The 57,671-nt window shown below is 47.5% G+C and carries 52 protein-coding genes (1 of these 52 running past the window's edge); 30 read left to right on the forward strand and 22 right to left on the reverse strand.

Annotated elements, in window-relative coordinates:
• The 5 genes in view from NLBNIHML_RS23005 to NLBNIHML_RS23025 are tightly spaced (at most 42 nt apart) and all read left to right on the forward strand, a layout consistent with a single transcriptional unit that may run on beyond the window.
• On the forward strand, positions 1-56 hold the 3' portion of the coding sequence (locus NLBNIHML_RS23005) for an ABC transporter substrate-binding protein (protein ID WP_494352856.1). 1,606 nt of this gene lie to the left of the window's left edge; only the last 56 of its 1,662 coding nucleotides appear in the window; its start codon lies beyond the left edge, outside the window; its stop codon occupies positions 54-56.
• Positions 57-98: 42 nt separating this feature from the next.
• Positions 99-1,094, forward strand: a complete 996-nt coding sequence (locus tag NLBNIHML_RS23010; protein ID WP_339259209.1) for an ABC transporter permease — start codon at positions 99-101, stop codon at positions 1,092-1,094.
• Positions 1,091-2,092: an ABC transporter permease gene (locus NLBNIHML_RS23015; RefSeq protein WP_339259211.1), complete on the forward strand. Its 1,002-nt coding sequence runs from the start codon at positions 1,091-1,093 to the stop codon at positions 2,090-2,092. Before NLBNIHML_RS23010 ends, NLBNIHML_RS23015 begins: the two co-directional genes overlap by 4 nt.
• A 2-nt stretch (positions 2,093-2,094) precedes the next feature.
• A complete protein-coding gene (locus NLBNIHML_RS23020; protein ID WP_339259212.1) occupies positions 2,095-3,051 on the forward strand; it encodes an ABC transporter ATP-binding protein in 957 nt (318 codons plus the stop codon).
• Positions 3,041-3,652 (forward strand): ABC transporter ATP-binding protein, encoded by a 612-nt coding sequence (locus tag NLBNIHML_RS23025; protein ID WP_339259213.1) that lies wholly within the window; start codon positions 3,041-3,043, stop codon positions 3,650-3,652. The genes NLBNIHML_RS23020 and NLBNIHML_RS23025 overlap by 11 nt, the downstream gene beginning before the upstream one ends.
• A 208-nt stretch (positions 3,653-3,860) precedes the next feature.
• Here NLBNIHML_RS23025 and NLBNIHML_RS23030 read toward each other — a convergent pair whose 3' ends face one another.
• Positions 3,861-5,051, reverse strand: a complete 1,191-nt coding sequence (locus NLBNIHML_RS23030; RefSeq protein WP_339259215.1) for a MalY/PatB family protein — start codon at positions 5,049-5,051, stop codon at positions 3,861-3,863.
• Between the two features lie 411 nt (positions 5,052-5,462).
• Here NLBNIHML_RS23030 and NLBNIHML_RS23035 point away from each other — a divergent pair, with 411 nt between their 5' ends.
• A complete protein-coding gene (locus tag NLBNIHML_RS23035; RefSeq protein ID WP_339259217.1) occupies positions 5,463-6,152 on the forward strand; it encodes a stalk domain-containing protein in 690 nt (229 codons plus the stop codon).
• A 183-nt stretch (positions 6,153-6,335) separates the two neighbouring features.
• On the opposite strand, the gene NLBNIHML_RS23040 is transcribed toward NLBNIHML_RS23035, so the two are convergent.
• A complete protein-coding gene (locus NLBNIHML_RS23040; RefSeq protein ID WP_494352857.1) occupies positions 6,336-8,345 on the reverse strand; it encodes a S9 family peptidase in 2,010 nt (669 codons plus the stop codon).
• A 563-nt stretch (positions 8,346-8,908) separates the two neighbouring features.
• On the opposite strand from NLBNIHML_RS23040, the gene NLBNIHML_RS23045 reads away from it, so the two are divergent.
• The 6 genes from NLBNIHML_RS23045 (at position 8,909) to NLBNIHML_RS23070 (ending at position 13,274) form a co-directional block, all read left to right on the forward strand.
• Complete coding sequence (locus tag NLBNIHML_RS23045; protein ID WP_342572053.1) at positions 8,909-9,466, forward strand: STM3941 family protein; 558 nt, start codon at positions 8,909-8,911, stop codon at positions 9,464-9,466.
• A 44-nt stretch (positions 9,467-9,510) separates the two neighbouring features.
• Entirely contained in the window at positions 9,511-10,377 is an 867-nt protein-coding gene (locus tag NLBNIHML_RS23050; RefSeq protein ID WP_339240070.1) for an aldo/keto reductase, read from the forward strand.
• Positions 10,378-10,599: 222 nt separating this feature from the next.
• A complete protein-coding gene (locus tag NLBNIHML_RS23055) occupies positions 10,600-10,986 on the forward strand; it encodes a GntR family transcriptional regulator (protein ID WP_076331852.1) in 387 nt (128 codons plus the stop codon).
• Positions 10,979-11,677: an ABC transporter ATP-binding protein gene (locus NLBNIHML_RS23060; RefSeq protein ID WP_494352858.1), complete on the forward strand. Its 699-nt coding sequence runs from the start codon at positions 10,979-10,981 to the stop codon at positions 11,675-11,677. Before NLBNIHML_RS23055 ends, NLBNIHML_RS23060 begins: the two co-directional genes overlap by 8 nt.
• Positions 11,674-12,414 carry a hypothetical protein gene (locus NLBNIHML_RS23065; RefSeq protein WP_494352859.1) on the forward strand — a complete coding sequence of 247 codons (741 nt, stop codon included), beginning with the start codon at positions 11,674-11,676 and terminating at the stop codon, positions 12,412-12,414. Before NLBNIHML_RS23060 ends, NLBNIHML_RS23065 begins: the two co-directional genes overlap by 4 nt.
• 359 nt (positions 12,415-12,773) lie before the next feature.
• Positions 12,774-13,274 carry an LURP-one-related/scramblase family protein gene (locus NLBNIHML_RS23070; protein WP_494352860.1) on the forward strand — a complete coding sequence of 167 codons (501 nt, stop codon included), beginning with the start codon at positions 12,774-12,776 and terminating at the stop codon, positions 13,272-13,274.
• A 104-nt stretch (positions 13,275-13,378) separates the two neighbouring features.
• On the opposite strand, the gene NLBNIHML_RS23075 is transcribed toward NLBNIHML_RS23070, so the two are convergent.
• Both NLBNIHML_RS23075 and NLBNIHML_RS23080 read right to left on the reverse strand, forming a co-directional pair.
• Positions 13,379-14,263, reverse strand: a complete 885-nt coding sequence (locus NLBNIHML_RS23075; RefSeq protein WP_494352861.1) for a WYL domain-containing protein — start codon at positions 14,261-14,263, stop codon at positions 13,379-13,381.
• Positions 14,211-15,566: a helix-turn-helix transcriptional regulator gene (locus tag NLBNIHML_RS23080; protein ID WP_339259230.1), complete on the reverse strand. Its 1,356-nt coding sequence runs from the start codon at positions 15,564-15,566 to the stop codon at positions 14,211-14,213. The genes NLBNIHML_RS23075 and NLBNIHML_RS23080 overlap by 53 nt, the downstream gene beginning before the upstream one ends.
• Before the next feature lie 458 nt (positions 15,567-16,024).
• Between NLBNIHML_RS23080 and NLBNIHML_RS23085 the strand changes: the two genes are divergently transcribed.
• Positions 16,025-17,518 carry a TROVE domain-containing protein gene (locus NLBNIHML_RS23085; protein WP_339259232.1) on the forward strand — a complete coding sequence of 498 codons (1,494 nt, stop codon included), beginning with the start codon at positions 16,025-16,027 and terminating at the stop codon, positions 17,516-17,518.
• Positions 17,519-17,543: 25 nt separating this feature from the next.
• Positions 17,544-18,347, forward strand: coding sequence for a nucleotidyltransferase domain-containing protein (locus tag NLBNIHML_RS23090; RefSeq protein WP_494352862.1), 804 nt, complete (start codon positions 17,544-17,546; stop codon positions 18,345-18,347).
• A gap of 158 nt (positions 18,348-18,505) precedes the next feature.
• Here the strand turns inward: NLBNIHML_RS23090 and NLBNIHML_RS23095 are convergent, their stop codons facing one another.
• A complete protein-coding gene (locus tag NLBNIHML_RS23095) occupies positions 18,506-18,898 on the reverse strand; it encodes a RidA family protein (RefSeq protein ID WP_339259235.1) in 393 nt (130 codons plus the stop codon).
• Positions 18,899-19,175: 277 nt separating this feature from the next.
• Between NLBNIHML_RS23095 and NLBNIHML_RS23100 the strand changes: the two genes are divergently transcribed.
• A complete protein-coding gene (locus NLBNIHML_RS23100; protein WP_339259237.1) occupies positions 19,176-19,427 on the forward strand; it encodes an RNA-binding protein in 252 nt (83 codons plus the stop codon).
• 124 nt (positions 19,428-19,551) lie between these two features.
• Here NLBNIHML_RS23100 and NLBNIHML_RS23105 read toward each other — a convergent pair whose 3' ends face one another.
• The 5 genes from NLBNIHML_RS23105 to NLBNIHML_RS23125 form a co-directional block, all read right to left on the reverse strand.
• Positions 19,552-20,388 (reverse strand): YfjC family protein, encoded by an 837-nt coding sequence (locus NLBNIHML_RS23105; protein WP_339259239.1) that lies wholly within the window; start codon positions 20,386-20,388, stop codon positions 19,552-19,554.
• Positions 20,389-20,446: 58 nt separating this feature from the next.
• Positions 20,447-20,905, reverse strand: a complete 459-nt coding sequence (locus tag NLBNIHML_RS23110; RefSeq protein ID WP_339259241.1) for a DUF5381 family protein — start codon at positions 20,903-20,905, stop codon at positions 20,447-20,449.
• Between the two features lie 16 nt (positions 20,906-20,921).
• Positions 20,922-21,122 carry a hypothetical protein gene (locus tag NLBNIHML_RS23115; RefSeq protein ID WP_339259243.1) on the reverse strand — a complete coding sequence of 67 codons (201 nt, stop codon included), beginning with the start codon at positions 21,120-21,122 and terminating at the stop codon, positions 20,922-20,924.
• 70 nt (positions 21,123-21,192) lie between these two features.
• Positions 21,193-21,990, reverse strand: a complete 798-nt coding sequence (locus tag NLBNIHML_RS23120) for a WXG100 family type VII secretion target (protein ID WP_339259245.1) — start codon at positions 21,988-21,990, stop codon at positions 21,193-21,195.
• Positions 21,991-22,295: 305 nt separating this feature from the next.
• Positions 22,296-23,216 carry an AEC family transporter gene (locus NLBNIHML_RS23125; protein ID WP_494354746.1) on the reverse strand — a complete coding sequence of 307 codons (921 nt, stop codon included), beginning with the start codon at positions 23,214-23,216 and terminating at the stop codon, positions 22,296-22,298.
• A gap of 120 nt (positions 23,217-23,336) precedes the next feature.
• On the opposite strand from NLBNIHML_RS23125, the gene NLBNIHML_RS23130 reads away from it, so the two are divergent.
• The 3 genes from NLBNIHML_RS23130 (at position 23,337) to NLBNIHML_RS23140 (ending at position 26,244) form a co-directional block, all read left to right on the forward strand.
• Positions 23,337-23,852: a mismatch-specific DNA-glycosylase gene (locus tag NLBNIHML_RS23130; RefSeq protein WP_339240093.1), complete on the forward strand. Its 516-nt coding sequence runs from the start codon at positions 23,337-23,339 to the stop codon at positions 23,850-23,852.
• A gap of 225 nt (positions 23,853-24,077) precedes the next feature.
• Positions 24,078-24,653, forward strand: a complete 576-nt coding sequence (locus NLBNIHML_RS23135; RefSeq protein WP_494352863.1) for an RNA polymerase sigma factor — start codon at positions 24,078-24,080, stop codon at positions 24,651-24,653.
• Positions 24,631-26,244 (forward strand): hypothetical protein, encoded by a 1,614-nt coding sequence (locus NLBNIHML_RS23140; RefSeq protein WP_494352864.1) that lies wholly within the window; start codon positions 24,631-24,633, stop codon positions 26,242-26,244. Before NLBNIHML_RS23135 ends, NLBNIHML_RS23140 begins: the two co-directional genes overlap by 23 nt.
• Before the next feature lie 227 nt (positions 26,245-26,471).
• Here NLBNIHML_RS23140 and NLBNIHML_RS23145 read toward each other — a convergent pair whose 3' ends face one another.
• Entirely contained in the window at positions 26,472-27,533 is a 1,062-nt protein-coding gene (locus NLBNIHML_RS23145) for a LacI family DNA-binding transcriptional regulator (RefSeq protein WP_494352865.1), read from the reverse strand.
• 198 nt (positions 27,534-27,731) lie between these two features.
• Between NLBNIHML_RS23145 and NLBNIHML_RS23150 the strand changes: the two genes are divergently transcribed.
• Entirely contained in the window at positions 27,732-29,051 is a 1,320-nt protein-coding gene (locus NLBNIHML_RS23150; RefSeq protein ID WP_494352866.1) for a glycoside hydrolase family 125 protein, read from the forward strand.
• Between the two features lie 342 nt (positions 29,052-29,393).
• Here NLBNIHML_RS23150 and NLBNIHML_RS23155 read toward each other — a convergent pair whose 3' ends face one another.
• Both NLBNIHML_RS23155 and NLBNIHML_RS23160 read right to left on the reverse strand, forming a co-directional pair.
• On the reverse strand, positions 29,394-30,449 hold the full coding sequence (locus NLBNIHML_RS23155; protein WP_494352867.1) for a Gfo/Idh/MocA family protein: 1,056 nt from the start codon (positions 30,447-30,449) through the stop codon (positions 29,394-29,396).
• Between the two features lie 39 nt (positions 30,450-30,488).
• On the reverse strand, positions 30,489-31,376 hold the full coding sequence (locus tag NLBNIHML_RS23160; RefSeq protein ID WP_076214488.1) for a sugar phosphate isomerase/epimerase family protein: 888 nt from the start codon (positions 31,374-31,376) through the stop codon (positions 30,489-30,491).
• Positions 31,377-31,505: 129 nt separating this feature from the next.
• On the opposite strand from NLBNIHML_RS23160, the gene NLBNIHML_RS23165 reads away from it, so the two are divergent.
• Entirely contained in the window at positions 31,506-32,402 is an 897-nt protein-coding gene (locus NLBNIHML_RS23165; RefSeq protein ID WP_339240104.1) for a helix-turn-helix transcriptional regulator, read from the forward strand.
• Positions 32,403-32,672: 270 nt separating this feature from the next.
• Here the strand turns inward: NLBNIHML_RS23165 and NLBNIHML_RS23170 are convergent, their stop codons facing one another.
• Positions 32,673-33,356, reverse strand: coding sequence for a serine/threonine protein kinase (locus tag NLBNIHML_RS23170; RefSeq protein ID WP_339240105.1), 684 nt, complete (start codon positions 33,354-33,356; stop codon positions 32,673-32,675).
• A 661-nt stretch (positions 33,357-34,017) separates the two neighbouring features.
• Between NLBNIHML_RS23170 and NLBNIHML_RS23175 the strand changes: the two genes are divergently transcribed.
• The gene (locus NLBNIHML_RS23175) at positions 34,018-34,935 is read left to right on the forward strand and encodes a PD-(D/E)XK nuclease family protein (RefSeq protein WP_339303729.1); all 918 of its coding nucleotides are present in this window, start codon (positions 34,018-34,020) and stop codon (positions 34,933-34,935) included.
• A gap of 170 nt (positions 34,936-35,105) precedes the next feature.
• On the opposite strand, the gene ald is transcribed toward NLBNIHML_RS23175, so the two are convergent.
• On the reverse strand, positions 35,106-36,239 hold the full coding sequence (gene ald, locus NLBNIHML_RS23180; RefSeq protein WP_494352868.1) for an alanine dehydrogenase: 1,134 nt from the start codon (positions 36,237-36,239) through the stop codon (positions 35,106-35,108).
• A 189-nt stretch (positions 36,240-36,428) separates the two neighbouring features.
• Here ald and NLBNIHML_RS23185 point away from each other — a divergent pair, with 189 nt between their 5' ends.
• The 3 genes from NLBNIHML_RS23185 (at position 36,429) to NLBNIHML_RS23195 (ending at position 40,837) form a co-directional block, all read left to right on the forward strand.
• Complete coding sequence (locus NLBNIHML_RS23185) at positions 36,429-38,099, forward strand: PucR family transcriptional regulator (RefSeq protein WP_494352869.1); 1,671 nt, start codon at positions 36,429-36,431, stop codon at positions 38,097-38,099.
• A gap of 172 nt (positions 38,100-38,271) precedes the next feature.
• On the forward strand, positions 38,272-38,403 hold the full coding sequence (locus NLBNIHML_RS23190; RefSeq protein WP_339240112.1) for a hypothetical protein: 132 nt from the start codon (positions 38,272-38,274) through the stop codon (positions 38,401-38,403).
• Positions 38,404-38,767: 364 nt separating this feature from the next.
• Entirely contained in the window at positions 38,768-40,837 is a 2,070-nt protein-coding gene (locus tag NLBNIHML_RS23195) for an ATP-binding protein (protein ID WP_494352870.1), read from the forward strand.
• A gap of 47 nt (positions 40,838-40,884) precedes the next feature.
• Here the strand turns inward: NLBNIHML_RS23195 and NLBNIHML_RS23200 are convergent, their stop codons facing one another.
• The gene (locus NLBNIHML_RS23200; protein ID WP_494352871.1) at positions 40,885-42,768 is read right to left on the reverse strand and encodes a sigma-54 interaction domain-containing protein; all 1,884 of its coding nucleotides are present in this window, start codon (positions 42,766-42,768) and stop codon (positions 40,885-40,887) included.
• Positions 42,769-43,239: 471 nt separating this feature from the next.
• Positions 43,240-44,163 carry a proline dehydrogenase family protein gene (locus tag NLBNIHML_RS23205; RefSeq protein ID WP_494352872.1) on the reverse strand — a complete coding sequence of 308 codons (924 nt, stop codon included), beginning with the start codon at positions 44,161-44,163 and terminating at the stop codon, positions 43,240-43,242.
• 259 nt (positions 44,164-44,422) lie between these two features.
• Between NLBNIHML_RS23205 and pruA the strand changes: the two genes are divergently transcribed.
• Together pruA and rpoN are read left to right on the forward strand one after the other, a co-directional pair.
• Complete coding sequence (gene pruA / locus NLBNIHML_RS23210; protein ID WP_494352873.1) at positions 44,423-45,970, forward strand: L-glutamate gamma-semialdehyde dehydrogenase; 1,548 nt, start codon at positions 44,423-44,425, stop codon at positions 45,968-45,970.
• Between the two features lie 130 nt (positions 45,971-46,100).
• The gene (gene rpoN / locus NLBNIHML_RS23215) at positions 46,101-47,405 is read left to right on the forward strand and encodes an RNA polymerase factor sigma-54 (RefSeq protein WP_494352874.1); all 1,305 of its coding nucleotides are present in this window, start codon (positions 46,101-46,103) and stop codon (positions 47,403-47,405) included.
• A 121-nt stretch (positions 47,406-47,526) separates the two neighbouring features.
• On the opposite strand, the gene NLBNIHML_RS23220 is transcribed toward rpoN, so the two are convergent.
• Positions 47,527-48,960 (reverse strand): aspartate ammonia-lyase, encoded by a 1,434-nt coding sequence (locus tag NLBNIHML_RS23220; protein ID WP_339240121.1) that lies wholly within the window; start codon positions 48,958-48,960, stop codon positions 47,527-47,529.
• Positions 48,961-49,294: 334 nt separating this feature from the next.
• On the opposite strand from NLBNIHML_RS23220, the gene NLBNIHML_RS23225 reads away from it, so the two are divergent.
• From NLBNIHML_RS23225 to NLBNIHML_RS23235, 3 genes are all read left to right on the forward strand, one after another.
• Complete coding sequence (locus tag NLBNIHML_RS23225) at positions 49,295-50,572, forward strand: methyl-accepting chemotaxis protein (RefSeq protein WP_339240122.1); 1,278 nt, start codon at positions 49,295-49,297, stop codon at positions 50,570-50,572.
• A gap of 198 nt (positions 50,573-50,770) precedes the next feature.
• Positions 50,771-51,616, forward strand: a complete 846-nt coding sequence (locus NLBNIHML_RS23230; RefSeq protein ID WP_494352875.1) for a hypothetical protein — start codon at positions 50,771-50,773, stop codon at positions 51,614-51,616.
• 271 nt (positions 51,617-51,887) lie between these two features.
• Positions 51,888-52,595, forward strand: coding sequence for a stalk domain-containing protein (locus tag NLBNIHML_RS23235; protein ID WP_339240124.1), 708 nt, complete (start codon positions 51,888-51,890; stop codon positions 52,593-52,595).
• Positions 52,596-52,923: 328 nt separating this feature from the next.
• Here the strand turns inward: NLBNIHML_RS23235 and NLBNIHML_RS23240 are convergent, their stop codons facing one another.
• Positions 52,924-53,898 carry a ring-cleaving dioxygenase gene (locus tag NLBNIHML_RS23240; protein ID WP_494352876.1) on the reverse strand — a complete coding sequence of 325 codons (975 nt, stop codon included), beginning with the start codon at positions 53,896-53,898 and terminating at the stop codon, positions 52,924-52,926.
• 241 nt (positions 53,899-54,139) lie between these two features.
• Here NLBNIHML_RS23240 and NLBNIHML_RS23245 point away from each other — a divergent pair, with 241 nt between their 5' ends.
• Positions 54,140-54,901, forward strand: coding sequence for a YwaF family protein (locus tag NLBNIHML_RS23245; protein WP_494352877.1), 762 nt, complete (start codon positions 54,140-54,142; stop codon positions 54,899-54,901).
• Between the two features lie 139 nt (positions 54,902-55,040).
• Here NLBNIHML_RS23245 and NLBNIHML_RS23250 read toward each other — a convergent pair whose 3' ends face one another.
• From NLBNIHML_RS23250 to NLBNIHML_RS23260, 3 genes are all read right to left on the reverse strand, one after another.
• Complete coding sequence (locus NLBNIHML_RS23250; protein ID WP_339240128.1) at positions 55,041-55,835, reverse strand: SDR family oxidoreductase; 795 nt, start codon at positions 55,833-55,835, stop codon at positions 55,041-55,043.
• A gap of 208 nt (positions 55,836-56,043) precedes the next feature.
• A complete protein-coding gene (locus NLBNIHML_RS23255; RefSeq protein ID WP_339259278.1) occupies positions 56,044-56,307 on the reverse strand; it encodes a YqkE family protein in 264 nt (87 codons plus the stop codon).
• Positions 56,308-56,791: 484 nt separating this feature from the next.
• Positions 56,792-57,442, reverse strand: a complete 651-nt coding sequence (locus NLBNIHML_RS23260; RefSeq protein ID WP_339259280.1) for a peptidylprolyl isomerase — start codon at positions 57,440-57,442, stop codon at positions 56,792-56,794.
• Positions 57,443-57,671: the final 229 nt, after the last annotated feature.

The following is a 57,671-nucleotide window of genomic DNA, read 5'->3' on the forward strand; positions in this document are numbered from 1 at the left end:
GCTGGCCAGTGACATCCAATCTGGAGGAATGGTCCTGGGATAACAGCGCGAAATAAGAAGTATAGCGGTAGCTTTAGCCTGAATTGGGGAGAGATTGGATGACGGGCAGGAATGGATGGGCCAGATTTGTTGGTAATAAAGTGTTGCGACTTGTATCTCTATTGGTTGGAGTCAGTGTGGTGTCTTTTATATTAATGCAATTTTCCCCTGTGGACCCGATCGAAGCTTACATTGGTGGAGACATGATCAGGGTAAGTGCGGAACAGCGCAGTTTAATCGAAGAGCGTTGGGGATTGAATGACTCTCCAATGGAACGATTGCTGACCTGGGGACAAGCACTGATTCAGGGAGATTTGGGAACATCAATGATCTATAGACAACCTGTAGCGGATATTATCCAGGAACGATTCATGAATTCTGTCGCGCTTATGGTTGTAGCCTGGCTACTGTCTGGTATCTTCGGGTTCACTCTGGGTGTAGTTGCTGCCATGAGAAGGGATTCAAGGCTGGATCGCCTGATCTGCTGGTATTGTTACACGCTGGCCTCCACGCCGGTATTCTGGATTGCGCTGTTGCTGCTAATGGTATTTGGAGTGTGGCTCGGATGGCTTCCAGTTGGCCTTGGGGTACCCGCAGGGATGTCGGCTGATCAGGTGACCTGGGGAGATCGGGCTATTCATATGATTCTGCCAGCGTTGACTCTCAGTCTGACCGGGGTAGCTTCCATCGCGCTGCATACCCGGCAGAAGCTCATGGATGTGCTGGATTCGGATTATATTCTATTTGCGAGAGCACGGGGTGAGCGTGGATTTCAGCTGTTTCGTCGACATGGGTTCAGACATGTTGTTTTGCCAGCGATCACGCTGCAGTTTGCTTCGTTCAGTGAACTGTTCGGCGGGGCTGTGCTGGCAGAACAGGTATTTTCATACCCTGGCCTTGGTCAGGCAACGGTTCAAGCGGGGTTGCGTGGAGATGTTCCACTGCTGCTTGGACTTGTGATGTGCAGTGCGATTTTTGTTTTTACGGGTAATATGATTGCCGACATTCTGTATCGCTTGATCGATCCACGAATGAAGGAGGAGCTGATATCATGAAGCAGACTGTAGAACGTTCCTCTGAGCAGACGGCAGATACAGCCCAAGTACAGAAAGTGAAAACTGCAAAACAAGAGATAAGGTACAACATTACTTCGGAATTTCTGCAAGTGGGGGCGGAACGAGAAACAAGCCAAACTAGAAGAGGAGGATATGCTCGTATCAAAGACCAACATTTCCGCAATCCTCGCCAAAGGGCGGTGATCTGGGGAAGCCTTGCAGTGATCTGGATTATCCTTGTGTGGTCGACGGGAAGGCTACTACCCGCTGGTTCTACGCTGACTTCATTAATGGATCGAAATCTGTCTCCAACCTGGGCGCATCCATTTGGCACAGATTGGCTCGGAAGAGATATGTTCATGCGTACGTTAAAAGGACTGGCAACCAGCATTCAAGTGGGACTACTTGCTGCATGTGGTGGCGGATTGATCGCACTACTGCTGGGTTTGGGGGCGGCTTCTAGCCGAGTTGCTGACCGGGTAATCTCATGGATCATCGACCTGTTCCTGAGTGTGCCTCATCTGGTATCGCTGGTTATGTTGGCCTTTGTATTTGGTGGGGGTTTGGCAGGAGTGGCGGCAGCCATCGCGCTGACGCACTGGCCGAATCTGGCCCGGATTGTACGAGCGGAGATGATTCAACTGAAATCCGTGGAGTACATTCAGATTTCACACAAGTTGGGTCAATCACGATTACGGATTGCGGTGCAGCATATGCTGCCACATTTAGTCCCGCAACTGTTTGTGGGCGTACTGTTAATTTTCCCCCATGCGATTCTGCATGAGGCAGCCATTACGTTTCTGGGGCTGGGGTTATCCCCGCAGCAACCGGCAATTGGCATTATTTTGTCAGAGTCGATGAGATATTTATCTGCTGGCATGTGGTGGCTCGCCTTTTTCCCGGGACTGGCATTGTTGCTGGTTGTTCGTGCGTTTGATGTATTGGGCAACAGTCTGAAGACGTTGACGGGTACAGGTAGTTCAAGGGAGGTGAGGTAGCTATGGCTCTTCTTGATATTCAGGGATTATCGGTGTCATTTCGACGCGCTCGTGGTTGGTTTGGACATGAACGGACTGATGTCATTCAGAATCTGGATCTTTCCATAAACGAGGGCGAGATTGTCGCTATTGTAGGCGCAAGTGGATCGGGTAAAAGTGTGCTTGCGCAGGCCATCATGGGTATTCTGCCTGCCAACGCCAAGTTGGAGGGCAGCATTAGCTACAATAACGAACCTTTGACCCCGGAGCGGCAGCTTCAACTGCGTGGAGACGAACTGATGTTGATTCCACAATCCGTCAGTTATTTGGACCCGCTGATGAAGGTGGGGAGGCAGGTTCAGTCGGTAAGCCGGGGTGCCGGACAGAAGCGCCGCTTCAAGACTCAATCCCACGTGAAAAAGTCGGAGCAGGAGCTGACGGAGCGTTATCAACTCCCACGGGGAACGGGCGAGAAATATCCGTTTGAGTTGTCCGGAGGTATGGCAAGGCGAGTGCTGATGGCTACAGCGACCTCAGGCCAGCCAAAGCTGATCATTGCGGATGAGCCGACACCAGGCATTCATCCCGAAGTGCTGGCCGAGACGATGAAGCAATTTCGCGAACTCGCAGATCAAGGCGTAGGCATCTTATGGATTACGCATGATGTTACGACTGCCCTGACGGCGGCCGATCGCATCGCTGTATTTTATGCGGGTGCCAATGTAGAGACAGCCCAGGTGGATGATTTTACGGGTAATGGAGAACGACTGCGCCATCCGTATACGAAAGCCCTTTGGAATGCGCTGCCGCAGAATGGATTTCAGCCACTCCCAGGCTCCCAGCCGTTGGCAGGTCAAGGGATCATTAGAGGATGTTCATTTGCTCCCCGCTGTAGCGCAGCAACCGCTGCATGTATCTCTGAACGTCCTCCGCTTCGTCAGATACGAGGCGGAGAAGTGAGGTGTCTCCATGTCACTTAAAGCACAGGATGTAAGTTATCGTTACGATCAGAAATCGTGGGTGTTTCAGCAGATGAACATGCAGGTGCAACAAGGCGAAGTCGTTGGCTTGTGGGGACCGAGTGGCTGTGGGAAAACAAGTCTTGGGCGCATCCTTGCAGGATATGCCGAACCCGTGGCAGGACAAGTGTTACTGGATGGTGAACCGCTCCCTCGTACAGGGGTATGTCCGGTTCAGTTGGTGTATCAGCACCCGGAGAAAGCTGTGAATCCACGCTGGCGGATGCGTCGTGTCCTTCAGGAGGCGGCTGTACAGGATGAGCAGTTGCTCGAAGCTTTGGGGATTCAGCAAGCTTGGCTGGACCGCAGACCGGGTGAATTATCCGGTGGGGAACTGCAACGATTCTGTGTGGCGCGAGCACTCGGTACATCGACACGTTATGTGATCGCAGATGAAATGACCACAATGCTGGATGCGATCACGCAGGCACAGATCTGGCATACCGTGATGGACGTGGCTCGCCAGCGTGATCTGGGATTACTGATCATAAGTCATGATCGGGATCTGCTGAACAGGCTGTGCGATAAAATTATTCCGATGCCGATTGCGATGTCACTGTAAGGTTAATTATGTTTCAATAAATATATGGATTGAATAGAAAAAAAGAGAATAGAAAAGAAAACGAAAAGGGGTGCCCCTAGTACTGTCATTGACCATGAATGTGAGTCATGGACTTGACTACGGGGCACCCCTTGTTCCATTTTACAGATATTCGTCTTATCGATCAGCATACGTTCTGTTCGCAACGTGCATAGAGTTAACTGTCAGCTTATTTGTCCGACAAGTTGCTGAGCAACACAGATAATCTGCGCATCGCCTCTTCCACCGTGGAACGCGGACAGGCTACATTAATACGCATGAACCCTGTACCCTCGGTTCCAAAGGAGCTCCCGTCATTGAAGGCAAGTCCTGCTTCGTGAAGCAGCATATTGCATAGTTGTGCATGTGGGATATTCAGCTCCCGAAAATCCATCCATAACAGATAGGTTGCTTCGGGCAGATGCATTTTGATCTCTGGCATATGTTCTGCAACATATTGCTGTACATACTCCATATTTCCGCGGATATATACCAGGCACTCCTCCAGCCATTCCTCTGCATCATTGTAAGCAGCTTCGGTCGCAACAGCCCCCAGTGTGCTGATACCGGCAAGTCCCATCGTTCTTACACCCTGTGCGAAAGATTCCCGTAACTTGGCATTTGGGATGATGATGTTGGACGTGCAGAGGCCGGGAATGTTGAACGTTTTGCTTGGAGCCGTACAGATGATACTTAGATCAGAGACGGCGTCCGAGATCAGGGTGAGCGGTGTATGAGCTCCGCGTTGGTGAACAAGATCGGCGTGAATTTCATCCGAAACGATCAGTACGTTGTATTGCAGACATAACGACGTAAGGCCTTCAAGCTCCTCCCGAGTCCATACACGTCCAACCGGATTATGTGGACTGCACAGAATCAGCATTTTGACCCGACCGGTCTGCAAGCTGGATTCCAGTTGTTTCAGATCCATCGTGTAATGACCCTTATTCTCAACCAAAGGATTGGTAATCAGTTCACGGCCTTGACCACGTACGACCTCGTAGAAGGGAGCATACACCGGAGTCTGGATGACCACTGCATCTCCCGGATCAGTGAATCGTTGTACAGCAATGCTGAGTGCAGGCACAATACCTGGCGTGAATACGATCCAGTCATCGTTAATTTTCCAGTTGTGGCGCCGCTGCATCCAATCTGCAACGGCTGCATGATACGCCTCGGTCCGCACTGTATAACCGAAAATTCCGTGCTCCATCCGTGTTTGCAGGGCCTGGATTACGGACGGTGGAGCAGCGAAATCCATATCAGCCACCCACATCGGAAGCGCATCTGCGACGCCGAAGATATCCTCAAGTGCATCCCACTTCTCCGATCCGGTAGAGACCCGGTTAATAGACTGATCAAATGTACTTTTATTGTTCATCGTATAAATCCCCCTTGAGTTCCGTTCCTTCGACCACAATTCGACATATCATTATCTAATACATTGGTTCATTTCGCAACTGTTGTGCGTGTATGATTAACTTCATAGGTATGGTCTGGAATTCAGGACTTTATTCATATAAGAACAACTTAACGAGTCAGAGAACAGCAACAATACGACAAAGACTATTTTTGTACGCCCTTGGTCCTGTTTTGTTCATTTATCGTTTACAACCTCTTGTCAGATGCTATTATATTGCTAACATTTGATGGGACAAATGGCTGTTATCCGAATAAGCTCGTACCCATACATGATGAGCATAACGACATGAGTCTTTTGCGTAAATCGAGCGATCGCCTTGGATCGTATTATGCCAAAGACTGACATTTGAACTCAGGAGGCGTTTTAGAGATGAAAAGCAAAAAGTGGTTGATTACTGCAAGTGTATTCGGCATGGTGTTGACCGGTTCGGCAGGCGTATATGCAGGTACACAACTGGAGACGATCAAAGCTTATCTGAACCATGGGCTCGCCATCGAAGTGAACGGGCAGAAATTCACACCGACAGGTGACCAGGGCAAGAAGCTTGCGCCAATTACATACCAGGGAAGTACCTATCTCCCCGTTCGTTCGATTGCGGATGCGTTGAAAACCGAAGTAAAGTATGATTCCCAGAACAATAAAGTAAGCATCGGCTCCTCAAGTTCCTCCGGTGGGTCGACATCCACAGGTAACAGCGGATCAACCTCCCCCTCAACAGGTACTAACACTCAGGCTTCAGGTGTGAAGTCCAAGTATCTGCCAGCAGATTTCCCTTTACCGAAGGATGCGAAGGCGACAAGTCTCGTTGAGAACATCATGGATGGCAACAAAAAAGTGGTGCTCACGTACACAACAAAAGAAACGTTGCTAACCGTTGGAACCTCCTACAAAGACTACTATCAGACCAAAAACTTGACTCAGAATACTCAGGATATACAGGAAGACGGCTTCAGCATCGTGGGTCGTGAAGATGGTAAATATGCCGTAACGATCACGGGTTCTGTGTCTGCAACCAACAAAGACCTGAATGAAGTTACCGTGGTATGGGGCGAAGAGTAAGCGACGAATATAACCACATGTCCTCATACTACCCTGCTTGAGTCGTTCAAAGTATAGTGATCCGTATTCTTCTATTATTCAAAAGGTAACGCCAAAAGCCGCCCGTTGAAATCGAAACAGATTTCTGCGGGCGGCTTTTATGTTTAATTCATATCTGGTTCTATGCATGGAACTGACAGTCCGTTACAGGTACTCGTTAAACCAACCGGCAATATGCTCCAGACGGCGTACCCTCAAGTGGGGATGACCGCCGCGAGACAATTCATGGTTGGCCCCAGGGAAACGAACGAGACGAGTCGTCTGCTTGCGCCGTTTCAACGCAATGTATAATTGCTCGGCCTGTTCAATCGGACACCGCAGATCCTGTTCGCCATGCAAAATGAGCAGCGGAGTACTCACGTTGCCGACATAAGCGAGCGGGGAATGTTTCCACAGTTTTTCAGTGTCATCCCACGCGTTGCCGCCAATCTGATCTTCTGTGAAGAAATAGCCAATGTCACTGACGCCGTAAAAAGATAACCAGTTGGAGATGGAACGTTGGGTCACAGCAGCTTTGAAGCGATCGGTGTGCCCAACAATCCAGTTGGTCATGAAACCACCATAACTGCCACCGGTTACGCCCAGTCTGGATTCATCAATAAATTCATACTGGGACAGGGCATAATCCACGCTCTCCATGAGATCGCGATAGTCGCCTCCGCCGTAATCGCCACGACAGGCATCTACAAACTGCTGTCCGTATCCGAGTCCTCCGCGTGGATTGATGTACACAACAGCATAGCCTTGTGCGGCTAGAATCTGGAACTCGTGCATGAATGTGAAACCATACATCATGTGCGGGCCGCCATGAATCTCCAGAATGGTCGGGATTTTGACCCCGTCAACCATACCACGAGGTTTCATGATCCACCCTTGCAGCCGCAGGCCATCCGAGGCGTTGAACCAGAAGGTCTCGGGTGAACTAAGATGGATCTCATCCTCAAGCTGTGGATTGCTGCGGGTAAGCTGAATTGGTTCTACACCGGAATCTTCCGGTTGTTTATACATATAGAGATCACCAGGATTTCGCGTATTGGCAACAGCAGCAACGATCTGTCCGTTTTCCAATTCGGCAAATTGATAAATCTCCTGTTCATCAGGCAATATATACTCGGCACTGCTGCCGTCTATTGCGAATTTGGCGATGCGTACACTACCATGAATGGTCGCTAGGCAGAGGATGGATGAACCATCCCGGCTGAATACAGGTCCCGTGGTTGTCAGATGTGATCGCATATCACCAACAATGCTGTGATTCAACTGTACGTCCCAATCCGTGCTCAGACATACGGGTTCACCACCTGATACAGGCAGGGTATATAACTTCACAAGTGTGGCATTTCCATAAGAACGGTCACTGGCGAGCAGGGCCAGGGAATGTCCATCCGGTGCAAATGTCAGTCGGCTGAACGTATATCCTTCCGGGGTCAACTGCTGCACATCCGACCCGTCTGCCTTGGCAAGGTACACATGATTGGTCAGGGTGTAATCGTTGTGTTCCTCGCCTTCTTCGGGCATCTGTGCAATCCATACGATGGATGTTCCGTCCGGGGACCAAGCGTAGTCTCCAACGTCATAGTGACCCGTAGTTACAGGAATGGCTTCCGCATCAATGGGTGCAAGAGCAAAGAGATGGGATCGTTTTCCGTCCCATAATCCGCCCGCATCTGATTTCATGCGAATTCGGTCCACAACATGTTCTTGCGGCAGTTTATGGTTATCGTCTTTAGAATCGGTATGTTCTGATTCGTCTTCTCCGCTCATATCCACGGATGATTTCACAAGTAGGGTATGGCCATCTGGTGACCAGAGCAAGGAGCTGACGCCATGTTTCAGGTGACTGATCTGCTGTGCTTCTCCGCCATCTGTTGCGATAATCCACACCTGGGGTTTCCCATCAACCTCTCGTAAAAAAGCAAGCTGGGACCCATCCGGTGACCAGGCAGGGGAATGATCCTTCTCTCCAGAGGTAAAGGGCCTGTCCTTCTGACTCCCCAGATGCAGCAGTCTCAGGTGAGAACAATAACCGTCACGTGCTTCATTCGTTTTCCGGCTTACATATACCAGTTGTCCGCCTTGAGGAGACGGGGTCGGATCGTTAACCCATGTAATCTGATAAAGATCTTCCGATGTTATGCCGCGCTGACTCATCATTGCTTGTCCTCCCACCATGAATTAGAATTGGCTATTTTCCTAACCTTTCCATTTATATTAACGGAAAGCAAGGGACAGGACAATAAGTGTAATGAAGGAGGAGTAAGACATTTAACTCAATGTATATTAATTGAATTAAATATTTGCACGTAACGTAGAGGACAGAAATAACCTGAAGAAGCGGAGCGTTCGCCTAAAAGCTTTCTGAAAGAAAGCTGCATCGGAAGCATAGGCTATCCCCGGATTTTCACTTTGAGAAAGTGGATTCGAAAAATCTGGGGATAACAGCGATCGGAAGGTTGTTCTGTCATCGGAGTGACCCATGTAAAAATTCTTTAGTTCAATTCATATAAGTGTGTTAAAGGAATTGCTCGAAAGATGACGAATCCTAATGTTGAATAACCGCAGAAATGACGAAAAATGGTCTTAATTCAATGTTTAACATTGGTGAATTTGGTTTAATGTACAATGCAATTCCTGTTCTACATTTAAGTACTTGGTTCATAGCCATTCGTTTATATAGAACGCGTAAGATTCAGTCGTAATGAAGGAGGAACGTCACGTTGAGCACATCCTATGAACAGCATGTAGAATATCCAAACCGGAAACGAATGGCGTGGCTTACGGCGGGGGCGGCACTTTTTGTGGCAGCCGGATTTTTTTTGATTTTTGATCGTTCTTCAGTTACGAATGATTCCATCCTCTCGGGGGTGATTGGAATACTATCCATTTTGTTTTTTGGGCTATGTTTTTGCTACAGTCTGGTAAAGATGATTAAGAAGGAACCTTCTTTTGTGATCAATGAGGATGGGTTTGTAGATGCATCTTCTTATACCGCAGGAGGGGCAGTGGCCTGGAAAGACGTTGAGAATATTTTTATGTATGAATTGATGGGACAGAAAATGATCGGGGTTAAATTGCGGGACGAGAAAGCCTTTCTGGATCGTCAGAATGGGATGAAACGCAAATTGATGACGGTCAACAGCAATATGGTCGATGCGACCATCAGCGTTGCCCAGAGTAGCCTTACCATGCCACTGGATCAGTTGTATATCATGATGATGAGGCACTGGAGACATGTAAGTGATGGCATGATTTATGATTCGTATAGTCATCGTTAGAGAGGTCACAATGTCCATAAACTCTTCAGAATGGAGGAATATAGATGATGCATGGTGATCAGACACGCACGATTCTGCTTCCAGATGGAACTGTCCTGCCCGCGATCGGACAAGGCACGTGGTACATGGGAGAGAAGCAATCCAGCCAGGAAGAAGAAGTACGGGCATTGCGTTCCGGTATTGAACTGGGAATGACCGTGATTGATACGGCAGAGATGTATGCAGAGGGTGGGGCAGAAGTTGTTACGGGAAAGGCTATCTCAGGCCTTCGTGATGAAGTCTTTCTCGTATCGAAAGTGTATCCCCATCATGCAGATCGCAAGCAGATGATCACGGCCTGTGAGCGCTCTCTCAAGCGATTGGGAACGGATCGTCTGGACCTGTATTTGCTCCACTGGCGTGGAGGTGTACCGCTCGAAGAGACGGTTCAGGCTTTGGAACAATTGAAACAGTCCGGTAAAATTCTGCGATGGGGTGTCTCGAATCTGGACACAAGGGATATGCAGGAATTATGGAGTTTGCCAGAGGGTTCTCAGTGCATGGTGAATCAGGTACTGTACAATGCAACTTCGCGTGGTATTGAACATGATTTGCTCCCTTGGATGCGGGAACGTAGCGTTCCTGTTATGGCATATTGTCCACTGGCTCAGGGGGGCAGACTTCGGAGTGAATTGTTGGAGCATCCGGTCATTCAGGAGATTGCGCAGGATCGAGGAGTTACGACTTCTCAGATCGCATTAGCCTGGGTCATCCGGGACGGAGATGTGCTGGCGATTCCCAAGGCGGTACAGCTGAATCATGTGGCAGACAATGCAGCAGCAGTGAATATCGTTTTGACACAAGAGGAACGGACCCGATTGGATGAGGCTTTCCCTGCACCTAAAGGCAAGGTACCTTTAGACATCGTGTAGATGGTATCTTTGAACGATAAGCATGTGAGTAAGGTGAAAATACGAATATTGAGCGATGCAGGGCAGATCTATACGATCTGCTCTTTTTTTTGTATGTGCACAGAAATCGGAAGCATGTCCATCAACGAAGCGAATATATATTTTGACAAATGGGCTTTACAACACTATATTACTAGTGTACTATGTAACTAACACACCAGTACAGAGAGGAGCGAGTGCTTTGTGACTATGGAATTTGATAACAACTTACCAATATATCTGCAGATTATGCAGTACATCAAGAGACAGATTGTAACCGGGACACTTCAGGCAGGTGACAAAATCCCTTCGGTTCGTGAACTGGCGGCTGAATTACAGATCAATCCCAATACAGTACAACGGACATTTCAGGAACTGGAGCGAGAAGAAGTGGTCGAAACCAAACGGGGCTTGGGCAGATACGTGACAAGTGAGGAGCGGAAGATTATGACGATCAAAAAAGAGATGGCCAGTGAGTTGCTGGAACGCTTTCTAACCGGAATGCAGGAACTGGGGATTGAAGAGCAGGATATTTTATCCATCGTAGCCGATGCCGTTGCGGAAGGAAAGGGAGGAACAACGCATGAGTAACATCCTTGAACTGAACCAGATTAACAAGACTTATGGCAATAAGAGAGCGCTCAGTAATATTACATTGGATATTGCTCCTGGCCGAATTGTTGGCCTGCTGGGTAGTAATGGCAGTGGAAAAAGCACACTCATGAAACTGGTTGCAGGTTTGCTGCATCCTACTAGCGGAACGATTCAAGTGACAGGTAAGCCTGTTGGGCTGGATACGAAGTCATTGGTTTCATTTATGCCGGATCGCCCATTAACCGAGAAGTGGATGAGAGTGCGGGATGCGATTGCGTACTACCGCGATTTCTATGCTGATTTTGACGAGGAGAAGGCACGGGAGATGCTCGATTTCATGAATCTTGTGGAGAGTGATTGGGTGCGGCATCTATCCAAAGGGATGAATGAACGACTGCAACTAACACTGGCGCTATCCCGCAAGGCTCGTCTATATCTGTTGGATGAACCGATTGGCGGAGTAGATCCGGTTGCGCGTGGCAAGATTCTGGATGCGATCGTCAAATTCTATGATGAAGACAGCAGTCTGATCATTTCCACACATCTGGTGAATGATATCGAACGGATTTTTGATGAAGTGGTCTTCATTCGTGAAGGTCAACTGGTGATGCGGGAAGAAGTGGAAACGCTCCGTCTGAAATATGGGAAAAGTGTGGATGAGATGTTCAAGGAGGTCTATGCGGAATGATGACATTATTGAAGTATGACTTTAGAAGGAACTGGAATACACTGCTGGCGGGGCTCGTTATTTTGATTATTGCGCAAGTGGCGCTATCCCTTTTCATGTCTGAGGTCGTAGGGGTTGTGCTTGGCATTATGGGTTATGTTGGAGTAGGTATGGCTGTTTATGTGAAAATGATCAAAACATACACGTCCAATATCCGCTCTTATAATCGCCGTCTTTTACCCGTAACAGGCCTATCGCATGTGTTGTCTCCTTTGATCTTTGGAGCTCTTTGCGGGCTGGGATTAGTCATTATATTTACGATTCATGCCTACATTTATATTTCAATGAAGCTCAGAATGAACATGGCTACCCATATTGATCTTTCGGGTCTGCATGTATCGGATTATGTTAGTTTGTTACTGTTTATCGCATGGGTTATCGTATTCATGACCGTGATCATCTTCCTTTCGATCTCGATTGCAGGCAGCTTCCGTTGGAGAACCGGACCATGGATCGGAATCGTTGCATTCTTGGTCCTCGTTAATCTGATTGGCTGGTTGGAGAATATGATTATGACAGGACGCTTCAGTCCAAATGAGATGTTCCGTTACACCGAAAATAGTACAGGGATTTCAATCACAGCCAATGGCGTATTATGGTCGGATGGCATGTGGGGAAGCACTATATTCGAAGTGATCGTAGCGATCATTCTGGTGTGGGCTACCATTTACCTGAACAACAAAAAAGTTGAAGTCTAAGGACCGCGCTATAAGCAGGTTAGAATAAAACGACACGGGCGACGAGAGTTGCTCGTTTTGTCATACCGAGATTTCACTTTTTGAATCGCATCCCAATGAATACACGTAATTCTATATAAATAGAACTAGACATTTACACAAAACGGAGAGGACAGAAAGGACCTGAAGAAGCGGAGCGTTCTCCTTTATCACCGGATTTCCCCTCATAGAAGGAATCAAAAAAATCTGGGGATAACAGCGATCGGAAGGTTGTTCTGTCATCGAAGTGTACAGTGTAAATATTCTTTAGCGTATTCATTGGTTGCTAAACCCGGTTAAAGAGAACGAAAGGGGCCATGTAAGGGAAAGGAGAACGTAATATGGAGCTATACTTCAGGGATAATTTTTTTAATGCGGGTTACACCGAAATTATGAATTCGAATCAGGAACAGGCCGGACATCTTGATTTGAAAAGTGTTTTTGGCTCTTCGCTCGATGTATCCGATCACTCGGGATTGGTCTGTAGCGGCAAATTCCGCATGTTAACCAATCGTTGGGATATCACTGCAGCCGATGGGAGACATCTGGGCGTATTGCGAGCGAGGTTTAGTTTCTTCAGCAAAAAGTATGAGTATGATGCAGGATCGCGCGGTATATACGATGTGTCTGCTCCCGCATTTTCGCAGGAATATGATGTCAGTGGAAGTGGTGGACGCATCGTGGCAAGTTTCCGTCGCACCAGCGGCTGGTTTAGTTCAGGGGCATTTGTATTGGATAACCAGTCTGAACAACTGGACACATATGAATTAATTGCAGTCGTCATGGGTGTGCATGCGATCAACAAGAGACGAAATTCAGCTGCCAGCAGTGGCGGAACCTAGTTTAGGCTCATGAACAGTAAAAAGGTCTGGATGAGATCATCCAGACCTTTTTCATATGGGTTTATTTTTGGGCAAAAAATTAGGGTTAATCCACTCTTACGTAATCAATGACCATCGGCTTTTGCAAGCGGTTTTTCCTCATGTTGGCGGTGCTGAGCTTCATTGGAGTGTTCGGCATGGTTATCAGGCTCTTTTTCCGCATAACGGGCCAATGCCTTCGCAGCAGTCTCGGACATTCGCTCCCGCAACATTGGATGGTCAGCGATTCGAACCCGTTTGCCGAGAAAACGCATTTTGGATAAGACATAATCCATCTCATTTCGCGGGATGGTCAGCTCAATCCGATATGTCTGCTTGGCTTCCGTGTACTCGACCTGTTTCTCGAAGCATGAGAAAGCATAGAGGATTCGGGACAGCTCCTGATTGAACTCCGGCAACACTTCGATGGTGATCGTCGTTTTGCGCTTCTCCGTAATTGCAGCAATTCGGGCAGTATAGCGAGAAGCGGTATCCGGGTCAACCGGTTGGGCTTCCACGGCAACGATGCTGTGCAGCTTGGTAGACATGAGTTTGTCGAAGCGAGGTGCGTACCAGAGCACATACCATTCTTTTTTGACCATGGAATACTCCAGTTTATACGGGAAACCAAATTCATCATGGCTTGTGCGTCCATTGCGGCCGCGGCCTGTCATTCGAAATCCCTGATGATGCAGAATGATTAGCCGTAACGGTCTAAGTAGTGGATGAGAGACACTGTGTTCCTCACTTTTGGCTTTTTCGGTCAGATAGTACTGAAGATTCAGATCCTGCTCACCGTTCAGCATGTTGTGCATTTTATCCAATGTTACAGCGCTCAGGGCTTCTCTTGCGGCAGGGTGATTCAGCATCATGCGAAGCCAGGCCCGTTCCTGTGAGGTCCAGGTGAACAGTCCGGTTTCATTCAGTCGGGTCATCATCTGGTAATTGAACATCTTCTCGAACAGGTTCATAATATTCGGCAATCTCCTTCCATTCCTGGATCATCTCCTGGCGTAGCCTCTGCGGTTCAATAATTTCGCAGCTTGAGCCAAAACTCCGCAACCACGGTTTGATCTCGGTGGTACCGTTAACCTGGATTTCGTAGAGAAAGGAATGGTCCGTTTCGGGTATGATCTTGCCCCATTGACCTTGAAGACGAACCCGATCCAGAATGAAATTGCGCTGACCACGTCCCGGGTGGAAAAAGCGAGCTTGAACCGTCACGGTATTCCCTGTGTCTACGAGCCAACTGTAGCGACTGATGTCAGTCCACTGCTGCTTCAACTCGAGCATGTATTCCTCTTCGACTGAATCCTCTTCCTCCAGTTGGGTTATGCCTTCCATGCGGAATTTCACGAAGCCACGGCGGCCCTGAAATCCAATGACATACCAACGACCATACTGATGGTCATAGACCACTTCAAGGGGCACGATCCGGTTGGATCGACCACCTGCTTCTCGTTCAAAGCGTGGATTCGTATTCTGTGAACTGTAGCTGGATGGTTTTTTCGGTGAATAGTATAGGAACTGCACACGCTTGCGCTGACGAATCGCACTAAGCAGCGTGTAGAGATGAGCTTCGTCCAGGATACGAGAATAATAGTGATACTTGTAGATATAGGGTTCGGTGGCTTCTTCTTGCGGAAAACTTGCGGTAATGGCTTTCTTCAGACTGTCCCGCAATAAGTACCCCTGTACGGAAGGAACCTGGGTATTTGCCATTATATCCACAAAATCATACAACTCCAGCTGTTCCTCCACGGTTAATTCGGTAAGGACATCTTGCTCCAAAGCATAGCGATACGGTCTGCCACCCGGCTCTTTTCGAATAACGCCAACCTCTTCCAGATATTTCAGATCAGAGCGAATGGTTTTCTCGTCAGGTAACGCCAGATCTTCCGGCAGATCAGCACAGCAGGCGTCCAGCAGTTCCATTGCGGTCAGGGCTGTGTTCTGTAGGGTATGCAAAAGGACGGAAAGGCGCTGAACTTCAGTCTCTTTCATCGACTTGGCGCGGAAGAGGAAGAGCAGCATGGGCTCTGCGGATTCTCCGTACTGGAAGCGCACGAGGTCTGCCATTTCCCGGCTTGCTTCGGCACCTAAACGTTGATCAGTGACGGTCTGCATGATTTCTTTTAACCTGCGATTGGTTTTATCAAAGGTATGTACGGATATGCCAAGCCGCTCGGCGTACTGTTTGCGGGTATATGCACCACTGGTCAGGGTTAACATGCGTAAGAACTGAATTTCTTTGTCAAAACTCTCTTTAGCCATAAGTATTCACTCCTTGGTGGCCTGGAGTCAGGCGGATATAATGGACGACGATGTTGGCAGAACAATTCTGCGGTATAGGAACATTCTTGAACTTCCCATTGGCGATATCCCTTTATTGTAGCAGGAAGAGTGTCAGGTTTCATTTAAACTTATGAAGGTTGACTCCATCGCAGAAATTCAGTCGTCGTCATACTTTCGCCATGTTCGCGTGCAGATGTGTGAGGCATAATGAGGTTGTGAAGCGGGGCAGCAACAAGCACTGTGGATCAAGGTTCCGAGGCGCCAGGGAGGGTTACTTCGACTGTTAATCGACCAGGTCGTTGGTTCGAATCCAATCGCCGCCGTCCATGGCGGTGTAGCTCAGCGGTAGAGCGGGTATTATACCTTCCCACCTTTTTCCTCGGAACATTTTATTATGAAAGAACAGTAATTAGACTCGCACCAGGAGGTCATGAGGGATGAGCAGAGCGAAACAATTATTTAATCAACCTCAGCCAACGACACGTAATCATGGAGGCTACGGAGCCTATGAGCGATTGGTGGAGGAACAATATATACAGATGTTGATGACGAATACATTGAACAATACGTTCTATGCCGATACCCAGCAACTGATGGACGACGCGATGGTCAGTCATCAGGAGATGGCTGCGGTCGATGCAGGGTATATGGCGCGGGCACTGGTCTATGCTCGTAATGAAGGTTTGATGCGATTACAGCCTATATATGGGCTAGCACTATTGTCCAAAGTGGACGCGGATCAGTTTGCAAAGGTGTTCTCCCAAGTCGTACAGACACCGGCTGACTTGGCTGATTTTCTGACCATTCTGAGAGGAATGGGTCGAGGGCAGGGCGGTCGAGCAGTGAAGCGTCAGGTGAGTCTCTTTTTGAACGGGATCAGTGAATACTGGGCGATCAAATACAACGGACGCGGGCGAGGATACAGTCTGGGTGATATGATCGCTACAGCACACCCCAAACCGATAGATATGAAGCAGCAAGCCTTGTTTCGTTATTTGCGCGGGCATGAGGTGGATCTTACGGAACTGCCACAGTTGCAAGCGCTGGAAGAACTGAAAGCTACGCCCAACCCCGCAAGCCGGATGCATCTGATCGAGAAAGGTAAACTTCCGTACTCGGTGGTCACCTCGATCATGCAACCGACACGCACGGTGTGGGAGGCGTTAATGTCACAAATGCCGACCTTTGCGTTGCTGCGTCATCTGAACGCAATGGATCGGGCAGGGGTTTTTGAGAAATCGAAAAATATCGAATTTGTTACACGTCGTCTAACGGATGTGGAGGCCCTACGTAAGTCACGAATACTGCCTTTCCGATTCGCCAGTGCGTATGAAATGATTGCGAGGGAAGAGCTGCGGGATGCTTTGCAGCAAGCGGTGGAGCTATCCATTGGCAACCTGCCAACGCTGCCGGGAAGAACGGCTATTTTCCTGGATCGTTCCGGTTCCATGCAAGGGGATTATTTACGCATTGGTTCGGTGCTGGCGTTGGCACTTTATAAACAAACGAGAGGTAACGCACTGTTCTGGTTATTCGACCATTTGGTTGAGGATGCTCGGCCGCAGATGAATGAAAGCATTCTTTCTCAAGCTCACCAGATTCGCGCACAAGGTGGAACAGATACAGGTCGACCCGTGCGGGAACTTCGGGATATCGGAGAGAAAGTGGATCAGATCATTATGATCACCGATGAACAGCAGAATGAAGGCAGTCCGTTATATGCCGAGCTTGAGCGATATCGTCGGATGATGAATCCAGAGTTGAAGACATTTATTGTGGATATTGCACCTTATCAGCAGGCACTGGTACCACCGCGGGATGGCAGAACCTTTTACATCTACGGCTGGAGTGAGACGGTATTGACGTATATTGCTGAGACTGTGGCCGGATATGATACACTCGCGGACCGGGTGAGAGCGATAGATATTTAATGTGGGAATTTGGAGGAGACTGATCATGACCTATGTTCATGAAGAAATGAAAGATACGATCAGAGAACAGCTGAGGCAGATTGAACAGGAGGAGAAGGTACGAATCATCTATGCCTGTGAATCAGGCAGCCGGGCGTGGGGGTTTCCTTCACAGGATAGTGATTATGATGTGCGTTTTCTGTATGTGAGACCGCTGGAATGGTACTTGTCGATTGAGGATCGAAGGGATGTTATTGAACGCCCGATCAGTGATCAGCTCGATATCAATGGTTGGGATCTGCGCAAGGCGTTGAAGCTGTTTCGCAAATCAAATCCGCCCCTGTTGGAGTGGTTGCAATCCCCCATCCAGTATGATGAACAATCCAACGTGGCACAGCATATCCGTACACTTTCACCGTTGACCTTCTCGCCCAAGTCCTGCATGTATCATTATCTGAATATGGCGAAGGGCAATTTCCGGGATTATTTACAAGGTGAGCATGTGAAGATCAAAAAGTATTTCTATGTGCTGCGTCCCTTACTCGCTTGTGGGTGGATCGAACGTTATGATGCGATGCCACCGATGGCATTCGAAGAGCTGGTGCAAGAACTTATACCTGCGAATACACCGCTGTATATGGAGATTCATGAATTGCTACGCCGTAAAAAGGCGGGCGAGGAACTGGATCTGGAGCCGCAGTTGCCGGCAATACAGACTTTTTTGGCGGAGAAGATCGAGCATTTTGAACAACTGGCCGGACAGATGGATAATGAGCAAATCATTCAATTGGAAGAATTGGATCGGATTTTTCGTTTGGCATTGCAAGAGGTGTGGGGTGAAGGGGAATAAGAGAGAGAAAGTGAAAGAATAAAAATAAGAAATCATACAGAAGCAGGTTGGGATCTAATCCTAACCTGCTTCTTCTATTGTAGTTATACATGCATTTATTTTGAGGCGATTCTCATCGCACGTCGTATCTTGAGCAGGGACGTATGAGGTGAGCCGGATCAGTTGGTATGTGCAACCGCACGAATCTCAACCAGTTGATGAGGGAAGGCCAGCCCCGATGTCCCAACCATTGTGACAGCTGGACGATGCGTACCAATGTACTCTTTGTACACGGCAACACATGGCTCAAGATGCTCTTGAGGATGAACCAAGAAAATCTCCAGTTCAGCAATGTTCGACTTGGTCACGTTGAATCCTGCGAGTACGCGATCCAGGTTATCCAGTGTCTGGCGAACCTGTGCTTCAATATCATCCACACCAATGAACGTCCCCTGCATATCATGCGAAAATTGCCCTGCAATGTAGATCATACCGTTAACGCTGTATCCCTGAGCCACGCTGAATGCTTCTTCCCACGGTACACCGTGGCTATAAATTTGAGTTGTAGTCATATGTTTTTCTCCTTTGTAATTCAAGATATGCCCTAGTATAAACGGAGAAAAACAACTTGGGCAGTACGCACTTTCATGACAGTGACTATCCAAAAGGATAGTATTAACACGGTGTTTTGTGAGCCTTACGACTCATTTTGGGAAATCTTTATATCAGGATATTTAATTTAGATATAACTAACTTAAGTCCTATATCCTTCCCCTAGAATCTGGGTAATAATTAGAGTAGGCAAGTGATTGATGGAATCTCATAACGTAACGATAGGGGGTAACCTGTATGGCATCCGTAATTCTGCTGGTGAAACAGACGGAGGACGAGGAGAAGGTTATTTATCGATTCGGACCGAATGAGCGTAAGATGGGGCTCATTGAGATGAATAAGATCAAGGAAAGTGTGAGAGAACTGGAACCTGTCCAAGTGGATGGGGTGAGTCCAAGCTTTTTCTTTAACCGAGCCGCGCAGCGACTGGTACGATGTTTATTCAGGGAAGGCGGCAAATTCCCAGAACGAACGACGTTTGAATCATAGTCCTATGGCAGGCTGCATGACAAGTAGGCTGAGCAGGCAGTGAGAGTTCATGGGTTAAATAATGGAAGAAGTCCAAGAGACCAAAGGTAGTGGCTCTTGGACTTTTTTTGCGTGAGCTGCACATTTAAGTATGGGAGACAGGGACCGCGAAACGATCGATCCATTCTCGCAATTGTTTACGAAAGGAAGAATTGGTATGCTGGTCAATCTCGATGTTAGAATTATTTTCACTGGTGGAATCTCTGCTAGTCATGCTCCAGATACCTTGTTCGGTATGAAGCAGCAGGAGAGCTTGATCGGGCAGAGGAATTACATCTTCGGCATAATTAATGATACTGAGGTTATCCACACTACATCCAGAGGTTTCAAAAGAGTTATGCCATACCTTCAATAACTCGCGTGTTTCTAGAGGTAGCTCCCAATCCTCCATGAATTTATCTAACAGCATATGGTTTTCCTCGTTCGTCAGGATAGCCCATTGTTCCTCTGTTATCGTGAACTGAGTAGGTTGATCAATGAAAGGTGTGTGTTGCCCTATGTAAAATTGGAACAATTCCTCTTCCCATTCCTCAGGTTCTGTCCAGGTGAACAAATGCACACGTTGATCCACTGCCAAATGATAGAGGTATGTATCGTTGTTATCCGTACTTTTGTGAATGGTTAATACCTTTTCTTGTTCAAGGCTGTCTGAGTATGCTCTAATCATGCTGTGGCTTTGGGTAAAATGCATAAGCATCTTCAGGAACTCCGGCTCGATCTCTATCTTGGTATCTTCCATATGCAAGATGAGCCCCTTGGATAAAAGACCGTGAGAGGCAGCTCTTAGAACGAGTTCCCAGTGTTGTTCAGATAACTCGCCATACATCGGTTTTAGGAGACCGGCTGCAATGTCCTCCGCGCCAAGTGTGGCCAGCGCAAATCCGAATTCTTCAATGGATAAGGTGACAAGTGGTTTATTCATGAACTTAACCGCCTACTTTCCATGTAGATTGATAGATATAGGTTGCTTTTTTAGAAGGTCATTTGTGCTCATTCCAGGTTTTCCGAAGTAATTTAAGAATATCGTTTTCCTGATGTTTCAGTAGACTATACGTATATACTTTATAGCTCTTTCCATCAACCATTTTGAATAAGTAATAGGATGGAGTAGGTTGAATCCATTTGTTTAGTCCCGGTGCTACGAAATCAATGGTGCGTATATCCTTCCAAGATATCTGTATTCCTGTATTTGTCTTAATACCAGACAGATCGAAGGAAAATAAGATGTTTGTTCCAAATACTCTCGTGATGTTCCAGATAAACAGACGTCCCACAAACCAAAAGCTTAAGAATGCCGCACTAGTAAAGTACAAGGTTTGAAGAACGCTATTGTCACCATAGATAACATCTCCAATCAAGACAAGGCCAGCAATGATAAAAAGAGCAGATATCAACGTATGACGAATTGCATATTTGCGTTGGTATGTAACGAGCTGCATGGATACCTCCTAAGTGTTACTTGAAGAGTTTACTAACCCATCGAATTCCTTTTTCAGCCGCTGATGCTATATGTTTTCCTGCGTAACTACCTATAGCTCCACCTACATAAGCTCCAACTGCTGTTCCTGCAGGCCCGGCAAACGATAATAGGGTCCCGCCAACAATAGCCCCCGCTCCTGCAGAGGCAGACTTGATCACGATATTCGATGTGGACACGGCGAGATCTGTTTTGGTTAATGTTCCTTCCTTATACTTGGAAACCGTTTTAACCCCTTCATCCCAAACATTAAGTCCTACGTTGATAGGGAACAGTTTTTTTGCTTATCATTGTAGGTATTTTGGAAATCTTCATACCGTATTGACCTTTATTCACACCAGCAATAACATTGCGGGTCCATTGACCGAAGCTGTTGGCTTTGTTGAAACCAAGCCCGATATCACCTACTTTTAATTTACCTGCAAGTCGATCGAAACCCTTCAATCCTTTCATGACCAGACCCGGGCTGCGGAATTGTTTATCCAGTTTCCGTGCCATGTTACTCAGAAAGGAATTCCCCTTTCCCTTCACCCAAGGAGCATTATGGATTTTGGCACGGCTGGAGTTCCGGGGATCTACTTTGAAATGAACCGTTTTGGAGAGTACCATGGATGTAGCCATAGCAGAATATAGTCCTGTTCCAATCAGGCCTACATTTCCATGAATCCCATTCATTTTATTCCAAGACTTACTTCCTTGATCATATATATCCGATAGCGTCGTTTTTACATCTTTCCCAGAAGTGGATTGGCTTGAACTGGTCTGTACACCATGCTCTTGAGATTGATCCGCTTGTGAGAAACGAGTTGCGATGGTATGTAGTTCCGTGCCGATCGCAGAGACTGAGCTAGAAAATCTCTCCATTTGCCGATGAGCCACCTGAAAGTTCTGAAAGAAACGCTCCTGTGTGATTCCTGACCACTGGTCCTGTAACGTACTTATATGTCTGCTTAAATTGTTAATCATGCTACGACTATGTTCCGAAGCTTGAGCAAATTGGTTGGAAATTGCATGAAGCTGCTCAGGCGTTACAATAATCCTGGTCACGACATTCACCTCGTGGAAGATAAAATTAAGAATTTCTACAGATTATGTATAGATCAAAAATGAAATGCTGTGAAATATTTACCCACTAATTTTAAAGGTCGAAACGTTTATTCGCAACGGATAATAAGCAATTGACGCGCAAAACAGTCCTTTGGTCGGGTTAAATATGTGCTCTTCGTAATACTTTGTTCCTGCAAATGGGACGAACAGTATAAACAAAGAAGCCCACAACCTTTTATAAGGGCGTGGACTTGTAAATTTTATTTTGGTCTTAACGGAGGGATATACGTATGAACAATCCTCATCTAGAACGTTTTGGCATAAGAGATCAGTGCCGTAATCGTGATGATGTTCAAGAGCGTTGAGATCAGCACCGTCTGGGCTGCAAAATCGGGTTCGTTATCGTATTCTTCCGCCAGGATGGATGCGTTGACACCGGTCGGCATACCGGAAGCGATGATGAGAGCCTGTGCAGCGATGCCTTCCAATCCAAGCATGAGCACAATCGAAATCCCGATCGCGGGGCCGATCAGGAGTCGCAAAAATGTGCTAATATACACATCAAGACGGTACAGCCGGATTGGGTATTTTACAATCTGCGCCCCTAGTGTCAGTAACGCTACGGCAACCATACTTTGCTGCGCATAGGTCAGTGGCATGGACAGAAACGTCGGCAAGGGAAGCTTCCACATGTGAAACAGAATCCCCAGCAAGAGCGCATAAGGAACGGGCATTTTAAGAAATCCAATAATCACCGCACGGTAATTACCCTTGAGCTTCGCGCCCTGAATGGACAACACGCCATAGGTGAATGTCAGTAATGCCTGTAAAGACATGACCAGCGCCTGAATGGAAGAGGCGAGTGGATCGCCGCGGAATACCAGTGCATTGATAGGCAGTCCATAGTTGCCTGCGTTATCCAGCATAATACTGTTGTTGAAGGCAGCCTTCATGCCTTTATTCATCCGGAGAGAACGGGAAACGACTGAACCTATAATATAGAGAATCAATACATAGATTGCGTAAAATAATGTCACAGTCCCGAGCAATTCGCCCGACATATCCGAGTGATACATGCTCATAAAGACGGCTGCGGGGGTAATACAATAGAAATTGATTTTGGCGAGGGTGTACAAGTCCAGCTTGAACACCTTTTGCATCCAGGATCCGACGGCGATTAGGAGAAAAATGGGTAGGACGACTTCAAGCATGATGTCTGCAATCATTAGTTCAGCTTCCTTTTTCATGAAAATTTCATCCGATTTCGAAAATGCTTTGCTTATTATATCATTTTATACACAACCAAATGTGGGAATAGGCTAAAAAAGATCAGGAGGTGTTGCATCATGATTCCAGATCATCTGGATGTTGGTTTATCGATATTGTTTATTGGCTTCAATCCGAGCATTACGTCTGGAGAGACGGGTCATCATTATGCGTACAAAGGCAACCGGTTCTGGCGCATTCTTGAACAGTCGGGATTAACGCCGCGTTTATATGATGCACAAGAGGATGGAGAGTTGCTGAAGCTGGGATACGGATTCACGAATATTGTGGCCCGCCCTACCAGAGGCGTGGAAGATATTACGAAGGAAGAGTACGCAGAAGGACGCCAGATTTTGCGGCAAAAGCTGGAGGACTACCGGCCGGACATCGCTTGTTTTGTAGGAAAAGGGGTTTACACCCAGTACAGCAAACGTTCCAAAGTGCAATGGGGATTTCAGGACGACCCGGTCGTCAAGGAAATTCAGGAATTCGTCGCTCCATCGTCCAGTGGACTCGTGCGCATGTCGATGGATGAGATTGTGGCGATCTATTCACAGCTTGCTGATTTTGTTGCGGACAAGAACAGGGAGAATTAAGAGGAAGAAAGACAGGAGAGGTAAGATAGCAGCAGTAATAGGCTACCACGAAACCTATAGAGAATGTGCAGCGACAATCACAGAATGTTGGTACGCAGAGTTCACCCTGTCGGCTTCGCCGATGAGGGCGAATTCTTTTTTTTGGATAAAGTGAGAGGTTTCGGGAACGGCTTCCGTCTATATAGTACAGAACCATGCATGGAAGCTGTAGAGAAGGGGGATTACATGACTCAACAGATACCGGAGGAGGAGCTCATTCAGCGCATTGTTGCAGGGGATAAGCAATTGTTCTCCGTGCTTGTGGATCGATATAAAAATAAAGTCTACGGCATTATGCGCGGAATGGGTGCGAGTCATCCGGATGCCCAGGATCTCGCTCAGGATACGTTTATTCGTATCTATCGATATCTTCCGTCGAGGCGGGAGGGAAGCAGTTTCTCGTCGTGGGTGTACACCATTGCAGTGAATCGGATGCGGGATTTTATACGGGAAAAGAAACCTGTGATGTCTCCGGTCGATCAGGGGATCGAACCTGTCAGTAACGAGACACCGGAAAAGCGTGTGCTGCATAAGGAGATGCAGCGTGAAATATATCGACATCTCGAACAGTTGCCTGATTCGTATCGGCTGGTGTTATTACTGAAGTACACAAACGAGTTGAGCTATGAAGAGATTGCGGATGTTACGGGTTTGAGTTCAACCAAAGTGCGTAACGCCCTTTATCGCGGGAAAAAAACGCTGAGGAAGCAGATGGAACGCAAAGGAGGTTTAGCTACGTATGAAGCCTATTTCAAAGGATGAAGATCGGTTGTGGGAAGAGCATCTGTATCGAGAGGAGCCGGATGCGGATTTTACGCTTAAGCTCATGCAAAAACTGGATGGCGTGTCCATGGCAAGTGGCGAAGACGGAAGTCCATTCGTAAAAAAATCCATGAGAGCACATTGGATGCGCCGGACGGGGATCTCTGCCGCGGCAGTTGTGATACTTGCCGGAGGGGCCTGGTTTGCTTTTGACCGAACAGCAGAGCCAGCACAACCCGCGGTAAATGCTGTGGATCGTCTGCCATTGCCTAACATCCCTGTGCCTGAAGCATTGAAATATTCATATTTGGCTGATGATTACAAACGTCTTAAACCCCATGGACTAGTGGTGAATCCGGATATCCATATCAATGACCAGGGCTACACGCTTAAAATTGAAGACGTGCTTGTAGACCGATCTCATATGGTAATGACCATGCAACAAACAACACCTGATGGATTAGGGTTATCACGGTCACTGTATGCGATGGGGAGAATTCATGTTACGGATGAAGAGGGGCGACAGGTTGCCACTCTTGCAAGAGATGCAAGAACAAAGGGCCCTCTAACTGAACGGTTGTTATTCCAGTTTTATGATGAAATTCCGGATAAAGTTGTCGTGCGGGGTGAACTGCGTAATTTAAATGTGGGCAGATATTATGATTACGAGAAGAAGTCCTACGAAGATAGAGATGTTAAGGTGGATTGGAGCTTCCAATTCAATATCGATATGACCAAAGCCAAAACATTGGCTGTTGAAAACTCTATGGATAACACATATACGACGCCAGAAGGACTAAAGCTTGATATGACACAGCTTGTACGTACGCCAAATGGAACCCGGCTAGATCTAAATGTGAAGCTGGAGGATAAGCTTCGTGGCAAAGTTGATGAGAATTGGGCGAGTTATATGAGTATCATCTACCATCTTGAGATTCCTGAAACAAATGAATATCGAATTTTCAATGGAATAAGACCAGATGCCCGTCAAGCCAAGTTTCAGCTCCAAGATCTGAGTGACTTAAGAAATGGTGGACCGTTGAAGTTGTCTGAGACATGGGACCCTGCATTTGTTACGGTAGATGCGAAGAACATTCGCTTTGTTCTGGATGGTTACACCCTCCCGGTGAAGGAAGAGAAATCAGTGGAAGTTGATCTGGAGAAGAGGCGTAAAGACACGAATTTTTATACTTTTGCACAATTTGAACAGCTTGGAGATAAAATATTATTCTATGATTTTGAGTACGAGCCACTGATGGAATCGTATGATCCTCCGAAGATTGATGTAAAGGAAGGGTATTCACTAGTTCTGAAGGGGAGTGGGACGTTCCGAAATGCTTTCATGGGTGATCGCTGGGTTGCAGTAGATTCGGATGGAAAAGAGTATCCTGTTGAAGTGAACGGTTATCCGGATCAACCTAATAATAACGGTGAATACGTTGAAGATGATCTGCAATTAAAAATTCGGGGGTTTAACGAAGAAAAGGGTACAAAATTCACTTTGAAAAGAACAGTAGTCAATAGAGAGTATCGCGATGTGAATTGGGAAGTGGATCTTCCATCGTACGATAGCCTGCCTTGGCTGAAATAACCACTAGTATATCTTTGGCCATGAAGTGAAGAAACGCTTGGGATGAAGTAAGGATGGATCAACAGGATTGAAGAGTGAATGTATAGACATATAAAAGTATAAATGACTAATATACGAAAAGGCCCTGCATCATTGTGCGGAGCTTCTTTTCGTATGCATCAGATATAGCGGGAAAAGCTTGTACCTAACGAATTCATCTTCATAAAAGAGAGGTGGCGCACGCCGAATTACGCCGATTCCCTTGGAATTAACGTAGTCGATAACATCACCGTTTCTTTCGGAGTTCCCGGGCGTTCGATCCGGCGTTGTAAAGCTTCAACCGCACGTTGTCCAAGCTCCTCTTTGCACAGATTAACCGTTGTCAGGGGTGGGGAGGAAGTCACTGCAGAATGTACATTGTCGATACCGATGACAAGGCAATCTTTCGGTGTGGAGATGCCCATCTCCTGTAATTTGTGCATCCACTGCAAGGCAATATCATCATTAACACCAATCCAGGCATCGGGACGTTCGTCACCTGGCATGTTTTGAATGTTAGTGGCTAACTGATTAACCCATTCCCCGTTCTCATACGGAATATTCCATTCTCTGAAGCTGGTCGTATGACTGGTATCCACATGGAAATGATTCAAGGCCAACTCAATCCCGATCTTCCGCTGCGCGAAGCTTGCAGCACGCCCATCATCTGTGATGAGTCCGATCCGTCGGCAATTCATAGACATTAGATATCTCGCAACAGTAATGCCAGCTTCCAGATTATCATGGCTGATCGTATCACAATTCAGCAGCGGCTCCTGATGATCTACGAGAATAATAGGCCGACCCGTCTGAGAGAGGCGTTGCAGAACCGTATGAGGAAAAGCACCCATGACAATAATTCCTGCACAACGTTCCCAGTCCAAATGAGGAGCAATAGCTTTTTCGGGAGAGGTGTTCTCGTCCGTCACTCCGAGTGAGGGAGATACAATGGCATGATGCCAACCACGTTCATTACAAGCGGAGATCATGCCTGACAGAAGACGTTGCCAGTAGTGGGGTTCACCGCGGTTAAGCTGATTCATGCATATGAGAACAAACGGGGGATCGGACGGATCTGCATGGTTTGCGGCAGTAGAACTGTTAGTAGCCCCCGGGGTACTTTGGCGATATCCCAAAGCCCGGGCGAGTTCCAGTACCCGTGCACGTGTCGCTTCACTGACACCCGTCTTGCCACTGAGTGCGCGGGAGACGGCATATTTGGATAATCCGAGCTGGTCAGCCAGCGTCTGAATGGATACTTTGCGTGACATATCATTACTCCTTCGTATGTAAGCGAACTGCATAAATCCATTGAGATGACCTCTAATAATTGACGATCCTCTTCGGACACAGTACACTTACAAATAATAATGTTATTATAATTTATCATAACAAAAATAACAATAGTGTAGCGTCGCAGAGTCAATCTAAATCATTTCATATACTTCTATTTGAAGGAGACGACATCCATGGAACAGTTCAGATTACCGAAAATCCCTATGCCGCATCTGGAGTTGCCACAAGCTGTGTTGGATATTCTGACTGAGGCGGACGAGCGTTTGCAACATCGGCCGAGATTGCTGACTCAGTTTCGTAATTGTTTTCCCAATACGTTGGAAACGACCACGAAGCTGCATGATGATGGGACAACCTTTGTGATTACTGGGGATATTCCTGCCATGTGGTTAAGGGATTCGGTAGAGCAGGTCATGCATTATGTTCCACTTGCGAAGCAAGACGAGAAGTTACAGCGAATCATCGGAGGCCTGATCAAAAAACATACATTTTATGCTGATAAGGATATCTATGCCAATGCGTTCAATGAAACGGCGAATGGGTGGCATTGGGATGCCAATGATGAGACGCAGATGTCACCATGGGTGTGGGAACGGAAGTTTGAGCTGGATTCTCTATGTTTCTCCATGAAGCTGGCTTATACATATTGGCGGGAGACGGAACTGACGGATATATTTGACGAGCGCTTCAAGAGCGTAATGGAAAATATTGTAGAAATGTGGGAGACAGAACAGCATCACGGAGAGCGTTCAACTTACCGGTTCATGCGTCGCAATTGTCCAGCCCATGATACGCTGCGTAATGAAGGATTGGGTATGCCTGTGAATTATACGGGTATGATCTGGTCCGGATTTCGTCCGAGTGATGATGCGTGTGATTTTCATTATAATATTCCGGCGAATATGTTCGCTGCGGTAACCTTGCGCCAGATGGGGGAAATCGCGAAGTGGGTGTTCCGGGATGAACAACTGGTGAGCCGGATGGCTCGATTGGAAGAAGACATAAGACATGGCATTTCCCTGTACGGTACTTATCGTCATCCAGAGTATGGACAGATCTATGCCTATGAGACGGACGGTTACGGCAACTTTTGTCTGATGGATGATGCGGGCACGCCTGGGCTGATGTCCATCCCTTATATGGAGTATGCTTCGGTGGAGGATGCTGTGTATCAGAACACACGCCGATTTATTTTGAGTAGGGAGAATCCGTTCTACTATGAAGGGAAGGCAGCCAAAGGGATCGGTAGCCCGCACACCCCGCCGGGATACATCTGGCACATGGCGTTATCCATGCAGGGTCTGACCGCAGACAATGACGAGGAAATGCTGGCCATGATTGAATTGCTGGAGAACACGGATGCGGATACGGGATATATGCATGAGGGTTTCCACGCCGATGATCCCAACACGTTCACAAGACCATGGTTTGCCTGGTCCAACAGCCTGTTCTCGCAACTGGTGTATAAGGCAATGAAAAAAGGAATTCTATAAAATGATGTAAGTTCAAAAAAAAGTGCTCACTGCTCGCGAAGCAGCCGTTTCGGTTACGAATCGTTCTTTTGATCGCTGTTATCCCCGGATTTCCTGATCGACTTTTGTTAAGTCGAAATCCGGGGATAAGCGTATGCTTCCGATGCAGCTTTCTTTCAGAAAGCTTTTAGGCGAACACTTCGTTTCTTCAGAATCGATTTCGTCCCCTACACTACTTCTGCTATTTGGCATGACCTTTTTTTGACATCATTTTTAGAATAGGAGAGTAGGTAAAAAACAATGAAGCCCAAACTGCTGAAATTTGCAGTTTGGGCTTTGTTTAATTGATGTACACAGGTTTTTCTATGTGTTTTTCAGCAGATCAGCGATGAATACTTTCTGGCCTGTGCGTGCGCTTTCGAGGGATGCGAGGACCATAGCCATGCTGAACTGGTTATCACTGCAATCCGTTTCAGGCAATCGGCCTGATTCGAGTGCAGCGAACATGTCTTCGAGGCAGCCATGATGACCTGTTTTGTCCATGACAGGCAGTTCCGCTTCAATCCGCTCATTTGGCTGGAAAAAAGATGGTTTGCCGTCAGCATCCAGGCTTTGCGTAGCAACCACCTCAGCATAGATGTCATCATGACCATCCCAGATGGCAGTTCCTTTTTCACCCGTTACGCGCCAGCTTGCTTCCCATGATGTGGGTACACCCTCCGCGCACCAGGAACCACGATAGTTGAATACGGACCCGTCGGACATCTCAAATATACATAACGCCATCGCATTGCCCTGATACCAGGAACCTGGAGGATTGAACTCATGGCAGTATACCGATACCGGATTGGCTCCGAGAATATATCGTGCCTGATCAAACGTATGTATGGCCATATCGAGCAGCAGCGGGCTATCCATTAGATCCCGGAATCCCCCGAAATGAGGTCCGATGAAGAAGTCGGCTCCTGCGTAACCTACCTGCCCTATAGCTCCGCCGGAAATGAGATGCTGATAGGCGCGGATACGTGGATCGAACCGACGATTCTGCATCACGGCTTGAATATGTCCTGTACTGCGAGAGGTTTGCACAATATCTGTGCAGTCGGAGAAGGACTCTGCGAGGGGTTTCTCGCCAAATACATGACATCCCTCCTTCAGCGCTGTCATGGCAATGCCGTAATGACTCGCCGGAATCGTGACATCGAATACGATATTCGCGCCAGTCGCTTGAATGGCCTCGCGGATATCGGTGAACGTAGGGCAGGTGAGGCCGTGTCTTGTAGCAAAAGCAATGGCTGTCTGTTCATACAGATCAACCAGCCCGACGATTTCTGTATCCGGCCTTTGCAAGGCATAGTCCGCCCACGTGTTTGCCATGGCACCGCAGCCAGCGATAATTACCCGATAAGGATGACTCATCCGCTCATCTCCTTCGTATGGATTGTGTTGTGTAGTACTTTATACCGGATTGGGCACAAAATCGCCGCCGCGACATTGTTTCAAATACCGCAAAGCATGTACCTGTCCTGTCATTTCGAGTTCGTCTTTGTAGACGGGATCATGCCAGCCTTCAATATCAATCGTGCCTTGGTAACCGTTCTGACGCAGAATGGTGATGATGTCTGCCCAGTTGTTATCCCCGAAGCCGGGTGTGCGGTGCCAGACAAATTCACGTGGGCCGTGTACGCCGTATTCCTTGACAATATCCCAGGCAATCGTGGCATCTTTGCCATGTACGTGGAACACTTTGTGAGCCCATTTGCGCAGCTGCGGTATCGGATCGATCAGGCTGGACATTTGGTGGCAAGGCTCCCACTCCAGACCAACATTTTCATCTGGGACAGCATCGAACATCATCTCCCAGGCCGTCGGGTTATGGGCAATGTTCCAGTCACCTGTCTGCCAGGTGCCACCCATATCACAGTTTTCAAAAGCAATGCGTACACCCCGGTCTGCTGCCCGGCGTGCCAGTTCGCCAAATACTTCCTTGAACCGGGGGATGGACTCGTTAATGGGTTGATCGGTTAATCGTCCGGTGAATCCGGAGACAATATCTGCACCGAAGAGCTGTGCATGATCAATGACCCGCTCCCAGCTTGCTAGTGTATCGGCGTTGTCCCCGGCTCCCGTGAGCGGGTTACCAAATACACTCACCGCAGAGATGACAATACCTTGTTCGTCCACGATTTCACGGACACGTTTGGCTGTCTCTGCCAGGTCCAGATCACCAGTGGTTTGCCAGAAGGTCAGGTTAAATGATTCGAAGCCATGTTGCATGATCTGCGGGATAACACGGACGGCGTCCTGCCCGCCTACAAGGGTACCGATGCGTAATGATTTATTCATGGTTGTATTTCACTCCAATATTGGCTTATAGTACTTCGTGACACACTCATTATAGCCGTGCATTAACGGGATGGCTCTACACAATCTTGTGTAATATTAGTCGGATCTTGTGAAGAGGGGGAAGAAGTCGTGCTGGATCTGAAAGCGCTTCACGAAAACACCCGAATTGACCATAAATCACATCCATTTCAACTGTTCCAAAATCGATGCTCAGATATGAAAGCGGAAGAATGCATTCTGTATTTGCATTGGCATGAACATTTTGAACTGATTGTCATGCGCAAGGGAAGTGCGCTGTTTCATATTGATAGCAAACCATATGTGGTTAGCGCAGGTGAGGTCATCATCATTCCTGGAGGTACGTTGCATGTGGGGTATGCCATGGACGAGGGGGATGTGCATTATGATTCCGTTGTAGTCAACCGTGCACTGTTTCATGATTTCACCCACGATCCCGTGCATGAGCAATATGTCGCGCCGTATCTGGAGGGAAGGGTGAGATTTCCGGTCAAACCGGCAGAGGAAAACATCGCCTGCACAGGCTATTATTCTTTGCTAAATGAAGCCGTGGAAGAAATGGCATTACAGCCCCCGGCTTATCAGCTCGTGGTGAAGTCCAAGCTGCATGCCTTATTCACGCTGCTTGCGCGAACCTTTATGCCGCAGCAGCTGCCGGATCGATCGGTTGGATCGTATTTTCCCAATCGCGAACGTTTCAAACAGTTGATTGCACAGATTGAAGCCGACCCCACAGGTAAGATGTCTGTTACGGAAGCGGCAAGCCATGTGGGACTGAATGCGTATCATTTCTGCAAAATGTTCAAAAAGCTGACCGGACGCACCTTTGTGGAATACGTGAATGGGTGCAGGATGAGTGAGGCCGAACAACTCCTGCAAGGCAGCAGTCTGACCATTACGGAGATCGCCGCCAGAGTAGGCTGCGACAACGCCAATTATTTTACGAAGTTATACAAACAGTACAAGGGTATGACCCCTTCACAGGGGCGGGGGAGAAAAGAAGGTTAAGCGCAATTAGTATGCAATCATAATGGCAGTCTCAGATAAAAAGGCATCATGGTGTTTGTAATCCTGTACAACTCGCAGTCATGATTATGAGCAGAAGCAGAGCGTACGGCAGTAATTACTGTACTATCAATGTACTAATCACCATACTCCATACTTGGACTTACATCCATGAATAATAACCCGGATCGAGGCCAACTCAAGGCGTTCATCCGGGTTGTTTGGATTGCAGAATCAGAATAACAAGACTGTCCTATAATGTGTACAACGTACTCATTTCATAAATCTGGAGAACAATCTATTCGCCTTTTTGGAGAGATCGTCCATTTTGACATTGGCATGATCGAGCTGATTGTACCCCCATTTGATCGTCTGCAGCATGCGCGGAGATATGGGCGTTCCTTTGATTCGCGGATAGATGTTGTGATAGGCCCAGACGAGATGCTCCCAGCGATTGTCATTGCCGTCCTGAATGTATTCGGATACGTCAATCACTTTCCCGCGCCCGTCCTGAAGAATTACATTTTTCAAATGAATATCACGGGGGTTCAGCCCGCGGCTGCGAACGGCTTCTCGCGCTGCGTCCACATCGAGCATCACCTGCTCGGGGACGGGGATTCCTTTTTCCAGACATTCCAGCAGGGTATCTCCGGGTTCAAAACTAATTACGAGAACATTTCGGCCGCTGCCGTAATAGGTAGGGAAATATGGCAGACCTTTGAGTTGTTCGTATACCTGCTTTTCATTTTCGAGTTTGTCCAAGGCATGATCCGAGTACATCTTGAAGGCATACTGCGGCAAACCGTCATACGTAAATACAGCCGCATCCGTACCTGTGCCAATGCAATTCAATCCTTCTACATCGCCGATGATGTTCACGAGCTCATTCCGGTCGCTTCCGATGACTTGGATCTGTTGTAATGCTTCTTCCGCCTGGAACCAATCCGGTCGATTCATGGGTGGTGCCTCCTTTTTGGATATGCCTGTACAGAATTTACGCATAAGTTATAATTTGAATGGTCCACTGGGCCATCACGCGCGTTGCAATATAAAGATCAGTGTGCATATTCTAACGAACCGTATAAGTCTTATTTTGCTGAAATCGGCAGTTCTTAGAATGTAACGAATCAGAGGCACGTTATTGGCTCGTTTGCACACTGTAAACACGTGATCCAGTCGGAATGAGACTATATAACGTGTCTGGAGTTCGTTAGATTTGGATCGTGCTGTACATCCATGTAATAAGGTGTATGTGATTCGTTAGAGCTGGGCCCAAATTAGCTCAGCTTACCTTCGTTAAAGGTTCGGTCAAGGCTACCTTCAACCTATCGGTAACCCTACCGGTCGCTCAACCCGGCAGTTCTCTACAGAAATTTTTAATCCCGCTCTTCAGTTTCAATGTCCTCTTTTTACTGTCCTCTATGAAGTATATTATGCGTTCTGCTCCGCAATTTCATCTTTTGGTGATGTTACTATATAAACGATACGGATCGAATCGGAAACGGTTGCGTCAGAAGAAAATAACGGAAGTGCGCTTGCGGCAATGTTGCCCTGGCTTTATACTGTGAGCATTAAGGGATCTCATGCAGATCCGGCATACAGAAAGGCAGAAATCCTTATGGCACAGTACCCGCAATGGTCTTATTCGCAGTCGCGGGCGAGTATGTTCGATGAGTGCCTGCGCAAATATTATTATCATTATTACGGTGCCCATAACGGCTGGAAGACAGACTCTGCTGATGAGATGCAGGTTCGTCTGTACCGTCTGAAACAACTTAGTAATCTGTACCTTGTCTTCGGAGACCTTGCGCATCGGATGTGTGAGTCGGCGGTACGCAGCAGGGAAGAGGGCAAGGATAAGCCGCGTGAACACTTTCTGGAACAGACGATACGCAAACTGCTGAATCAGGCATATGTGGAATCAATGGATGCGGATCAGTGGCGAATGAATCCCAAAAATCGCACGATGCTGTCCGAGATCTATTACGGGGATGACACGTTGAATGACCGAATCGCCACGATTAAGGAGCGGGCTTCGGCCTGTGTCAGTAACCTGTACCAGACGCTTACGTGGGAGGACTTGTCCCGGGCAAGCACGGACATTCTGGAGATCGAGAAATGGGATACCATGATGCTGCACGATACACGTGTGTATGTGAAGATGGACTTATTGTATCGGCGCAGTAACGGCAATATTGTCATTGTGGACTGGAAGACGGGCAAGGAGGATGACTTCTCTGATCAGCTCATGCTGTACGCATCCTATGTAAGAGAGCACTACCGGGTTCCTTTGGAGCAGATTGAGCTGCGAGTGGAGTACCTGTTAACGGGAAAACACCGGGAGTTTACAGCCACAGAAGAGGATATTCGAAAAGTGGAAGAGAACGTGGGTCGTTACATCGAGGAGATGCGATCCTGCGTGGAGGATGAGTATTACAACCGTCCAAAGGACGTCAGCTATTTCACAGCGATGCCTTCGCACCGGTCCTGCCGGGATTGCAACTTCCGCGAAGTATGCAGTGAACGGGCAGTCTGAAGCGCCATAACCGGATGAACATAAGACAAGGCCTTATCCGAATTGATCTATTTTATATGTGGCAAAAAATCAAGAAGCGCGAGCCGGGTACAACATCTGCCCGACTCGCGCTTCTATTGCGTTCCACAGGCCTGGCGACATGGCGCCGGGGTGGAACGATCCTATCCAGATTATTGGACAGCGGCGGCATTCTCCAGCGCCTGGCCCACAGGAACATAGGCATGCCCGAGATCCCGGGCAACCGCCTCATACGTGATGTGTCCATTCAGCGCATTGACCGCGCTGCGAATGGACGAACTGCCGCGAATCGCGGCGGCTGCACCGTGGTTGGCCAGCTGCAGCGCATAAGGCATGGTGGCGTTGGTCAGCGCCACCGTAGACGTACGCGGCACAGCGCCCGGCATGTTCGCCACCGCGTAATGCACGACGCCATGTTTCACATAGGTTGGTTCATCGTGGGTGGTGATATGATCAATGGTCTCAACGATCCCGCCTTGATCAATCGCCACATCCACAATGACCGATCCCGGTGCCATCGTCTTCACCACCTGCTCGCTGACTAGCGTTGGCGCCTTGGCGCCCGGAATCAGCACCGCACAGATCAGCAGATCTGCCGCCGCAACAGCTGCCGCAATGTTGGACGGGCTGGATACCAGCGTGTGGATCTGATTGCCGAAGATATCATCCAGCTGGCGCAGTCGATTCAGATTCAGATCGAGGATGGTTACATCCGCTCCAAGGCCAATGGCAATCTTGGCTGCATTTGTACCCACCGTACCGCCGCCAATAATGACCACTTTCCCCCGACTGACACCAGGTACACCGGACAACAAAATGCCCTTGCCACCTTCGGTCTTCTCCAATAGCTGTGCTCCGATCTGGGAGGCCATGCGGCCTGCAACTTCACTCATTGGAGTTAGCAAGGGAAGAGTACTATTAACCTCCAGCGTCTCATAAGCAATGGCTGTTACCCGACTTGCAATAAGCGCTTTTGCAAGCTCAGGTTCCGCTGCGAGGTGCAGGTAGGTGAACAGAATCAGCCCCGGACGAAAATATCCATATTCACTGGCAAGCGGTTCTTTCACTTTGATGATCATATCGGTCTCGGTCCACACGGACTTGGCATCAGGACGAATCTCGGCGCCCGCAGCTTGATATTCATGATCCGTGAATCCGCTGCCGATTCCCGCGCCTTGTTCAATCATCACCTGGTGACCAGCTCTGATGAAATCAGCAGCCCCGGCCGGAGTCATTGCTACACGATTCTCATTGTTTTTGATTTCTTTGGGAATTCCGATTCTCATCACCATGCACCTCGTCCATTTATTGGTTGTTAGCTTATACTACAAGTTTATGACTTGCATATTTGTTTTGCACCAGACTTGATGTCTAATTTTTAGAAATAGTACTCAACATATTGTCGAAAAAGACTATTCAGGACATTTGTCCATGGATTATAATGTAAGAAAAAATAACACGAAGAGGGATCACCATTGCAAAATGATCGCGTGTTTACGATTAAAGATATCCTTGCACGTCCGGTATTCGGCCGAGCGCGACTAGCGGCAGGGAAGGATGGAGTGAACCGTCAGGTTGGCTGGGTTCATGTGCTCGAGATTACGAATGTATCTCCATTTGTAAGCCCCCATGATCTTATTTTATCCACTGGACTGTGGCTTCAATCGGAAGAAGGGCGTGAAGAGTATCTGCTCCAGCTCATTGGAAGTGAGGCAGCGGGGTTATGTGTGGAGTTTGGTACCAGCATACACGGAATCCCGGAAGAACTGATTGAACTGGCGGACAGACACGAGTTTCCGCTGATTGTATTCGAGCAACCAGTTCGTTTTGTCGAGATCACACAGGATATTCACTCTCTGCTCATTAATCATCAACACCAGTTGCTGAAAAGTCTGGAAGCTTATTCAAGACAGCTTCAGCAACGAACATTACAGAGTACGGATATGTCTGCTGTGCTGAATCTGCTGCATGAGTATGCTGCCAAACCGGTAGTGTACATTTCGTCCATGGAGCCGGGCAGTTTTGTGCCCGAACTTGTACCGGAGGTGGAACAGACCATCTACACCTGGTATGAGCAAGAGGTAGAACATCTGGATTTGAATGATTCAGATACCGAATTATGGTTCCATATGGATGAAGAGAAAGTTCTGCTGTGCCATCCGGTCGTCTGCTTCGGCCAGGTTTTTTCTGCTGTAGGCATGATTGTGCATCCGACAGCTCCAGTGGAATATCTCAAGCTGCTGCTTGACTACACCGCGAAGGCAGCGGCAGCACTCACACTTCGTTCCCAGTTTCTTGAAGAGAAGATGGTCCGCAATCAAAATGAACTGATCCAGGATCTGATGAATGGCAACATCCAGCAGGAGGACCAGGCTCAGACTCGAATGGGGCTTCGATTGCTGGTGAAGGGACAGTACTGGTTCGCAGGTGGGGTCATCGAGATTGAACATCGATTGAAAGGCACAGGCCGGGAGCGAATGGAAGCGAATCATCAGGATGTTCTTGTCCTGCTTCGTTCCCTGCTCAAGAAGAACAATCTGCCTAGCCTGATTATGCTGAAGAACAACCAGGTATATCTGTGTTGTGCCAAGGAAGCGGTATCGGGTGCTGCACGTCATCAACTGCTGCGATTGCTTGAAGGGATTGCCCTGGACGTGAAACGGTTTGCCAGTCGTAACTTGAAGCAGGTTATCATTCATGTGGGAATTGGCAAGTTCCGCAGCCGTTTGACCAGTCTGCCGGAGAGCCTTCAGGAAGCCTATCAGGTCATCGAAGTTTCGAGGTCGGTAGATCAGATGGAACATGTTCACTTTTACGATCGTATGGGTATATATCAAATGTTAAAGGCATTGCCCCAGTCGTTCCTTCAACCCTTTGTTCAGGATCACCTGGGTGTCTTGATTGAACATGACCAAACGCATCACCTGCGATTGGTAGAGACATTGGATGCTTACCTGCAGAACTTTGGTTCCAAACGGGATGCAGCCGCCCAGTTATTTATTCATCGGCAAACGTTGTACAACAGACTGGAGAAGCTGGAAGAACTGATGGGGCCAGATTACATGGATCAAGGGAGAAGAATCTGTCTGGAGATGGCGCTACTGGCACACGCGATGATCGAGAATGGACAGTGGCAATCCTCTTGATGCGGTGAAAGGGATGCAAGACAGACTGTGCATCGATTTTACATTACTTTGTGCACAGTCTAGCAGTTTTTACTAATCCGCCGGGTATGTTGTAATGAAACAGGCAGGCGTTGCAGGGTGGAAGTGGAGCGCCGGCCCCGATAAAGCTTCGTTTGACCAGAAGATGGTGCTAGTGATAATGAAGAGGGAGCAGCCAGGCGATACGGGGGTGATGACCGGTCGGGGCGTCCGTCTGTTTCTGCTTCAATGGCTGCCGCTGAAATGCCGCTTTGGTGCAGCCACTCCTGAAGTCGTATTGGATTGATTCCGAGTTGTCCGCTCAGATTACAGATATCGAGGTTTATTCTCACACAAATCCGCCTTTCCTGGAATATCGGGCTGGTAGTAGGGTTTGAAAGGGAAGCATGAATTCGAGATCAGTAAATGCTCATGTACATGGTAATCGTAACTTGATCGGCGGAATGATCCATTATATTGAGAAGTAGCGCGGAGGGGGTTATGTATACCCTGTTAAATGTTCTCCTATCCGCTTTTTTGATAATTCCCTATAAATTGGCTTTTAACAAGATTCTATCACTTCACATGAAGCTGTGCGTCTCAATATAGTCTCAATTTTGTTGAAAAAATAAATACATTAAAAGTACCAGTATCTAGTACGGAGGACATATATGGGAAACCGTAGTGAGGCTCAATATGACGAGTATGTTGAGGATGGCAAACGTTTTGTTGGTCGAATCAAGGAACTGACAACACTGGAACGGTGGTTCAATCATCCAGAAGCCCCATTGACCATATTTTCAATTACCGGCATGGGAGGTATCGGTAAATCTTCATTGCTTTCAGAGATGTTATCTGTCTCTCGGAATCGAGGTGCGACAGCAATCTGGATGGATGGCCGATCATGTGGGGGGACCCCTTCCGTTTTTATGGATTATTTGTCCTCTACATTAGGATTGGAAACATTGGATAGAGAAGGATACCCACGGCCATTGAGTCTGCTGAAAGACACATCAATCGAGAAGCGAATGGTCCTTGCAGTGGATAATTATGAAGAGCTGGCTCTGTTAGAAAGTTGGTTTATGGAAGTATTTGTATCCAAACTTCCGTTAAGAGGCATACTTGTCATTCTTGCATCACGCCCGGAATTGGCATCCACTTGGCGGACACATCCCCGATTGCATCAGCGATTTATACAGATGCGGCTTCAACATTTTACAGTTGATGAGATTACGGAATATATCATGGTGGCAGGCTCTCTGAATCAGGGCATGGCAGGCACCATTACGAGAATGACCGATGGGCATCCACTGGGTCTGGCCTTAGCTGTAGAAGCTGCGGATCAGAGAAGGAATCTTCCGCAATCCGAATGGGCTGAACTGTCGCATATGATCAGTGCTCGATTATTATTGGAACTGACTACACCTCGTCTGCATCCCATGGTAGAGGTACTAACATTGCTTGAGACAGCCAATCAGGAATTGTTATCATCCGTACTGGATATGATCGTGACACAAGAAGAGTACCACATGCTGAGACAGATGTCGTTTATCCGTTCTGGCCCGGATGGTCTTGCCCTGCATGATATGGCCAGGGTACATCTACTCCGGGACTTTCGTCAACGTGAGCCTCATCGGCTGCAGACCATGCGCATCAAGATTGTGAAATTGCTAAAACCACTGCATGAACAGGCGGGGCCACATGAACGTCGCCAGATCGCCCGGAAGATGCTGTTGCTCTGTCAGGAATCCATGCTTCAATACCGCAAGTACGCGGATGTATCCCGTGATTCCTTGTTCTCACCTCTGGAAACGATGAGAAGCGAGGATCTGCCAGCTCTGCACAGCCTGTTACAACAATGGTGCGAGTACAGTGTGGAACCATGGCAGGCTGTACCCTATGGCCCCTTCCTGGATGAACTGGCACACCGTTATCCCGAAGGAATCGTATTAATGCGTGACAAGCTTGGGGAGACAATCGCCATGTTCATTACAGTCCTTGTGCATAAGGATAGTAGTGAGCTGCTGTTAAAATATTTCCCGAATGAGATGTATGAATGCTTCACACCACAGGAGCTGGAAAATAACCCGGATCAGAGTGATACACACTTTGCTTTGCTGGCTGCCGCAAGAGATGATGTGCCTGGTTATACACGGGAAGAGCTCGTTGGATACATGACACTGGACCGACTGGCACTGCTGGGTGATGGTGCGCGAGCGATGCTCGTCGCAACGAATCCTCATCTGAAACTGTTTTTGCAAAGTATTGGATTTCAGATGCGAAGAACAAGCACCCGGGTCTGCGACAGCTTTGAGCATCAGGCGGACGTACTTGAATTGGATTTGCGTAGTGGGCAATTCGGACAGTGGGTCATGTCTCTGCTTGATCCGGAAGCAACAGAGAATCGGATACAGCCGGAAACAACGGATGCAGATGACTCAGTCTGGACTGAACAGGATGTTCGCAAGATGTTGGGATACCTTCGATCTCCTGGAGAATTACATGAATACGCTGGCAGAGTTACAGGAGTAAGGGATGGTATCCAATTACAGCTGTATGTCATGGATTTGTTGGAAGGCAGAGTTCATGGTCTGTCCCCGCAGGATCAGATGCTGTTGTACGCGGCCTACTGGACGCATGCTGGCAATCCAACTGCCGCAGCCCAGACGTGTTCCATGAGTCGGGCGACCTTCTATCGCCATCTCAGAACAGCGCTGACTCGCTTGGCGCGGATTTTGTAGGTAGCTGCCGATCCATCCAAACCGTAATTACGACAAGAAGAGGCGGGTCATAGACCAAGCCTCTTCATGCGATTATAGAGCGTTGCTCTGGAGATGCCGAGTTGTTTGGCGAGTGTTCGTTTGTTGCCACCTGCTTCTTTCAGATATTGAACCAGAAGTTGCGCCTCATAGGTGTCCAATTTTTGCTGGAAGGTAACAGGGGAGACTGGATCTGAATGCTCTGAATGCTCTGAATGCTCTAAATGCTCTGAATGCTCTGAATGCTCTAATTCGTCTGCAGCTACAACAGTTCGAGGTTCTTGTTCGTCTCCCAACTTCTTCGGATGTTGCTGATATTCGCTATTGGCCTGTGGATGGATTCCCGAGGTCAGTTGAACTTCGGACTGCTCATGCACGATGAGGGAGGTGAGGGTGTCAGGCAGATATTCCGGCTTCACCTCGCCATCTGTCGTCAGGATGGTCAAGCGTTCTATCACATTTCGTAATTCACGGACATTGCCTGGCCAATCATACTGGAACAGCAACTTAAACACTTCAGGTGGAACCAGCTCAATATGACGGTTATAGAGCAGAGAGAATTCTTGAAGGAACGTCTGAGTTAATTCATATATATCCTCCTTGCGTACGCGCAGTGGAGGGATGACGAGGTTAATGACATTCAGCCGATAGTAGAGATCTTCCCGGAATTGATTGCGTGCAATCATATTCAGCAGATTCTGATTGGTCGCAGCAATAATCCGGCAGTCCGCCTGTTTCATGCGTGTTCCGCCCACGGGGAAATAACTCTTCTCCTGCAACACCCGAAGCAGCTTCACTTGCAATTCCAATGGCATCTCACCGATCTCATCCAGAAAAAGCGTCCCTCCTTCGGCAAGCTCAATCTTGCCCTTTTTGCCTTTGGGATCCGCGCCGGAGAACGCGCCTTTCTCGTAGCCAAAAAGTTCACTTTCAAACAATGAAGCAGGGATTGCTCCGCAGTTAATCGCGATGAATGGTGCAGTCTGCAATTCACGAAGATCATGAATGGCTTTGGCGAATAACTCCTTGCCTGTACCGCTCTCTCCGAGGATCAGTACGGTTGCTGAGGTGGTACTGATCTTGCGAATGGTCTCCAAGCACTGCTGAATGACCGGGCTGCTGCCCTTGATTCTGGCGAATGGATCTGATTCGGGCCGTAGCCGAGCAACGGCTTTCTCCAGATGCTGGACTTTGGAAGTCATATGTAAGAGTTCCTGATGTAATCGGATTTCAGTTGTTATATCCACTTCAGCAGCAACTGCGCCCACAATCTGTCCATCCAGTTGGACAGGACGGGCATTAATTAGAGCGAACAGGTCGGGCCGTGGCTGATGCTGTTTGCGATAGACCGTTTCGCCGGTATACAGCGTCTTGAGAGACTGTAGCCGATCTGGAGGGAAAAAGTCCGCTGCGGGTTGTCCGATGATGTCTTTTTTGCTGATCGAAAAAACATGCTCCGCGCCAGTTGTCCAGTAGGCTACCCTGGCCTCTTCATTAATTAATGTCAGAGCTGAGCCTGCTGTCTCCAGTGTGGTCTCAAAATAAGCTTCTATCAGGCGATGCGCATGCATCATGGCATGCAGGACATCGGATACGGCGATATATCCCACGTATTCGCCCTGATTATTCTTTATTAATAACAGGGGACTCTTAGCAAACAAAGGGATCACTTCCGCAAGTTCGATCGAAGCAGAGACGACAGGCACAGGAAGACGACCATATGATAATGTTCCATTGGGTTGGCTGTACAACCAGGCATATTCTGTATTGCGGCGTACAAAGACAGGTCTGTCCGTACCGATATGGAGTTCTGACGGTATAGACTGAGGTGTGGTTTCGTCATATAGTACTTCATCCAAAATACTCATATCTGTTCGTAACAAAGCATTCAGCTCAGGAAGTAAATGTCTCATCGGGATCACCTCGGTTGCAGCATATACTTATAAAAAATGTAAATGTGAAATTATGTATATTATAACGTTCTGATGAAGCTGTGTATATATTTTTTGACATCAGGTGTGCAGGTTGGGATATTGACTCGATAAATAAAAATTCATTTTTAATTGTATGCGATTACATTGGATCGAAACGAAGATAAGCGTTGATTTTAGCTAGAATCCAAAGCCTCTAAGTGAATTTTATGTTATAAAACATAACGTATATATCTTTGCGAAATAGAGCAGATAGAACGGACTGAATAGGAAAGTGGTGTGATTTAACTTTATGAAGAGGTACAGATGTGTCTATTATATTGGACATTTCAATTTGGGGATTCTTATTTTTTAGACATATGAATGAGTTGATATCGTGTAAATTTGAGAATTCAGTATTATAGCTCAAATAACCATGCTTTCCCCAAAAAAACAGGAGAGCATGGTTATCATTTATCGAAACATATTCTTAACGACCATCCAGAGATTAGCCGGTTTTTCGGCCAAACGGCGCGTATAGTACGGATACCACATGGTGCCGTAAGGAACGTAACAGCGAATACGATAGCCTTCTTTGGCGAGACGTTCCTGTTCGCTCATGCGCAGTCCATATAACATCTGAAATTCAAAGGCATCTGGCGAAATTCCACGGTCTTTAGCATATTGTTTCGTCCAGTTAATGATGTGATCATCATGGGAGGCCACCGCAGTGTATACACCCTGATCGAGGTGATTACGAATCATCGTTTTGAATTGATGAATGACTTCAGCGGTATTTTGATAGGCGACTGATCCGGGTTCTTTGTATGCACCTTTAACGAGCCGGAGCCGGATGCCTTCCCGAATCATATCACGCGTATCTTCTTCGGTGCGATGCAGGTAGGCTTGCAAGACTGTGCCCGTATTGTGCAGTCCTTCCGAGTGCAGTCTTCGAACAATATCCAGCGTTGCTTGAGTGAATGGACTATCCTCCATATCAATTCGGACAAATAGATCATGCAATTTGGCTTGTGCGGCAACGGCACGGATATTTCGATAGCCCTCTTCCGGGTCCAGAGCGAGGCCCATCTGGGTTGGTTTCAATGACACGTTGGAGTCTACACCTTCACGTGCGATGCCTTCTACCAGTCGTATATACTCATCCCTGTATAATGCCGCTTCGCTCAGGCGGGTGATACCTTCGCCCAGATGATCGAGGGTAGCCATTATGCCTTTATTATTGAGTATGCGGATCTCATCGAGAGCTTCTTCCAAGGTGTTTCCTGCAATAAACTTCCCTGCAAGCTTCTTGCCATATTTGATGGACAGGTTCTCTACCGCTTTGTTGCCTGCCACGGTCAATAAGGTCTTGCGATATATTTCCGTTCCTACACTCATTTTCGTTTCCTCCTTCAGCATTGTGCATCATTCGATTCAGGCTCGGTGGAATCATGCTTTTTTTATCCCTTAATAGAAGCAAGAAGCATGCCAGATTTGGCGAGGCTCTACTATTTTTCACGAAAATTTAATAAGAAAAATATTTCAGGTCCAACCGGAGTTGGCACGGATTTTGCTACATATATTTGGTGAAGAGTAACATGCAAAATAATTCAGGCGAGCAGCCAGTGAACCCCACATCCTGAAGGAGGAATCATTGATGAATATCCCTTTTGTTAACGAACCATTCACACCCTTTGCGGTCCAGGCGAACCAGGAAGCATTTGAAGACGCACTTCGTCAGGTAGAAGCTGAACTTGGGCAGGAATACCCGATTATTATTGGTGGGCAAAAAATAACAAGCAGCCGCACGTTAACGTCCGTGAACCCCGCGGCCAAGAATCAAGTCGTCGGAACGATCCATCAGGCAGATCAGGAATTGGCCGAAAAGGCCATTCAGACAGCAGCGGAGACATTCCACACTTGGAAACATACCGATCCGAATGAACGGGCTCGATATCTATACAAAGCAGCTGCCATTATGCGCCGTCGCAAGCATGAATTCTCCGCATGGATGGTCTATGAAGCCGGCAAAACCTGGCCTGAAGCCGATGCGGATACAGCGGAAGCCATTGATTTTATGGAATTCTATGCACGGGATATGCAGCGACTAAGTGAACCCCAGCCCCTCGTGCGAATTGCAGGGGAAGATAATGAACTGAGTTATATACCGCTGGGCGTTGGTATTGTTATTCCACCTTGGAACTTCCCGCTGGCGATTATGGCAGGCATGACCTCTGCTGCACTGGTCTCTGGCAACACGGTGGTATTAAAGCCTGCCAGCACAACTCCGGTAATTGCCGCGAAATTTATGGAACTGCTCGCAGAAGTTGGCCTGCCGGATGGGGTCGTGAACTTTTTACCAGGACCAGGCAGTGAAGTGGGCGATTATCTCGTGGATCATGCGCTCACTCGGTTTATCAGTTTCACCGGTTCCAGAGATGTAGGACTGCGAATTAATGAACGTGCAGCACGTACAGCGCCAGGCCAGAAATGGATCAAACGGGTCATTGCAGAGATGGGTGGCAAGGATTCCATCGTTGTAGACAGTGACAGTGATCTGGAGCTTGCGGCAGAGTCCATTACCGCTTCGGCGTTTGGTTTCTCCGGGCAGAAATGTTCGGCGTGTTCCCGTGCCATTATTCATAAGGATGTATATGATGAAGTATTGCAAAAAGTGATTGAACGGACACAGAAACTGACGATGGGCAGTCCACTTGAAGTTGGCAGTCAGGTTGGACCGGTTATCGATGACAAGGCATATGCGAAGATCACGGAGTATATTGAGATTGGCAAGGGAGAGGGGCGTCTTGTGCACGGTGGCGGTACAGGGAATGTTGAAGGTTATTTCATTGAACCAACCATCATTGCCGATGTGGACCCCCACGCCCGGATTGCTCAGGATGAGATTTTTGGACCCGTGCTTGCATTCATCAAAGCCGAATCTTTCCAGGACGCATTGGATATCGCCAATAATACCGACTATGGACTGACCGGCGCGGTGATCTCGCGTAATCGTGAACATCTGGAACAGGCAAGACGCGAGTACTTCGCGGGTAATCTGTATTTCAACCGGAAATGTACGGGAGCACTGGTGGGCACGCATCCATTTGGCGGATTTAACATGTCAGGCACGGATTCCAAGGCAGGTGGAAGAGACTATCTGCTGCTGTTTACACAGGCAAAGCTGGTATCGGAGAAATACTAGACAGAAACTCATGATCGGACGGAATTCCTATTACAATCGCGTGAATAGTATGCTATTATCCCTGCAAATCCTTTTGTTTGTATAAAAAAACAAACGCTTATTACTCAGCTAGGCATAAGGAGGGAAACGGATGTTAGGTGTTCAGTTGGTGCAGGAACAACGTATTCGGCTGTCCATCACGCCGGAGATGAAACAATCCTTTCATTTGCTAACCATGTCTGGACAGGATCTGAATCGTTACTTGCTGGATGCGGCAGAGGAAAATCCAGTTCTTGAACTGGAAGAACAAGCTGGGCCCCTTGCCCGAATTCCACGGCGATTGGATCAGCGCAGGTATGATTCCTACGATCCGCTGCTTCAGGTCAGAGGTGCCGAGTCTACATTGGAACAATTGCTGATTGCGCAAATTCGAGTGATGACAATTCCAGAGGAATTGGAAAATACGGCAGTGTATTTGGCAGGATGCGTCAATGATGATGGTTATCTGACCGTTGAACTGGCAGAGGTGCAGGCAGCGCTTGAGCAACCGATGAGCAAAATTGCAGCGGGACTAGAGCTGCTCCAATCGCTGGACCCTGCTGGTGTAGGAGCGCGGAATTTGCAGGAATGTCTGTTGCTCCAGATTAGACGTGATTCATCGGCTGCGCTGTATGCGGAGCGGATGGTGGAAGCGGGATTGGAAGCACTGGTTCCTTTTCACCCAGGTAGAACAGGGAGTCGATTAGGTATGACTTCACGGGAAGCTCAGGTTGCCTACGACTATATTACACGTCTCGACCCCAAGCCCTGCCGATCCATCGGATGTACGGAACGACCACATTACATTATTCCAGATGCCATTGTAGGGTTGCGTAACGGTGAGGCCCATTTTAGCCTACATGTGTCAGGTAACCCTCGTGTATCGATGAATGAAGCGTGCATCCGCTGGATCAGGGAAGCGGCGCCAGATGAAATCTGGGCTCACCGCGCCGCAGAAGCGAGGGCGATCATTCGGAGTGTACACCTGCGGCGCAGGACTTTAGTGCGTGTGCTGGCGGCCGTGATGGAAGAGCAAAAGGACTTTTTGGTCAAAGGCCCATCCGCGTTAAAACCGCTTAATCTGGCTATTATTGCAGAGAAGATTGGCATGCATGAATCAACGGTAAGTCGTGCCGTCAGTGGTAAGTACATTCACACGCCATATGGTGTATATGAACTCAGGGCTTTTTTTGCCTCGGGAATCCGTACAGCGTCAGGGAATAAAACATCAGCATCAGTAGTGAAACGAAGATTAAAAGAAATCATTCGTACGGAACAGACACAGCGGCCATACTCGGATAGTCACTTGACTACACTGCTTGCCGAAGAGGGGATTGTCATCTCCCGCAGAACGGTTGCCAAGTACAGGGAGGAACTTCAGATCTTGCCTTCCCTTGAGCGTAAACGATGGGCTTAACCAAATAGCTGGTGTCTTACCATGTCTGAACACAAGAACCCCCGCGAACCGGATGAACGGTCTGCGGGGGTTCTTGTTGCATGATTGGTGTATCGGTTCCTGCGTTAGATTTCCAGAGTTCCTACAAGCGTTCCATATTGCGCAGGAAATGTTCTCCGGCAATTCCTGGCGTGGTCATCTGCTCCGGATGAAGAATCTCTTCCAGTTCTTCCGGAGTCAGCAGTCCACGTTCCAGAATGATCTCTTGCAAGGTAAGTCCAGTTTTGAGCGCTTCCTTCACAATGGAAGCCGCCACATTATAACCTAAGTGTGGGTTCAAAGCCGTAACCACACTGAAACTTTGTTTCATGATTAATTCGCAGCGCTCACGGTTAGCATCCATCTCTTCAACCGCATAACGTGTGAACACATCAATCCCGTTATTCATGATTTTCAGTGATTGCAGCAAGTTAAACGCAATGACCGGGCCCATGACATTCAGCTCGAATTGACCAGCTTCACACGCCATGCAGATGGTATGGTCATTCCCCATCACCTGGAAGGATACCTGGTTAATCACTTCTGCCATTACCGGATTGACTTTGCCCGGCATAATGGACGATCCTGGCTGACGCGGTGGCAGGAGTAGTTCATTGAATCCTGCACGCGGACCTGAGGCCATCATGCGAATGTCGTTACAGATCTTGGACAGACTGACTGCACATACCTTCAGTGCCGCTGAAAGTTCCAGATAGGCATCCGTGTTCTGTGTCGCATCCACGAGATCCTCAGCTGTTTGTAGGGGGAGTCCGGTAACATCAGATAGGTGTTCCGTAACCTTAACGATGTATTCAGGTTTCGCATTAAGCCCTGTACCTACGGCAGTTGCGCCCATGTTAATCGTAAGCAATCGGCGATTGGCGAATTCCAGACGCTCGATATCCCTGCCGATGACACGGGCATAAGCTCCGAATTCTTGTCCAAGGCGAATAGGCACGGCATCCTGAAGATGGGTACGGCCTACTTTGACAACATCGTTGAACTCTTCTTCTTTTTTATGGAACGCTTCCTGCAGTCTCTTCATGGTAGCGAGTAACGTCTCGGACAGTTGATATGCCGCAATACGCAGTGCTGTAGGTACCACGTCATTGGTGGACTGGGACATGTTAACATGGTTGTTCGGATTGCAGTGGAAGTAGTCTCCCTTGCTTTTGGTTAAAAGTTCCAGTCCGCGGTTGGCCAAAATTTCGTTCATATTCATATTCATGGAGGTGCCTGCACCGCCCTGAATGGAGTCTACAATAAAATGATCCAGATGATGGCCTTTCATCATTTCTTCAGCTGCCATGACAATCACTTCGCCGATTTTGCTTGGTAGCATTTTCAGTTCCATATTCGTAATTGCCGCTGCTTTTTTCACCGCAGCCAGAGCTGTGATCAGCTCCCGGTGTACCGGAACGCCGGTAATCGGGAAGTTCTCCACGGCCCGCACCGTCTGAATGCCGTAATAGGCATAAGCCGGAATTTCTTTTTCACCGATAAAATCTTTCTCCGTCCTTGTGGACATAGTAGACATTTCGTTCGCCTCCAGTGGCATCCAATAAATAGGTCAGCTCCGGCAATGCCGAAGCGCACTCAGTATATCATTTAAGCAAAATGGATGCCAATCTAAATCATTTAGCCTCTTGTGCCGATAATAAATAAAATTAAGGATATTAAATGGAATATTATTCAATTTTATGAGAAAAGGAGGAGCGGCTAAGCTTGTCTTATATATTATGCGCTTCATGATAGAGAAGTCATGCATGAACGGTAAATATGGGGCGGATAGAACGTTTTCAGTGATGTATATCACATGAAATTTGGTACATGACTGGTAAAATAGGAAAAAAGGACTACGGGGTGTAAACATGAAATGGACTTTAGGCGCAAAGACAGTCGCAGGTTTGGTACTAATCTCAATTATTACGTACGGAACTAGCGGCTTTTTTATATTTTTTGTCAAAGACTGGGTTACGTTAGATATTCCGAATTGGGTATACATATCGATTATCCTAATCATGGGGGTATGTTGGAACGGAATTCTCGGGTGGTTTGCCTCTCGCTGGCTGACTCGTCCGATTGTTCACCTGTCTCGTGCGGCGCAACAGGTCTCATCTGGTGACCTGACAACGGAGATTCCGCAGCGGCGTACACAGGATGAACTTACTGTATTATATGATGCTTTTCGTGTAATGGTCTCTAATCTCAGAAGTATTGTGAACGATATTTCGGACAGTACACGAACTACATCACAGAATGCGCAGTCGCTTAGTGAAGCGATTACCCAAGCTGCGGAGCAGATCGAGATGATGTCAGAAGCGGTGGATCATATTGCGGTAGGTGTAGAAGAGCAGAAGGTTACATCCCATCAATCCCTGATCACGGCGGATGAGATGCTGAACGATTTCCAGCGTATGCATAGCCAGTCCATGGACATGACAGAGATGTCCGGTCAGATGGAACGATCGGTGGATCATACGAAACAGACATTCTCATCGCTGATGAAGGGCATGGACGAGCTGGCTGAGTCGCACAATCGTTCCCGCGACATTATGCTACTATTGGAGAAGGAAGCCTCTGATATCGAGGTAATTACCCAGTCTGTCAAAAATATTGCTGAGGAAACAGGATTGCTTGCCTTGAATGCTTCCATTGAGGCTGCACGAGCTGGCGAAGAAGGATCTGGTTTTGCAGTCGTGGCGCAGCAGATTCGTAAGCTGGCAGACGAGAGTAAGGAATCGGTCCATCGGATTAATGAGCTAATTAGTCGTGTGCAGCAGCGAATCAGGGAGACAGCACAACTGTCTCATGAGCAGCATGGTCTTGTGGTTAATGAATCGGAGCGGACCATCTCTGTGGATCAGACGTTACATGAACTGACAGGCACGGTGGAAGTATTTATGAAGGGCGCGCATGATATCGGTTCCAAGATCGCAGAACAGACTGGCCGCGTGGAACAAACGCATGGTCATGTGAAGAAGATCCAGGGGAAAGCCGGATCGTTCTCGGATGAGGCGAGACGAATCATGGATGCCGCACACGAAGAGACAGCCATCATGGAGGAGATTTCTTCCTCGGCTGAAGAACTGAGACAATTAACCGATCGGTTATTGGACAAAACCAAAGCATTCCGGATGCAGCCTTAAGCTGTGTTCGGGATTTTTTTTGCTTTTTGAGAACAGTTTTGGCATAATAATTTGCTTATTCTGGTTAAAGCCGAACGTTCTTTCGTGAAAACAGAAATTTGTAAAGATTATTTTATGAAAGATTAACAAATTCGCAACTTGCGGGCGATAAATGAAGATATAATAGGATTATCACAACAGATAAAGGAGCCCAGTATATTGAAAACTTGGACAGGTATCCTGCTGATGATTATTTTGGCGGTAGCTACGATTAGTACAACTTCGGCTGCCAGAACCATGAATGAATCGCAAAAACAGCTTAATATAGATGATCAATCCAGCCAGACCGCAGCGGTCGAGGCTTCCAATATAGATAAATTGCATGACACGGCGAAGACAACACAGGAAGCAACCCCCGTGAAAGAGGAATACGTTTCGGTAGCTCCAGAGAATGAGAATGTCAGATTATACCCTATGAAAGTTGAGGGTTCGGGATATATATATAACGGAATGATTTTGGAAGTGGACGGCAAGACAAGAGAATTTAGTGATTGGCAAGGAGAAGGCGGGTCTTACAAACCCGAAGTGCACGAGCTGGATCTGAATGGAGACGGACAGAATGAGATCGTTGTTCTGTACACGGAAGGGCATGGAACAGGTATTTATTTGGGACAAGCACGTATCATTAATCCGGTAACGCTAGAAGAGATGAAGATGCAATCTCTGGATGAGATTGCGAAACAGCATGTGAAGTCAAAAGTTACGGTTCGATCAGACCGTGTGGATGTGGATGTCGCCGTTGATGGCGTTCAAGCAGAACCTTTACGGATCGAGGAAGATACGAGTGGCGGCGTTTATAACAAAGAGTTGGGATTCGGTGGAGTAACCTATTACAGTGTGGAGGATGGCCGACTTGTCGTATCCGCAGCAGGATCTTATGGTGCGGCTTTATATGCGGGTGATCTGACATTCGCTTACGCCTATCAAGATGGTGAGTGGAAGGCGGTAGATTTGAAATACAGCATGGAAGTATATGAAGAAGAATATTATGAATCCTTTGATTGATAACATCGTGTTGATAACGTAGTGCAGCGGGAATTTGGAAGTTCTCGAATGTGAAATGTAGTGAGCGTCTGAACAGAATATCCCTTATCTGCGTTTGCAGACAGTGGGGGAAACAGGGCGAGGCTGAAAAAAATTGGGACATACTGCCTCGTTTTTGTGCTGCCTACAGATAGGAACTTTGTACTAAAAATGCAGTAAACAATTGACATTATCACTTTAGTCGTTTAAATGTATAAAGGACAAATCATTTTAACGTTCAGGAGGGATTTTGATGAAGAAGAAGGTTGTACTGGGTTTGATGGTAGGCACATTAACGCTTGGGATCGGGACGGGTGCGCTCGCAGCAACAGGGTTGGAGCAGATTAAAGCCTATCTAAACAGCAAGATTACGCTAAAAATGGATGGTGCCACGGTGACAGCCAAAGATGCCAATGGTAAAACGGTGTTGCCTATCACTTACAACGGAACAACTTATTTGCCTGTGCGTGCTGTGGGATCATTGCTTGGGACAGAGATCACGTATGACAGTGCAACTTCATCCGTCCTGATTGGCGGAACAAATGGATCTGCGCCCGTAACGAGCGGAAAAGTAACGCTGAGTGCACTTGGAACATCCGTACTGGGATCTACCGCTTGGCACACCAAAGATCCTAAGGATACCACATATAAAGGCAAGGATTACAAGGATGTTTATCTGCATAATGATCCTAAGAAACAGGGGGATGATATCCAGATTAATACGGATAAAAAGTATTCTTCTCTACACTTGGAACTTGCCGCGCTAACAGGAAATCAGGAGATTCATATCTATGATCAGGATCTCGCGACACTCAAAAAGTTCAATATCACTCCAGAAAGCGGTATGATGAGTCTGGATGTGGATGTTAAAGGTACAGACGCTGTCTATGTAGAGATTGTATCTGAAGATCCGGGTTCGGCTCTGTTTGTACCGCTCACAACATCGTATCTGACGAAGTAAAACACAATCTGCAAGTTTGCCACCTTACAGAAGGGGCAAGGCAAGCATACACATAAAAAAACGATGATTCACTAGGGCGTGTCTGAAAACTCCGAAGGACGCAGATTTTGGCGATTTTTCGTTCCAAGCAAGGAGATTTTCCGCAGGCGTGCCGGGGCACGTCAAGGGAAAGTGACGCAGCAGGGGGCGAAAAGGCGGTAAAAGATGCACTTCAGTGAGTTTTGAGACACGTCCTAGGCAATCCCTGAACCGTATCCGGTATTCAGAGTTGCCTGGTGAACATCGTTTTTATTTTCGATTCAAGCCGGATTGTACAGCTTAAGCGCGATTAACGAATGACGGTATCCAGTGGTTTCAGATTCGCTTCAATCTCAGCGCGGCGTCCTTCGAGGAATGGAGGCAGCGCCAATGATTCTCCCAGATGCTCCATTTCTTCGTCTGTATCAAATCCCGGACCATCGGTTGCAAGCTCGAACAGAATCCCGTTTGCTTCACGGAAATACAGGGAGCGGAAGTAGAAACGATCTACAAAACCGGAGTTAGGGAATTGGAAGTTATGAACCCGTTCCACCCATTGTTTCAGTTCTTCTTCATTGTCCACGCGGAATGCAACATGGTGTACGCTGCCACGTCCTGGACGTTCTTGGGCAAGGTCATTACGTTCCTCAACATGCACCTCGGAGCCGCTACCACCCTCACCGGATTCAAAAACGAGTACATCAGGCTGACCAGGAGTGAAGGCAGGATAACTTCCTTTCGCTCTGAAACCAAGCAGTTCGGTCAGAACCGGAGCGGTAAGGGAAGCATCTTTAACCGTAAGATGGATTGGACCAAGACCTATAATGCCATATTCAGCAGGCACAGGACTCTGATCCCATGGTTTACCCCCAGCAACACCTGCATTGTTTTCATCCGAGACCAGAATCAGACGTTGTCCTTCAAAGTCTGTGAACGAGAGCGTGGCACGACCACCGCGTTCAACAATCTCTCCATGCGGGACTTCGAATTCGTCAAAACGTTGCTGCCAGTACGTAAGTGCCGCATCATTTGGAACGCGCAGTGATGTTGCCGAGATGCTGTTCACACCTTCACGCGTCTGTCCAGCCATCGGAATCTCGAAGAAGGTAAGTTCTGTACCTGGATTGCCTTTCTCATCGCCATAGAAGAGATGGTAGACGGACACGTCATCCTGGTTGACTGTTTTTTTGATCAGGCGCAGACCCATGACATTGGTGTAGAAACGATAGTTCTGATCGGCATGTGCTGTTAGCGCGGATACGTGGTGAAGTCCTTTGATTTGCATAATTATTCCTCCTAGTTCAATTGAACAAATTTTGAGTTTATTTAAAATGATTTCCGTTTAAGAAAGTTACTAACTTTTCGTTTGGTTTGGTTCTGGATTTATCTTAACATAAAGATATTTAAATTACAATGCTTATTTAGAATTCCAACTGGACAGCTCTTTCATTCAATGGCAAAATGAAAAAGTTAACATTAAAGAGAGATAATGTAGCTGAGATGTTTGCAAAGGAGAGAAGAGATGCATGGCGTATCCACCACCGCTGGACCCTTATGATGCAGAGCCGTTTATCCTGTTCTCCACTTCACATATCGTTACCATTAGCTTAATTGCATTAATTATTATGCTATTGTTTTTGCTTCGACACCGTCTTCGATCTTGGTCAGAAGGGGCCCGCCGCAAACTGCGGATTGTTCTGGCCTGTATCATGTTTACCTGTGAAATCGTGCTTCAACTCTGGTATGTGTACGGTGACGTATGGAGCCTGCAGACATCACTGCCACTCGAATTATGCAGTCTGTCTCTGCTATTATCGGCATTGTTACTACTGACACGCAGTCGACTGTTACATTCTGCGCTGCTGTTTGCAGGCATTGCTGGAGCCCTTATGGCGATCCTGACTCCTAATCTGGGTTATGCTTATGCACATTTTCGATTCATTCAATTTTTCTTCGCTCATGCCTGTATCATTCTGGCTTTACTATACATGACCTGGGTGGAGCAGCTGCGACCTAGCTGGAGATCTGTAGCAGGTTCCATGATATTTGTGAATGTGGCAGCACTCATTGTATACGTTGTAGATGTTTTGCTTGACGCAAATTACATGTTTTTGAGATACAAGCCGAGTACACCCTCAGTGCTTGATATGTTAGGTCCGTATCCCATGTACATCCTTGGGGAAGAGATACTTGCGCTAGTCTTGTTTTCGCTGATGTACGTCTTGTTCTTTGCCATTCCAGACCGAATGAAGGATCGTGTGAAAAAGAATAAAAGCTCCGCGATATAGTGATAATCCTTGTAGTTGCATCTGCACCGAATTATAAACTTCCTATACATGAAATATCCCGCAGTAATCTGACCGGATCAGATCGCTTGCGGGATATTTGGGCGTTGTCCCTGAATTGGGCCAACGTATATGGATATGTTTATCCACGGAGCAGAGATTCCGCACCATCCACGTAGATTCGTGTACCTGTAACATGAGAGGCTTCATCAGAAGCAAGGAACAGAACGAGGTTAGCGACTTGCTTCGATGTTCCAGGTTCGCCCTTAAGCGGATGTTCATGACCCTCAGGGAATTCAACTGGAATCTGTACTTCTTTCAGATCATCGGACGGGTAGGTGTTATCATCAATGTTGGTATCGATGGCACCTGGGCAGACGGCATTAACACGGATCTTATAACGAGCTAGCTCCAATGCAGCCATCTTCGTAAATGCAGTTTGTCCTGCTTTGCTGGAAGCGTATGCAGAGAATCCGATTCCTGAGAAAACCCGGTTACCGTTGATGGAACTGGTGATTATGATGCTGCCACCATGTTCTTTCAGATGAGGGATGGCATATTTGACGGTTGCGAAGGTTCCGCGCATGTTGATCTCCATCGTCTGGTCCCAGTCCTCCATTTCCATCGTTTCAATCGGAGCCATCGTTCCGTTGATGCCGGCATTCGCAAATATGATATCCAGCTTGCCCGCTTCAGCCGCAGCCTGATTGATCGCCTTCTGCACTTGGTCCGGTTTGGAGATATCACATTCGATCACATACGCTTCTCCGCCAGCCTTTTCAATCGTCTGTTTGGTTTCCTCTGCAGTTTCCGGTGTACGATCCAGCATGTATACTTTGGCTCCATGCTCGGCGAATCGAATGGCGGTAGCTTGCCCAATACCCGACCCACCTCCAGTTACTATTGCAACTTTGCCTTCCAAACGTTGTTCAGTCATCTCTGATCCCTCCATGAGTTAGAATATCGTTGTACCTTCTACTTCTACATACCCGGCTCAAGACTGGTGAATCAATATGTGTCCATATCAAAAAAACAGGACCGCAAGGCGGCCCTGTCCTGTGAGCAGATCGGCTTTATGATCTGTCGGCTTGCAATATTATTTTGGCATGTGGGAGGTAGTAGACACCCTCAGATCATGCCCTGGCTTACTTATGTTTCTTCCAGTCCATCGCGCTGTTATTCAGCAGATATTCGAAGTCGTTATCCCGGCGCTTCTGTTCCGCTTGGCGAGCTTCTTCTGCTTGCTGGCGTTCCTTCTCTTTAAGTGCCGCCTGGGCAGCCTTCGCCTCATCTGCCTGAGCTTTCAGCTTCTCCAGCACATCACTGCTAAGCAGATCTTTCAGTGTTGTGGGTTTATCCTGTGCTACTGCCGCTTTGGGAGCAGGAGTGCGTTTCTTGGATTTTGCCATAGGAAAATCTCCTTTCCAAACATGAATCAGGTTCCATTTATCGTACAGTAGTCATAGTATATCAGGTTCCCGTAAAGCATTCCATGAATCTGCGGAACAAAAGCAGGAAAATGAGGGTTGCGTGGCGAATGAATTCGGGTATAAAATCATATACTATTACCGATACTGCGACTATTCCCTGGAGAAAGGAGTCGTTGTTCGTGGAAGTAAACCGTGGTTTACTGAAAGGGCTTGCATGGGGTGTTGCCTTTAGCTGCCCGTTATGGATTGCGATTATCGGCTGGTTACGTTTGATGGGATGGATGTATTGAGGATGATGCCGGAAGAGGTCATTTTATATAAAGTCAGATATGTAACCGCTATCATTAATATTATTAAATAAAGCTCTGCCTTGTGACATTCGCACAGGACAGAGCTTTTGTTTGTTCAGACTTCATTAACAAGTCATAACCATGGATTATCATCCGTTTGGCAAGGATGTTAATTAAGGCATTTTTACCGGTTCTGGATATTCCAGACCGTGGGTGTCCACCGTAACCTTTTTCATGACTTGATCCGTAACGGGTTTGTCAGCTTCACCTATTTCCTGAGCTGCAATTCCATCAACAACTTCCATGCCTTCAGTAACCTTGCCAAAGGTGGCATATGAATTATCCAGGTAATCCGCATCCGCTAACATGATGAAAAATTGGGAGCCTGCGGAATCCAGATTATCCGATTTACGTGCCATCGAAATGATTCCCCGAGTATGATTCAGGTGATTTTTGTGACCATTGGAAGTGAATTCCCCTTTGATTGTATAACCTGGGCCGCCCGAACCGTTGCCCTCTGGATCTCCACCCTGAATCATGAAGCCCGGAATGACCCGGTGAAAGATCAGGCCGTCATAGAACCCTTTATTCGCAAGGGAGATGAAGTTATACACTGTGTTGGGCGCAATCTCCGGATAGAGCTCAATAACGATCTTTTGACCATCCTGCATCTCAATGGTTGCCACAGGGTTTGGACCTTCAGGTGCGGCTGGCACCGGCGTTTGCTCGGCACTGGACGCAGGGCGCCCGCAACCACTAATGACGATAAGCAGCATCGCAAGAACGAGCGATACTGCGGTTGTTTTTTTCCACCGTAAAGACATGAAAACGTTCCTCCTTGCATCTCTGCATGATATATTTTCTCCAAATCATATTTGGATATTTACCCAACTATCATACCGTTTTTGTGGACAGAATGGCAATGTAATACGTGTAGTTGTGGTGAACAAGGGATGGCCTTCATGGAATGTTGGGTGTAAAATAAGGAAAATGCTTCCGCATCGGGGACGTACGGGTCTGTTCCGTCCGCTCCAATATACGGCAGTCCCGGCG

This window comes from Paenibacillus sp. JNU01 (assembly GCF_059130585.1).

What these genes read in the sequence shown, in the direction of transcription:
- NLBNIHML_RS23010 (WP_339259209.1), top strand. Translation starts at nt 99, where the DNA reads ATGACGGGCAGGAATGGATGGGCCAGATTTGTTGGTAATAAAGTGTTG.
- NLBNIHML_RS23015 (WP_339259211.1), top strand. Translation starts at nt 1,091, where the DNA reads ATGAAGCAGACTGTAGAACGTTCCTCTGAGCAGACGGCAGATACAGCC.
- NLBNIHML_RS23020 (WP_339259212.1), top strand. Translation starts at nt 2,095, where the DNA reads ATGGCTCTTCTTGATATTCAGGGATTATCGGTGTCATTTCGACGCGCT.
- NLBNIHML_RS23025 (WP_339259213.1), top strand. Translation starts at nt 3,041, where the DNA reads ATGTCACTTAAAGCACAGGATGTAAGTTATCGTTACGATCAGAAATCG.
- NLBNIHML_RS23030 (WP_339259215.1), bottom strand. Translation starts at nt 5,051, where the DNA reads ATGAACAATAAAAGTACATTTGATCAGTCTATTAACCGGGTCTCTACC.
- NLBNIHML_RS23035 (WP_339259217.1), top strand. Translation starts at nt 5,463, where the DNA reads ATGAAAAGCAAAAAGTGGTTGATTACTGCAAGTGTATTCGGCATGGTG.
- NLBNIHML_RS23040 (WP_494352857.1), bottom strand. Translation starts at nt 8,345, where the DNA reads ATGATGAGTCAGCGCGGCATAACATCGGAAGATCTTTATCAGATTACA.
- NLBNIHML_RS23050 (WP_339240070.1), top strand. Translation starts at nt 9,511, where the DNA reads ATGATGCATGGTGATCAGACACGCACGATTCTGCTTCCAGATGGAACT.
- NLBNIHML_RS23060 (WP_494352858.1), top strand. Translation starts at nt 10,979, where the DNA reads ATGAGTAACATCCTTGAACTGAACCAGATTAACAAGACTTATGGCAAT.
- NLBNIHML_RS23065 (WP_494352859.1), top strand. Translation starts at nt 11,674, where the DNA reads ATGATGACATTATTGAAGTATGACTTTAGAAGGAACTGGAATACACTG.
- NLBNIHML_RS23070 (WP_494352860.1), top strand. Translation starts at nt 12,774, where the DNA reads ATGGAGCTATACTTCAGGGATAATTTTTTTAATGCGGGTTACACCGAA.
- NLBNIHML_RS23075 (WP_494352861.1), bottom strand. Translation starts at nt 14,263, where the DNA reads ATGAACCTGTTCGAGAAGATGTTCAATTACCAGATGATGACCCGACTG.
- NLBNIHML_RS23080 (WP_339259230.1), bottom strand. Translation starts at nt 15,566, where the DNA reads ATGGCTAAAGAGAGTTTTGACAAAGAAATTCAGTTCTTACGCATGTTA.
- NLBNIHML_RS23085 (WP_339259232.1), top strand. Translation starts at nt 16,025, where the DNA reads ATGAGCAGAGCGAAACAATTATTTAATCAACCTCAGCCAACGACACGT.
- NLBNIHML_RS23090 (WP_494352862.1), top strand. Translation starts at nt 17,544, where the DNA reads ATGACCTATGTTCATGAAGAAATGAAAGATACGATCAGAGAACAGCTG.
- NLBNIHML_RS23095 (WP_339259235.1), bottom strand. Translation starts at nt 18,898, where the DNA reads ATGACTACAACTCAAATTTATAGCCACGGTGTACCGTGGGAAGAAGCA.
- NLBNIHML_RS23100 (WP_339259237.1), top strand. Translation starts at nt 19,176, where the DNA reads ATGGCATCCGTAATTCTGCTGGTGAAACAGACGGAGGACGAGGAGAAG.
- NLBNIHML_RS23105 (WP_339259239.1), bottom strand. Translation starts at nt 20,388, where the DNA reads ATGAATAAACCACTTGTCACCTTATCCATTGAAGAATTCGGATTTGCG.
- NLBNIHML_RS23110 (WP_339259241.1), bottom strand. Translation starts at nt 20,905, where the DNA reads ATGCAGCTCGTTACATACCAACGCAAATATGCAATTCGTCATACGTTG.
- NLBNIHML_RS23125 (WP_494354746.1), bottom strand. Translation starts at nt 23,216, where the DNA reads ATGATTGCAGACATCATGCTTGAAGTCGTCCTACCCATTTTTCTCCTA.
- NLBNIHML_RS23130 (WP_339240093.1), top strand. Translation starts at nt 23,337, where the DNA reads ATGATTCCAGATCATCTGGATGTTGGTTTATCGATATTGTTTATTGGC.
- NLBNIHML_RS23135 (WP_494352863.1), top strand. Translation starts at nt 24,078, where the DNA reads ATGACTCAACAGATACCGGAGGAGGAGCTCATTCAGCGCATTGTTGCA.
- NLBNIHML_RS23140 (WP_494352864.1), top strand. Translation starts at nt 24,631, where the DNA reads ATGAAGCCTATTTCAAAGGATGAAGATCGGTTGTGGGAAGAGCATCTG.
- NLBNIHML_RS23145 (WP_494352865.1), bottom strand. Translation starts at nt 27,533, where the DNA reads ATGTCACGCAAAGTATCCATTCAGACGCTGGCTGACCAGCTCGGATTA.
- NLBNIHML_RS23150 (WP_494352866.1), top strand. Translation starts at nt 27,732, where the DNA reads ATGGAACAGTTCAGATTACCGAAAATCCCTATGCCGCATCTGGAGTTG.
- NLBNIHML_RS23155 (WP_494352867.1), bottom strand. Translation starts at nt 30,449, where the DNA reads ATGAGTCATCCTTATCGGGTAATTATCGCTGGCTGCGGTGCCATGGCA.
- NLBNIHML_RS23160 (WP_076214488.1), bottom strand. Translation starts at nt 31,376, where the DNA reads ATGAATAAATCATTACGCATCGGTACCCTTGTAGGCGGGCAGGACGCC.
- NLBNIHML_RS23170 (WP_339240105.1), bottom strand. Translation starts at nt 33,356, where the DNA reads ATGAATCGACCGGATTGGTTCCAGGCGGAAGAAGCATTACAACAGATC.
- NLBNIHML_RS23175 (WP_339303729.1), top strand. Translation starts at nt 34,018, where the DNA reads ATGGCACAGTACCCGCAATGGTCTTATTCGCAGTCGCGGGCGAGTATG.
- ald (WP_494352868.1), bottom strand. Translation starts at nt 36,239, where the DNA reads ATGAGAATCGGAATTCCCAAAGAAATCAAAAACAATGAGAATCGTGTA.
- NLBNIHML_RS23195 (WP_494352870.1), top strand. Translation starts at nt 38,768, where the DNA reads ATGGGAAACCGTAGTGAGGCTCAATATGACGAGTATGTTGAGGATGGC.
- NLBNIHML_RS23200 (WP_494352871.1), bottom strand. Translation starts at nt 42,768, where the DNA reads ATGAGACATTTACTTCCTGAGCTGAATGCTTTGTTACGAACAGATATG.
- NLBNIHML_RS23205 (WP_494352872.1), bottom strand. Translation starts at nt 44,163, where the DNA reads ATGAGTGTAGGAACGGAAATATATCGCAAGACCTTATTGACCGTGGCA.
- pruA (WP_494352873.1), top strand. Translation starts at nt 44,423, where the DNA reads ATGAATATCCCTTTTGTTAACGAACCATTCACACCCTTTGCGGTCCAG.
- rpoN (WP_494352874.1), top strand. Translation starts at nt 46,101, where the DNA reads ATGTTAGGTGTTCAGTTGGTGCAGGAACAACGTATTCGGCTGTCCATC.
- NLBNIHML_RS23220 (WP_339240121.1), bottom strand. Translation starts at nt 48,960, where the DNA reads ATGTCTACTATGTCCACAAGGACGGAGAAAGATTTTATCGGTGAAAAA.
- NLBNIHML_RS23225 (WP_339240122.1), top strand. Translation starts at nt 49,295, where the DNA reads ATGAAATGGACTTTAGGCGCAAAGACAGTCGCAGGTTTGGTACTAATC.
- NLBNIHML_RS23235 (WP_339240124.1), top strand. Translation starts at nt 51,888, where the DNA reads ATGAAGAAGAAGGTTGTACTGGGTTTGATGGTAGGCACATTAACGCTT.
- NLBNIHML_RS23240 (WP_494352876.1), bottom strand. Translation starts at nt 53,898, where the DNA reads ATGCAAATCAAAGGACTTCACCACGTATCCGCGCTAACAGCACATGCC.
- NLBNIHML_RS23245 (WP_494352877.1), top strand. Translation starts at nt 54,140, where the DNA reads ATGGCGTATCCACCACCGCTGGACCCTTATGATGCAGAGCCGTTTATC.
- NLBNIHML_RS23250 (WP_339240128.1), bottom strand. Translation starts at nt 55,835, where the DNA reads ATGACTGAACAACGTTTGGAAGGCAAAGTTGCAATAGTAACTGGAGGT.
- NLBNIHML_RS23255 (WP_339259278.1), bottom strand. Translation starts at nt 56,307, where the DNA reads ATGGCAAAATCCAAGAAACGCACTCCTGCTCCCAAAGCGGCAGTAGCA.
- NLBNIHML_RS23260 (WP_339259280.1), bottom strand. Translation starts at nt 57,442, where the DNA reads ATGTCTTTACGGTGGAAAAAAACAACCGCAGTATCGCTCGTTCTTGCG.